The 57671-nt window shown below is 42.1% G+C and carries 54 protein-coding genes (2 of these 54 only partly in view); 27 read left to right on the plus strand and 27 right to left on the minus strand.

Going from position 1 to position 57671, the window contains the following annotated elements:
* On the minus strand, window positions 1-665 hold the 5' portion of the coding sequence (locus AC4MCD_RS07855; protein ID WP_491875862.1) for an IS5-like element IS17 family transposase. Its footprint begins 268 nt before the window's first position; 665 of the gene's 933 nt are visible here — the first part of the coding sequence; the start codon lies at window positions 663-665; its stop codon lies off the left edge, out of view.
* Between the two features lie 583 nt (window positions 666-1248).
* The gene (locus AC4MCD_RS07860) at window positions 1249-1479 is read right to left on the minus strand and encodes a hypothetical protein (RefSeq protein ID WP_034702487.1); all 231 of its coding nucleotides are present in this window, start codon (window positions 1477-1479) and stop codon (window positions 1249-1251) included.
* A 257-nt stretch (window positions 1480-1736) separates the two neighbouring features.
* Here AC4MCD_RS07860 and AC4MCD_RS07865 point away from each other — a divergent pair, with 257 nt between their 5' ends.
* Both AC4MCD_RS07865 and AC4MCD_RS07870 read left to right on the plus strand, forming a co-directional pair.
* Window positions 1737-2210, plus strand: a complete 474-nt coding sequence (locus AC4MCD_RS07865) for a CinA family protein (RefSeq protein WP_034702490.1) — start codon at window positions 1737-1739, stop codon at window positions 2208-2210.
* Between the two features lie 104 nt (window positions 2211-2314).
* Window positions 2315-2935: a hypothetical protein gene (locus AC4MCD_RS07870; protein WP_005100825.1), complete on the plus strand. Its 621-nt coding sequence runs from the start codon at window positions 2315-2317 to the stop codon at window positions 2933-2935.
* A 65-nt stretch (window positions 2936-3000) separates the two neighbouring features.
* Here AC4MCD_RS07870 and prpC read toward each other — a convergent pair whose 3' ends face one another.
* Together prpC and prpB are read right to left on the minus strand one after the other, a co-directional pair.
* On the minus strand, window positions 3001-4140 hold the full coding sequence (gene prpC, locus AC4MCD_RS07875) for a bifunctional 2-methylcitrate synthase/citrate synthase (protein WP_044110021.1): 1140 nt from the start codon (window positions 4138-4140) through the stop codon (window positions 3001-3003).
* 4 nt (window positions 4141-4144) lie between these two features.
* Complete coding sequence (gene prpB, locus AC4MCD_RS07880; RefSeq protein ID WP_004785998.1) at window positions 4145-5029, minus strand: methylisocitrate lyase; 885 nt, start codon at window positions 5027-5029, stop codon at window positions 4145-4147.
* Between the two features lie 229 nt (window positions 5030-5258).
* Between prpB and AC4MCD_RS07885 the strand changes: the two genes are divergently transcribed.
* The 3 genes from AC4MCD_RS07885 (at window position 5259) to AC4MCD_RS07895 (ending at window position 7520) form a co-directional block, all read left to right on the plus strand.
* Window positions 5259-5909, plus strand: coding sequence for a TetR/AcrR family transcriptional regulator (locus AC4MCD_RS07885; protein WP_491875863.1), 651 nt, complete (start codon window positions 5259-5261; stop codon window positions 5907-5909).
* 112 nt (window positions 5910-6021) lie between these two features.
* On the plus strand, window positions 6022-6942 hold the full coding sequence (gene argF / locus AC4MCD_RS07890; RefSeq protein WP_004786004.1) for an ornithine carbamoyltransferase: 921 nt from the start codon (window positions 6022-6024) through the stop codon (window positions 6940-6942).
* A 104-nt stretch (window positions 6943-7046) separates the two neighbouring features.
* Window positions 7047-7520, plus strand: coding sequence for a hypothetical protein (locus AC4MCD_RS07895; RefSeq protein WP_179992341.1), 474 nt, complete (start codon window positions 7047-7049; stop codon window positions 7518-7520).
* Window positions 7521-7599: 79 nt separating this feature from the next.
* On the opposite strand, the gene AC4MCD_RS07900 is transcribed toward AC4MCD_RS07895, so the two are convergent.
* From AC4MCD_RS07900 to rpiA, 7 genes are all read right to left on the minus strand, one after another.
* A complete protein-coding gene (locus tag AC4MCD_RS07900) occupies window positions 7600-7953 on the minus strand; it encodes a YnfA family protein (protein ID WP_491875864.1) in 354 nt (117 codons plus the stop codon).
* A gap of 107 nt (window positions 7954-8060) precedes the next feature.
* Window positions 8061-10337 carry an ATP-dependent Clp protease ATP-binding subunit ClpA gene (clpA, locus tag AC4MCD_RS07905; RefSeq protein ID WP_034702512.1) on the minus strand — a complete coding sequence of 759 codons (2277 nt, stop codon included), beginning with the start codon at window positions 10335-10337 and terminating at the stop codon, window positions 8061-8063.
* 9 nt (window positions 10338-10346) lie between these two features.
* On the minus strand, window positions 10347-10760 hold the full coding sequence (clpS, locus tag AC4MCD_RS07910; protein WP_034170359.1) for an ATP-dependent Clp protease adapter ClpS: 414 nt from the start codon (window positions 10758-10760) through the stop codon (window positions 10347-10349).
* An 18-nt stretch (window positions 10761-10778) separates the two neighbouring features.
* The gene (locus AC4MCD_RS07915; protein ID WP_419365274.1) at window positions 10779-11525 is read right to left on the minus strand and encodes a DUF6776 family protein; all 747 of its coding nucleotides are present in this window, start codon (window positions 11523-11525) and stop codon (window positions 10779-10781) included.
* Between the two features lie 76 nt (window positions 11526-11601).
* Window positions 11602-12657 carry an N-acetyl-gamma-glutamyl-phosphate reductase gene (argC, locus tag AC4MCD_RS07920; RefSeq protein ID WP_491876853.1) on the minus strand — a complete coding sequence of 352 codons (1056 nt, stop codon included), beginning with the start codon at window positions 12655-12657 and terminating at the stop codon, window positions 11602-11604.
* A 198-nt stretch (window positions 12658-12855) separates the two neighbouring features.
* Complete coding sequence (locus AC4MCD_RS07925) at window positions 12856-13536, minus strand: M48 family metallopeptidase (RefSeq protein ID WP_491875865.1); 681 nt, start codon at window positions 13534-13536, stop codon at window positions 12856-12858.
* 144 nt (window positions 13537-13680) lie between these two features.
* Window positions 13681-14352, minus strand: a complete 672-nt coding sequence (rpiA, locus tag AC4MCD_RS07930) for a ribose-5-phosphate isomerase RpiA (RefSeq protein WP_159122734.1) — start codon at window positions 14350-14352, stop codon at window positions 13681-13683.
* A 104-nt stretch (window positions 14353-14456) separates the two neighbouring features.
* On the opposite strand from rpiA, the gene ilvA reads away from it, so the two are divergent.
* The 3 genes from ilvA (at window position 14457) to AC4MCD_RS07945 (ending at window position 18152) form a co-directional block, all read left to right on the plus strand.
* Complete coding sequence (ilvA, locus tag AC4MCD_RS07935) at window positions 14457-15995, plus strand: threonine ammonia-lyase, biosynthetic (protein WP_491875866.1); 1539 nt, start codon at window positions 14457-14459, stop codon at window positions 15993-15995.
* 163 nt (window positions 15996-16158) lie between these two features.
* Complete coding sequence (locus tag AC4MCD_RS07940; protein ID WP_180017729.1) at window positions 16159-16815, plus strand: potassium channel family protein; 657 nt, start codon at window positions 16159-16161, stop codon at window positions 16813-16815.
* Window positions 16812-18152 (plus strand): TrkH family potassium uptake protein, encoded by a 1341-nt coding sequence (locus AC4MCD_RS07945; RefSeq protein ID WP_491875867.1) that lies wholly within the window; start codon window positions 16812-16814, stop codon window positions 18150-18152. Before AC4MCD_RS07940 ends, AC4MCD_RS07945 begins: the two co-directional genes overlap by 4 nt.
* Before the next feature lie 64 nt (window positions 18153-18216).
* On the opposite strand, the gene AC4MCD_RS07950 is transcribed toward AC4MCD_RS07945, so the two are convergent.
* The 3 genes from AC4MCD_RS07950 to AC4MCD_RS07960 all read right to left on the minus strand — a co-directional run bounded on the left by AC4MCD_RS07950 (window position 18217) and on the right by AC4MCD_RS07960 (window position 22918).
* Window positions 18217-19359 carry a phospholipase A gene (locus AC4MCD_RS07950; RefSeq protein ID WP_491875868.1) on the minus strand — a complete coding sequence of 381 codons (1143 nt, stop codon included), beginning with the start codon at window positions 19357-19359 and terminating at the stop codon, window positions 18217-18219.
* 22 nt (window positions 19360-19381) lie between these two features.
* Window positions 19382-22321 (minus strand): insulinase family protein, encoded by a 2940-nt coding sequence (locus AC4MCD_RS07955; protein WP_491875869.1) that lies wholly within the window; start codon window positions 22319-22321, stop codon window positions 19382-19384.
* Between the two features lie 147 nt (window positions 22322-22468).
* Window positions 22469-22918, minus strand: coding sequence for a GNAT family N-acetyltransferase (locus tag AC4MCD_RS07960; protein WP_034170350.1), 450 nt, complete (start codon window positions 22916-22918; stop codon window positions 22469-22471).
* A 261-nt stretch (window positions 22919-23179) separates the two neighbouring features.
* On the opposite strand from AC4MCD_RS07960, the gene AC4MCD_RS07965 reads away from it, so the two are divergent.
* The 3 genes from AC4MCD_RS07965 to AC4MCD_RS07975 are packed head-to-tail and all read left to right on the plus strand — an operon-like array spanning window position 23180 to window position 25148.
* The gene (locus AC4MCD_RS07965; protein WP_180068547.1) at window positions 23180-24184 is read left to right on the plus strand and encodes an adenosine kinase; all 1005 of its coding nucleotides are present in this window, start codon (window positions 23180-23182) and stop codon (window positions 24182-24184) included.
* Window positions 24184-24507, plus strand: coding sequence for a Rieske (2Fe-2S) protein (locus AC4MCD_RS07970; protein ID WP_491875870.1), 324 nt, complete (start codon window positions 24184-24186; stop codon window positions 24505-24507). Before AC4MCD_RS07965 ends, AC4MCD_RS07970 begins: the two co-directional genes overlap by 1 nt.
* 20 nt (window positions 24508-24527) lie before the next feature.
* Window positions 24528-25148, plus strand: coding sequence for an OB-fold-containig protein (locus AC4MCD_RS07975; protein WP_005235372.1), 621 nt, complete (start codon window positions 24528-24530; stop codon window positions 25146-25148).
* A gap of 65 nt (window positions 25149-25213) precedes the next feature.
* Here the strand turns inward: AC4MCD_RS07975 and AC4MCD_RS07980 are convergent, their stop codons facing one another.
* Window positions 25214-25888 (minus strand): YidB family protein, encoded by a 675-nt coding sequence (locus tag AC4MCD_RS07980; protein ID WP_491875871.1) that lies wholly within the window; start codon window positions 25886-25888, stop codon window positions 25214-25216.
* 113 nt (window positions 25889-26001) lie between these two features.
* Window positions 26002-26472, minus strand: a complete 471-nt coding sequence (locus AC4MCD_RS07985; RefSeq protein ID WP_004786043.1) for a DUF6231 family protein — start codon at window positions 26470-26472, stop codon at window positions 26002-26004.
* A gap of 35 nt (window positions 26473-26507) precedes the next feature.
* Between AC4MCD_RS07985 and AC4MCD_RS07990 the strand changes: the two genes are divergently transcribed.
* Window positions 26508-27380: a DUF2797 domain-containing protein gene (locus tag AC4MCD_RS07990; RefSeq protein WP_491875872.1), complete on the plus strand. Its 873-nt coding sequence runs from the start codon at window positions 26508-26510 to the stop codon at window positions 27378-27380.
* A 111-nt stretch (window positions 27381-27491) separates the two neighbouring features.
* On the opposite strand, the gene AC4MCD_RS07995 is transcribed toward AC4MCD_RS07990, so the two are convergent.
* From AC4MCD_RS07995 to AC4MCD_RS08005, 3 genes are all read right to left on the minus strand, one after another.
* On the minus strand, window positions 27492-29357 hold the full coding sequence (locus tag AC4MCD_RS07995) for a SurA N-terminal domain-containing protein (RefSeq protein ID WP_125278307.1): 1866 nt from the start codon (window positions 29355-29357) through the stop codon (window positions 27492-27494).
* Window positions 29358-29487: 130 nt separating this feature from the next.
* Window positions 29488-29760: an HU family DNA-binding protein gene (locus AC4MCD_RS08000; RefSeq protein ID WP_004786051.1), complete on the minus strand. Its 273-nt coding sequence runs from the start codon at window positions 29758-29760 to the stop codon at window positions 29488-29490.
* Between the two features lie 157 nt (window positions 29761-29917).
* On the minus strand, window positions 29918-30397 hold the full coding sequence (locus tag AC4MCD_RS08005; protein WP_034170344.1) for a phasin family protein: 480 nt from the start codon (window positions 30395-30397) through the stop codon (window positions 29918-29920).
* Between the two features lie 205 nt (window positions 30398-30602).
* Here AC4MCD_RS08005 and AC4MCD_RS08010 point away from each other — a divergent pair, with 205 nt between their 5' ends.
* The 8 genes from AC4MCD_RS08010 (at window position 30603) to fdx (ending at window position 36805) form a co-directional block, all read left to right on the plus strand.
* Window positions 30603-31253: a hypothetical protein gene (locus AC4MCD_RS08010; RefSeq protein WP_416656551.1), complete on the plus strand. Its 651-nt coding sequence runs from the start codon at window positions 30603-30605 to the stop codon at window positions 31251-31253.
* A gap of 111 nt (window positions 31254-31364) precedes the next feature.
* On the plus strand, window positions 31365-31838 hold the full coding sequence (locus tag AC4MCD_RS08015) for an Rrf2 family transcriptional regulator (protein WP_004786058.1): 474 nt from the start codon (window positions 31365-31367) through the stop codon (window positions 31836-31838).
* 1 nt (window position 31839) lies between these two features.
* A complete protein-coding gene (locus AC4MCD_RS08020) occupies window positions 31840-33057 on the plus strand; it encodes an IscS subfamily cysteine desulfurase (protein ID WP_004786059.1) in 1218 nt (405 codons plus the stop codon).
* Between the two features lie 104 nt (window positions 33058-33161).
* On the plus strand, window positions 33162-33548 hold the full coding sequence (iscU, locus tag AC4MCD_RS08025) for a Fe-S cluster assembly scaffold IscU (protein WP_004786061.1): 387 nt from the start codon (window positions 33162-33164) through the stop codon (window positions 33546-33548).
* A 36-nt stretch (window positions 33549-33584) separates the two neighbouring features.
* Window positions 33585-33905: an iron-sulfur cluster assembly protein IscA gene (gene iscA, locus AC4MCD_RS08030; RefSeq protein ID WP_004786063.1), complete on the plus strand. Its 321-nt coding sequence runs from the start codon at window positions 33585-33587 to the stop codon at window positions 33903-33905.
* A 131-nt stretch (window positions 33906-34036) separates the two neighbouring features.
* Window positions 34037-34552, plus strand: coding sequence for a Fe-S protein assembly co-chaperone HscB (gene hscB / locus AC4MCD_RS08035; protein WP_004786065.1), 516 nt, complete (start codon window positions 34037-34039; stop codon window positions 34550-34552).
* A gap of 39 nt (window positions 34553-34591) precedes the next feature.
* Window positions 34592-36451, plus strand: coding sequence for a Fe-S protein assembly chaperone HscA (gene hscA / locus AC4MCD_RS08040; RefSeq protein WP_491875873.1), 1860 nt, complete (start codon window positions 34592-34594; stop codon window positions 36449-36451).
* Between the two features lie 15 nt (window positions 36452-36466).
* Window positions 36467-36805 (plus strand): ISC system 2Fe-2S type ferredoxin, encoded by a 339-nt coding sequence (gene fdx / locus AC4MCD_RS08045; RefSeq protein WP_004786069.1) that lies wholly within the window; start codon window positions 36467-36469, stop codon window positions 36803-36805.
* A gap of 74 nt (window positions 36806-36879) precedes the next feature.
* On the opposite strand, the gene AC4MCD_RS08050 is transcribed toward fdx, so the two are convergent.
* The 5 genes from AC4MCD_RS08050 to aspA all read right to left on the minus strand — a co-directional run bounded on the left by AC4MCD_RS08050 (window position 36880) and on the right by aspA (window position 44607).
* The gene (locus AC4MCD_RS08050; protein ID WP_159122747.1) at window positions 36880-38370 is read right to left on the minus strand and encodes an adenylate/guanylate cyclase domain-containing protein; all 1491 of its coding nucleotides are present in this window, start codon (window positions 38368-38370) and stop codon (window positions 36880-36882) included.
* 57 nt (window positions 38371-38427) lie between these two features.
* The gene (locus AC4MCD_RS08055) at window positions 38428-38862 is read right to left on the minus strand and encodes an HIT domain-containing protein (RefSeq protein WP_004786072.1); all 435 of its coding nucleotides are present in this window, start codon (window positions 38860-38862) and stop codon (window positions 38428-38430) included.
* Between the two features lie 226 nt (window positions 38863-39088).
* Complete coding sequence (gene mfd / locus AC4MCD_RS08060; protein WP_491875874.1) at window positions 39089-42550, minus strand: transcription-repair coupling factor; 3462 nt, start codon at window positions 42548-42550, stop codon at window positions 39089-39091.
* A 124-nt stretch (window positions 42551-42674) separates the two neighbouring features.
* Window positions 42675-43034 carry a hypothetical protein gene (locus AC4MCD_RS08065; RefSeq protein ID WP_284879946.1) on the minus strand — a complete coding sequence of 120 codons (360 nt, stop codon included), beginning with the start codon at window positions 43032-43034 and terminating at the stop codon, window positions 42675-42677.
* Window positions 43035-43158: 124 nt separating this feature from the next.
* Entirely contained in the window at window positions 43159-44607 is a 1449-nt protein-coding gene (gene aspA, locus AC4MCD_RS08070; RefSeq protein WP_491875875.1) for an aspartate ammonia-lyase, read from the minus strand.
* Between the two features lie 413 nt (window positions 44608-45020).
* Here aspA and putP point away from each other — a divergent pair, with 413 nt between their 5' ends.
* Window positions 45021-46535: a sodium/proline symporter PutP gene (putP, locus tag AC4MCD_RS08075; RefSeq protein ID WP_419365303.1), complete on the plus strand. Its 1515-nt coding sequence runs from the start codon at window positions 45021-45023 to the stop codon at window positions 46533-46535.
* Between the two features lie 53 nt (window positions 46536-46588).
* On the opposite strand, the gene AC4MCD_RS08080 is transcribed toward putP, so the two are convergent.
* The gene (locus tag AC4MCD_RS08080; RefSeq protein ID WP_419374851.1) at window positions 46589-47086 is read right to left on the minus strand and encodes an Lrp/AsnC ligand binding domain-containing protein; all 498 of its coding nucleotides are present in this window, start codon (window positions 47084-47086) and stop codon (window positions 46589-46591) included.
* Between the two features lie 118 nt (window positions 47087-47204).
* Here AC4MCD_RS08080 and putA point away from each other — a divergent pair, with 118 nt between their 5' ends.
* From putA to AC4MCD_RS08100, 4 genes are all read left to right on the plus strand, one after another.
* Entirely contained in the window at window positions 47205-50960 is a 3756-nt protein-coding gene (gene putA / locus AC4MCD_RS08085) for a trifunctional transcriptional regulator/proline dehydrogenase/L-glutamate gamma-semialdehyde dehydrogenase (protein ID WP_491875876.1), read from the plus strand.
* A 180-nt stretch (window positions 50961-51140) separates the two neighbouring features.
* Window positions 51141-52223, plus strand: a complete 1083-nt coding sequence (trmA, locus tag AC4MCD_RS08090; RefSeq protein WP_491875877.1) for a tRNA (uridine(54)-C5)-methyltransferase TrmA — start codon at window positions 51141-51143, stop codon at window positions 52221-52223.
* 242 nt (window positions 52224-52465) lie between these two features.
* Window positions 52466-52690, plus strand: coding sequence for a hypothetical protein (locus AC4MCD_RS08095; protein ID WP_004786091.1), 225 nt, complete (start codon window positions 52466-52468; stop codon window positions 52688-52690).
* 382 nt (window positions 52691-53072) lie between these two features.
* Window positions 53073-53636 carry a lecithin retinol acyltransferase family protein gene (locus AC4MCD_RS08100; RefSeq protein WP_125278319.1) on the plus strand — a complete coding sequence of 188 codons (564 nt, stop codon included), beginning with the start codon at window positions 53073-53075 and terminating at the stop codon, window positions 53634-53636.
* Between the two features lie 119 nt (window positions 53637-53755).
* Here AC4MCD_RS08100 and AC4MCD_RS08105 read toward each other — a convergent pair whose 3' ends face one another.
* Complete coding sequence (locus tag AC4MCD_RS08105) at window positions 53756-54667, minus strand: bestrophin family protein (protein ID WP_419365311.1); 912 nt, start codon at window positions 54665-54667, stop codon at window positions 53756-53758.
* A gap of 66 nt (window positions 54668-54733) precedes the next feature.
* Entirely contained in the window at window positions 54734-56461 is a 1728-nt protein-coding gene (locus AC4MCD_RS08110) for a glutamine--tRNA ligase/YqeY domain fusion protein (RefSeq protein WP_180017695.1), read from the minus strand.
* 429 nt (window positions 56462-56890) lie between these two features.
* On the opposite strand from AC4MCD_RS08110, the gene AC4MCD_RS08115 reads away from it, so the two are divergent.
* Window positions 56891-57400 carry a peptidylprolyl isomerase gene (locus AC4MCD_RS08115; RefSeq protein WP_004786097.1) on the plus strand — a complete coding sequence of 170 codons (510 nt, stop codon included), beginning with the start codon at window positions 56891-56893 and terminating at the stop codon, window positions 57398-57400.
* A 180-nt stretch (window positions 57401-57580) separates the two neighbouring features.
* A protein-coding gene (locus tag AC4MCD_RS08120; protein WP_491875878.1) for a UDP-2,3-diacylglucosamine diphosphatase crosses the window boundary here: on the plus strand, window positions 57581-57671 show its beginning. Its footprint extends 635 nt past the window's final position; the window shows 91 of its 726 coding nt (coding positions 1-91); its start codon is at window positions 57581-57583; its stop codon lies off the right edge, out of view.

Genomic DNA, 57671 nt, shown 5'->3' on the forward strand with positions numbered 1-57671 from the left:
GCATTTTTTCTAGGTGGAATCACCGCATGTGCTTGCCGATCTGCAATGACCTGACGGCATTGCTTGGTGTCATAAGCTCCATCGGTATAAACAGAGTCAATCTGCTCATCTTGTGGAATCTGATTAAGTAAATCACCAAGCACCTGTGAATCACTGACATTATTGGTCGTGAGCTGAATAGCGCGTATTTGTAGGGTTTTGGCATCTATACCAATATGTAGTTTACGCCATTGGCGACGATATTCAGCTCCATGTTTCTTGCGTTTCCATTCGCCCTCACCTAGAAACTTCATGCCTGTAGAGTCTACAAGTAGATGCAGCCCCTCGCTACTTTTTTGGTAGCTGATTGCAATATCAATATGCTTTTGTCTTCTACAAAGCGTACTGTAATCTGGTGCGGTCCAATTTAATCCGCAAAGTTCAATCAGACTTTGCACAAAGCCAGTGACCATACGTAAAGATAGACGGAATAAGGATTTAATCATTAAGCAGCATTGGATAGCTGCGTCGGAGTAGGTTTGATTTCGCCCTTGTTTGCCTTTTGATGGAGCATACCATTGCGTAGCAGGATCAAACCAAATGGCAATATTTCCGCGACTCATGAGTACTCGGTTATATGCGGGCCAATTGGTTGTGAGGTAGATTTTATGTGTAGGCTTCTTCATTTGAAAATTATATCGCTGAAAAAGCCTTTACAGATAGGTTTGTGCAACAAAGCCCCTGTTACATATTAATTCAATGTAAAAAAGGTAAGTTAAGTAATTGAAGTCTGGATTTATAAGAAACATAAATTACTTTTAATAATAGAATGAACACATATTGAAAGCTTTCTATCTTTTATAAATTTTATTTTTCAATTAAAGTCATAACTTAATCAAAAAATTGTATATAAACTTAAATTTAAAATAAAATTTAGAAATACATTTTGCTACTTATATAAAATATGATTATATTTATAAGATATTGAATTTTATTAATTATTTAAAATTATAATTTCTTATACATGTTTAATCTAATTTTCTAAAAATTAGATCATTAAATATAAAAACGAAAAAACCATTTTTAAATAGCAGAATATATTACATAGAATCACAAATAAGGCCTTTTCAGTTGCCAATTTACCTTGACTTTATATTTTTAAAATTATTATTAGATTTTTTTATTAAATCTAATCAAATTTTATTTTAACGACCTTTATCCAATAAATAAGCCTCTTATTTTAAGAGGCTTATTTTTAATAAGTTATTTTTAGATTGCGACCACTTTTACAATAATGGTTTGGCTTTCTTCTTGCTCTTCGGCTAGATATAAACGCTTTAATTCTTTGCTTTTAACTTTAAACTTTAAATTCTGGTAATGAATGATGCTTGGGATCTGATCAAAATATTGACCATCTGCCTCAATTTCTTCCTGAAATAAAGGAGTACCCAGTTGATAATCTAGGCTTTTTAATACGGAATACTTTACTGTGGTTTTCATTCTTACAACCTACTTTCCTTTCGCACTTTATTTTTATTTTTACCACTGATCAGAGCAAGTTAAAACCATTAATTTTAAATATTGTCCAAGCATTAAGCAATCAGTTTAACAACTGCCAAACTTACGTTTAGAATACTAAAATTACAAAAATATTTTACCTTTCATCATAATAAAGAAATAATCTCACAGTTGATACAAAAGCAAAATGGGACTACATTGGAATAATAAAGATTACCTTCTAAGACAAAATAGACATTATGATTAAAACATGTTGTGGCCTGCTGGAACAAAGAAACATCAAGATTGCTTTTATCGAAAGTGCAAGTTCTGGCTATTTAACCAGTCAGTTTTCAATTTGCAAAAATGAAGGTGCTGAAATCTTGTTGGGAGGCCTGGTATGCTACGATCCGTCCGTGAAGATCAATGTTTTGGGAATTTCTCCGAATCTGATTAGCACCCATTCAGCTGAATCCATGCCTGTAACGGTTGCTCTGGCTGAGGCAGGCAAAAAAATGTTTCAGGAGGCGGACTGGATTATTGCTTGTACAGGCTTGCTTAAACCAGGCGGTAGTGCAACACCTGATAAGCCGGAAGGTACTTTCTTTGCCGCTGTTTATGATGGTCTTCAAACTCACCAGTTCCAGTATTATATTAAAGGCACACCACAGGAACGTCTCAATAAACTGGCAGCCGTCATCGCACATGACATGATTAATCTACTCAACACCTAAAGCCAAAACTGTTTATATTGAGTGCTGATCAAACTTCATTATTTCTACCGTATTTTAAGATAGATTGGCATGATCAAATGCCAATCTATTTTTTTGAGGGTGGAATGACCATGAATATTAAAACCGCACTGCTTCTGCTCCCTCTGAGCTTGCCCAGTCTGGCTTTCGCTACTGTAGGCGGCCCACAAAATATTGAAGTTCTAGGCTATGAAGTCAAAGAACAGAAGCTTTATATCATGCGTCATTATCTTGATGGTCGTGGACGCTTGCCTCAACTGTATTATTATAATTTTAAATCCCAAAAACCAAATCAACTGGTTCAGGTCAATTCCTTATATATCAATCCTAAAACCAAGCGCATCGATTATGATCAAGACAGTCGCAAGTTTGATCAGGACATTGCCAAAATCAAAAAACGTTTAGTTCCATTAAATCCAATTCAAAAATCAAAGCCACAGCTTAAGGTGTTAAAGACAACGAAAGGTAGCGCGCCTGCCTGGCATGATCCTCAGGAAAAAGTGCCAAAATGGACCTATCAATATCAAGTAAAATCCAGCTTACAAAAAAGTCCGGTTCAGCAAGCAGTCAGTTATCAGCAAGGCTTGAAAATTAGCCAGGCCTATAAAGTTCCGAAACAGAATAAAACCCTGGTAATAGTAAAGTATCTGGGTATTCCTTTTGAAACAGGTTATAGCATTGAAGATCCGGCACTGTTAAGTCGATAACAGAATTCACTAATAAAAATAAGGTCTCAATTGAGACCTTATTTTTATTCTAGGACATTTACGGATCAAGCCGCTGTAGAACGCTCAGCGATTGGCACTACTTTACGTAGTTCTGGACCGGTATAGTCCGCGCTTGGACGGATAATACGGTTATCTGCACGCTGTTCCATCACATGCGCTGCCCAACCTGTCACACGTGACATAACAAAGATCGGGGTAAACAACTTGGTTGGAATGCCCATGAAATGATAAGCCGAAGCATGGAAGAAATCCGCATTACAGAATAATTTCTTCTCACGCCACATGACTTCTTCGCAGCGCACTGACACTGGATAAAGTACGGTATCACCGACATCTTTGGCTAAACGCTCCGACCAGACTTTAATAATGCCATTACGCGGATCATTGTCCTTATAGATCGCATGACCGAAGCCCATGATTTTTTCTTTACGTTCCAGCATGCCCAGCATTTCACGTTCAGCTTCTTCAGGCGACTTCCAGTTTTCGATCATGTCCATCGCAGCTTCGTTGGCACCGCCATGTAGAGGGCCACGCAAGGAACCGATTGCACCGGTAATACAGGAATGCATATCTGACAGCGTTGATGCACACACACGAGCGGTAAAAGTCGAAGCATTGAATTCATGCTCTGCATACAGAATCAAGGAAACATTCATTACCTGTTCATGTAGCTCATTTGGTTTTTCACCATGCAGAAGATGCAGGAACTGTGCACCAATCGAATCATCGTCAGTATTTTCTTCAATACGTACGCCGTCATGACTATAACGATACCAGTAACAAATGATTGCCGGCAAAGTTGCCAAAATGCGGTCTGCGATATCCTGTTGCTGCTCAAAAGACTGCTCAGTTTCAAGATTGCCCAGCATAGAAACGCCAGTACGCATCACATCCATTGGATGCGAGTCGGCAGGAATACGCTCAAGGACTTCTTTTAATGCCTGAGGTAAAGTGCGCAAGGATTTCAGTTTGGCTTTGTAGGCAGCCAATTGCTCTGCTGTCGGCAATTCTCCGAAGAAAATCAGATAAGCGACTTCTTCAAACTGGCAATGTTCAGCCAGATCCTGCACGTCATAGCCGCGATAGGTCAGACCTGCGCCACTTTTGCCTACTGTTGAAAGTGAGGTTTTACCTGCCACTTGTCCGCGCAATCCTGCGCCAGTGAGTACTTTTCCTTCAGCCATTGTTTTAATTCTCCTGCTTGAACAGTTTATCTAATGTGTTTTCAAAGCTGTGATAATCTAAAAATTCGTATAATTCTTTACGCGGTTGCATTTTATCCAGAACATGCACCTGTGTACCATTTTCACGCACTGAGCGCATCACTTCCAGTGCCGCTTTTTGCATCGCACGGGTGGCTGATAGCGGGTAAAGTACCATGCGAATACCCTGCTCAGCCAGTTCTTCAGTGGTGTAATATGGGGTATCACCAAATTCGGTAATATTGGCCAATACTGGGACACCAACTGCATCACATACGGTGCGATACATCGTAATATCCGTCATTGCCTCAGCAAAAATGGCATCTGCACCTGCTTCGACACAGGCACAAGCACGGTCAATCACTGCCTGCAGACCTTCTTTCTGTAATGCATCGGTACGTGCCATCACCACAAAGTTTGAATCGGTTTTAGCATCGACTGCCGCCTTGATCCGGTCAACCATTTCCTGTTGGGTCACAATTTCCTTATTCGGACGATGACCACAACGCTTTTGCGCAACCTGGTCTTCGATATGCACAGCTGCAGCGCCAGCAGCAATCATCTGCTTGATGCTACGTGCGATGTTAAATGCACCGCCCCAGCCTGTATCGATATCGACCAGTAAGGGTGTATCTACACGTTCAGTAATGCGACGCACATCTTCCAGAACATTATCCAGACTGGTCATGCCTAGATCAGGTAGACCGTAAGAATAGTTGGCAACACCGGCACCAGAGAGATAAATGGCTTTATAACCGACCTGTTTGGCCATCATGGCAGCATAGGCATTCACTGTGCCCATAATTTGTAATGGTTTTTCGACTTCAAGCGCTTGTCTAAACTTTAAACCTGCAGACATTTGTTCTGTCATCTTCCCTTCCACAGTCTTGGCTATAATTATTGAGATTTGAGTATACCGATTTGGAACCATGATGCTATAAGCCAATAGAATAAAAACTCTAAAACTTTAGTCAAACTTTTAAGTTTTACTTGATTCACTGAATAAATTCCGCCTTCATCCGGTCCGATTGTGAAATCTGCGGATATATTTGTTATGATGAACTACCAAGTTTATATAACCTGTTGATATACCATCCTCTATGCAAAACCTTGTTCATCTGGAACCACTCGCCAAAGATCTGCCACAAACCAAACGTGGTCATGAGCGCTGCGTTGCGCTGCTGGTCTCTGCGACCGAACTGTTTCTGGAACATGGTTATGATGCAGTTTCTCTTGATGATATTGTCCAGCATGCAGGCGGTTCCAAGGCTTCTATTTACAAGTACTTTGGCAACAAAGAAGGCTTGTTTAAGGCCATTTGCGATTATCGTCGTATCAAGTTTTTTGAAGATATCAGTATTCCGATCGAGCTGATGGCGCTGGATTTTCGTAGTTATCTGGTACATACGCTGCTTAATTTTTATCATCAGATCATGCAACCGGAAAATTCAGCCTTTATGCGTCTGGTGCTGGAACAGAGTCAGCGTAATCCGGAACTCGCGCAGCATATTCATGAACGAGGCCCAGTACATGTACAAAGTTCCATTGCTACCGCACTCGAACAGGCACATGAACAAGGTTTGCTGTATTGTGAAAATCCGCAATATTCTGCCCAGTTATATTTTGGCATTTTGCGTAATCTGGAATGGCGGATTCTAATGGGAATTACCATAGAGGAAGATGATCAAGAAATCGACAAATACATCAGTTATTGCGTGGATCGCTTTTTAGACGGTCATCAAAAAGTCTAGTTTTTTTGCAATTTCCTGTTCATATAGTATATTAGCCGATTCCGTATTTTTTCTTAAACTAACCAACAACTGATTGTTGATCGAGTTTTCGGCAATTATTGTGGAGTAACGAATGGCTCTCCGTCACTTTCTCACCTTACGCGATTTATCAACTTTAGAACTGAACCAGATTTTACAGCGCGCAATCGAGCTTAAGCGCAAACAGCACAATAATGAAGTGTTCCAACCCTTTGTTGGTAAAGTCATGGGCATGATTTTCGAAAAATCGAGTACCCGTACGCGTGTTTCGTTTGAAGCAGGCATGAGCCAATTCGGTGGTAGCGCCATCTTCCTGTCTTCACGTGATACCCAGTTGGGTCGCGGTGAGCCAATTGAAGATTCTGCACGTGTGATTTCCAGCATGCTGGATATTGTGATGATCCGTACTTTCGGTCACGATATCGTAGAACGCTTTGCTTCTTATTCAAAAGTTCCAGTGATCAATGCTTTGACTGATGATCATCACCCTTGCCAGTTACTTGCTGACATGCAGACATATCTGGAACATCGTGGTTCAATCGAAGGTAAAACCGTTGCCTGGATCGGCGATGGTAATAATATGTGTAACTCTTATATCGAAGCAGCGCACATGTGGGGCTTCAAGTTAAAAGTTGCAGCACCAAAAGGCTATGAGCCTCAAGAACAGTTCCTGTCTGAATTCGCACACTGTGTAGAACTGGTCGATACTGCTGAAGATGCAGCAGTTAATGCCGACCTGATCGTCACTGACGTTTGGGCAAGTATGGGCCAGGAAGAAGAACAGAAAATCCGTGAAAAAGCTTTTGCGGACTATCAGGTGAATGAACGCCTAATGGATCTTGCACACCCAGACTGCCTGTTCATGCATTGCTTACCTGCGCATCGTGGTGAAGAAATTTCTGAAAACATGCTGGATCACAAAAATGCTGTGGTTTGGGATGAAGCAGAAAACCGCCTTCATGCACAAAAAGCACTGGTTGAATTCCTGTTGAATGAAAACCTGAAAAAAGACTGATTCCTTCAAAAAAATCTTCACAAATTAAGCACCAATCTCTGGTGCTTTTTTTGTTTCAGCTCTTATAATCAGAATTGAAACGACATAAAAAGTGATGCGATACAATGCAAAAAAAATATTGGACTTTGGCACTCCTGGCAGGTTTTAGTAGTGCTGCTTTACCGGTGTATGCTTCTGAATTCGACCAGTATCTCCAAGGAAAAGGCATTCTAGACAGCAAGTTTAAAATTGAGAAAAAAGCTGAGCTGAACGAGCTGCTTACCGTGCTAAGTGCGGAAGATTCCAAGACTTTACCGCTACAGATCGATCAGAATACAATCATAGAGCAGTTACAACTTACAGCCAATAAAACGACGCTTAAAGGCATGATCACCACACCCGACTTTAGCCAGTTTGAGAAAGACTTAGGCCGTAAAGAAGTCCTTAAGGTGATTCGTAATAATCTTCTAAATAACTGCCAGATCTTTTTTGAACATCGCTATCAGATCGTCAATCCTTATAAAATCGAACTTAGTCTCAGCTCCCAAACGCATACTTATAATGTAGATCTCTCCCAGAAAGACTGTAATGTAAAATAATCTTGTCTAGAATCAATAAAGGCAGCTAAAGCTGCCTTTGTTTTTAAATAAATTCTAATTGGGAAACATAACCAGATGATCAACGAATCAAACCTTGTGGCTGTAATATAATAATCAGTGCTCCTAGAATCACTACTATTCCACCAAGCAGATCCCAACGTGAAAGGCTGACCTGATCAACGAATTTCAGCCACATCAATGCTGAGAAAATATAGATTCCCCCATAGGCGGCATAAATACGCCCAGAAGCCGCCGGATGCAAAGTCAAAAGCCAGACGAACGCAGCTAAGGCTAATGCCGTTGGAATCCATAGCCACTGGCTCTTCGCCTGATTTAAAATCAGGTAGGGAAAATAACAGCCTAAAATTTCCATCAATGCCGTTAATAAAAACAGAAAAAACGTAGTTAAAAGCTTGCTAATCTGGATATCCATATATTTCGCTAAATCAGAAACTCTTTAAACCAAGAGTACATAAATTAAGGGCAAATAAAACAACAAAACCCGTGCGAACACGGGTCTGATGATGATCTATTCAATGATTAAGCTGGTTCAGCAGTCTGATCTTCGAAGACTTCAAGTTTCAGACCGACAGATTTACCATTTTCTTTCTTCACAGAAACTGAAACGTTACCACCATTTTCAGCCAGTTCACCAAACAGGATCATTTCAGCCAGTGGTTTTTTCAGATGTTCCTGAATCAGACGCTGCATTGGTCGAGCACCCATCAAACGGTCATAGCCATTTTCAGCCATCCATTCGCGTGCGCTTTGATCCACCTCCAGCACCACTTTCTTCTCATCCAGTTGTGCCTGAAGTTCAGTCAGGAATTTATCCACGACATTTTCAATAATGGTATTCGGCAATGCCTTGAACTGAATTACACCGTCCAAACGGTTACGGAATTCTGGCGAGAAGGCTTTCTTCATCGCTTCCTGATTGTCATTACTGTTGTCCTGTTCCATGAAACCAATGCTGACACGAGAAATACTTTCCGCACCAATATTAGTCGTTAGAACCAGTACCACATTACGGAAATCGGATTTGCGACCATTATTATCCGTTAAGGAACCATGATCCATGATTTGTAATAACAGGTTGAATACATCTGGATGCGCTTTTTCGATCTCATCTAGAAGTAATACACAATGCGGATTTTTGTGAATCGCATCGGTCAGCAAACCACCTTGGTCAAAACCGACATAACCTGGAGGCGCACCGATCAGACGAGAGACTGCGTGACGTTCCATGTATTCGGACATGTCAAAACGTACTAACTCTACACCCAGAATTTTCGCCAATTGCTTGGTGACTTCAGTTTTACCTACACCTGTTGGACCGGCAAAGACAAAACTACCCACTGGCTTATCAGGCGATTTCAAACCTGCACGTGACAGTTTGATTGCAGAAGCTAAAGCTTCAATTGCTTCATCTTGGCCGAAGACCACACGTTTCAGATCACGCTCAAGGTTTTCTAGCACAGACTTATCATCTTTAGATACGGTTTTCGGTGGAATACGGGCAATCTTGGACACAATGTCTTCGATGTTTTCAACCGTAATTAAGCTGTCATCTTGCTCAGCTTTCAGACGACGTTGTGCACCGGCTTCATCAATCACATCAATCGCTTTATCTGGCAAGAAACGGTCATTAATAAATTTCGCTGACAGCTCAACCGCAGAAACCAGGGCCTGATCGTCATACTGTACATGGTGGAAATCTTCAAATTTAGATTTCAGGCCACGCAAGATATCAATTGTTTCTGTAATCGAAGGCTCATTCACATCTATTTTTTGGAACCGACGTGACAAGGCATGGTCTTTTTCAAAGACCTGACGATATTCCTGGAATGTGGTTGAACCGATACAACGCAATGAACCATTTGCCAATGCAGGCTTGATTAGATTCGATGCATCCATGGTGCTGCCCATGCTTGAACCTGCACCGATGATCATATGAATTTCATCAATAAACAGCACCGCATCCGGTTTTTTCTTCAAGGCATTTAATAGTTGTTTTAAACGCTTTTCGAAATCACCACGGTATTTAGTTCCCGCCACCAGTGCACCGATGTCTAGGCTATAAATTTCAGCATTTTCCAGTGGCTTAGGTGCCTTGCCATTCACAATTAACCAAGCCAGACCTTCAGCAATCGACGTTTTACCTACACCTGGATCACCGACAAGTAAGGGATTATTTTTACGACGGCGGCATAAAATTTGCGCTGCCCGCTCAATTTCTTTCTCACGACCAATCAATGGATCTGTCTTGCCGCGTTGAGCTTCCTGATTCAGGTTTGTCGTATATAACTCTAGCGGACCAGAATTATTGGAAGAAGCCGATTCACCGTCCAGTTCTTCAATTTCTTCTTCAGACTGTACTTCGTCTTTACGTGTACCATGAGAAAGGTACTGAGTTAAAGTCAGACGGTTAATCTGATGACGTTTAAGCAGATAAACCGCAAAAGAATCACGCTCAGAATACATCGCAACCAGAATATCGGCACCTTCTACAGTACGATCACCGCCACTGGATTGAACATGGAAAATTGCACGTTGCAAAATCCGGTCAAAACTTTCTGTAGGATGAGGTGCCTGATCACTATTTTCACCGAGTTTAGGGGTATGTTGTTCTACGTACTCTTCTAATTCTTTACGCAAAACGATAATATCTGCGCCACATGCTTTTAAGGCATTCACGGCAGAATCATTGTCGAGTAAAGCTAATAATAAATGTTCTACGGTCAGGAACTCATGTCTCTTTTGACGAGCCATGCTGACAGCCAAACGTAGTGATACTTCTAATTGACGACTGAGCATGCAACCCCCTTAATCTTTCGGCTCAATCTGGCAAAGTAAAGGATGACCTTGAGATCGAGCGTAATTATTGACTTGGTTCGCTTTGGTTTCCGCAATGTCTCGAGGATAGACCCCAGCTACACCTTTTCCTTCATAATGTACAGTTAGCATTACTTGTGTAGCTTGGTCAAGATTCATTGCAAAGTATTGTTGTAAAATTTCAATTACAAACTCCATGGGAGTGTAGTCGTCATTCAATAATACCACTGCATACATCGGTGGACGCTTCAGTTCAGGAGGTGCAGTCTGAACTGCAAGATCAGCGTCATCATCGTGAAAAGGCTCGTCTGTTAAACGCGGGCTAATATGCCAATCAACCATGCCGGACTCGTAAAAAGAATTTTTGATCTCACTTAAACATTTTGGACGTTTATTGCTTGGCATACGATTTCTATTTCACACTTAATTTGCATTTGCTTCAGTTTTTGGAATCTCTGACAGGACTGTTGACTGGCTTTCAACAGCTTTCCCCTGATCCCAGCTAAAACGGCGAATCACAGGCTTAGCCCCTGAGAGGCGCACTTCAATAAATTCTGGTTTAAAGCCTTTAGGCATGGTCCAGCGACCAGTTAAACGTTCGTAATTGTCGAAATTAAAGTTTTTATCTTCAAGCGGCACAACCAGGATTTCAGTGCCCTTAATCAAACGTAACTCTACTGTACCAGAAGCGCGATTTTTGCCTGGACTAACTTGAACCAGATCAATCTGGTATTCGAAGGCATTATCAGGTAAGGCTTTAATCCCCAGATGTTGAACTGTCAGTGCTAGACCACCGCGTTGACGCAAAATCTCGCGGTAGATCGTACCAACGCTTTCAGCCTGCTCCTGGGCATCACGCGCCTTATTTGCTGCCAGATAAAGATCATTGGCATTGCTAACGGCCAGATCACGTTCCTGAACCGCTGTATTCAGAGATTTATTCAGTGTTTCCAGACTGGTTTTTTGTTTTTGTACTACTTCAACCAGTTGTTCCGCATCCGCCTCAAAACCTACCGCAGTCAAACCTTGCCGATGCCCGACCGTATAGCCCAGCAAGCCACTACCCAGAATCAACACAGCAGCACCGATTACCAAAGGTGTATTGCCTCTCATCAATGGTTTCTTTGTAGAGGGTTCCTGGATCGTCATGTTTGACTCATTATTCGGCATTTTGATCTCTGTATACTTTGTTCAAGACACACATTTAAATCCAAATCTAAATGTGTGTGAAGTTCTAATACGTTTTTTATGGTAATAAACCAATATTATTCAAGCCTGCATTTTCTGCAAAGCCAAACATCAGGTTCATGTTCTGTACTGCCTGACCAGCTGCACCTTTGACCAGATTGTCTTGAGCCACCAGAATCACCAGTTTGGCTGGTTGTGGCTTATACAGTGCGATGCGCAACTGGTTGGCACCACGTACCGAACGGGTTTCTGGCGAACTGCCTGCTGGCATCACATCAACAAACTGTTCATTGGCATAGAATTGCTCGTACAGTGACTGCAAGTCAGCTGCCTGGCCTGCTTCAGTTAAATCGATATAAATCGTTGATAACATCCCACGAATCATTGGCACCAGATGCGGCACAAACAGGATATGGTCAAACACGCCTTTTTGACCTGAAATGTTTTCCAGTGCTTCTACGATTTCAGGATGGTGACGGTGGCCGGCAACGCCATAAGCCTTAAAGTTATCAGCATTTTCAGAATAGATCATGCCCAGGCTTGCTTTACGACCTGCACCTGATACACCTGATTTCGCATCAATGATAATGCTTTCTGGTTTTACCAGAGCTTCTGCCGCTTTTAAAACTGGTGCCAAACCTAGCTGAACCGTCGTTGGATAACAGCCCGGATTACCAATCACACTCGCCTGTTTGATCTGTTCACGATTAAGTTCAGACAAACCATAAACAGAATCTTTTAATACTTCTGGGCAAGCATGTTCCATGCCATACCATTTTTCGAACTGTTCCAGATTTTGCAAACGGAAATCCGCTGCAAGGTCAATTACCTTGGTATTGGCTGCGACAAGTTCTTCAGCATGTTTCATGGCAACCCCATGTGGTGTCGCGAAAAATACCACATCACATGATTTTAAAAGATCAAGGCTGAGGTCAGAAAACTGAATATCCGTATGTCCACGCAGACTCGGGAACATATCGTCAACGCGACGGCCTGCTTCAGTACGTGATGTCAGTGCTTTAACTTCTACATTCGGATGTCGCAGTAATAGACGTAAAAGTTCAACGCCTGTATAACCTGTACCACCCACAATACCCACTGAAATCACGATGATTACCTCAAACTAGATGTTTCCTTTATGGACTGTAGTATGACAGGAACTTGAGGTTTTCTAAACTGTTTCACTAGGGATTGATGGTTTTTTATTTACCCTTTTATTTTGAGTGTTTTTAAAAACTTTAAGAGAATTATGTCTATTGCTTAGGCTATTTGGAAGTGAATAAATACTATCCGAGTTCCTCTAAAGATATTCTTAAGCTGTCCACCAATATGGCATGACGGTATTTTTCAGAATTTTGCGATGAATTAAATAACTTGGATCATGCTTTGCCACTTCCGCCCAAAAACGAGGACTATGGTCAAAATGCCGGGTATGGGCCAGTTCATGCACACATAAATAACGCACAATATTTTCAGGAAACAGAATGATGCCGCTATTTAGCATGATGTCATGTTTGGCAGAACAACTGCCCCATCGTGTTTTCGGTTGGCGAACATTACAAATGTTAAATGATAATTCTGTTTCCTGGCTTACTCTGTCCAGATAAACAGGCAGCTGCTCTTTGGCATAAGAAATGGCAAAGGCTTTTAAATAGGTTTCAGGATGACGGTCACTAATTGATAGCTGTAATGATTCAGCATCAAAAAGGAAGTTCTGCTTCTGACTTTGATACATGATCTGGATTGACTGAGCCTGATTGAAAAGCTGCAATTCTGCTGGTAAAGATCTATCAATACTTTGATTTTTTTCCTGCTGCAATTTCCATGTTTTCAGTAGCCAGCTTTCCGCTTGGTCAATAAAATTCTGAATCTGTTTTTTGCTACAAAATACAGGTGCGGTTAAACGGATTTGATCACCCTCTACACGTAGTCTGAGACGTGTTGAGCGAACATTTCGGGTGATTTGGATTTCGGGCAGGTCGTTTAGGGTCATTTTTTATATTTAATCGTTATTTTACTAATCCCCCTCGATCCCCCTTTAATAAAGGGGGAAGTTCAAACTTATAGAAGTTTCGAGGAGCTTTATCAAATTAAAGACTTTTCCCTCCTTTGAAAAAGGAGGGTCAGGGAGGATTTCTTAAATCGCTGTACGCTCTTCAATACCATTATTAGTCGCAACAATTGCAATATCTGCTTTGTTGATCGCGAAAATACCGTTACATACCACACCCGGAATATCGTTGATGGTTTTTTCTAGCTCAAGCGCGTTCAGGATATTCAGGTTATGAACGTCTAAAATCACGTTACCGTTGTCAGTCACTACGCCTTCACGGTAAGCAGGATCACCACCCAGTGCAACCAGTTTACGTGCGACTGCTGAACGTGCCATCGGAATGACCTCTACAGGAAGTGGGAAATCACGACCCAACTGCTCTACCCATTTTGAATCATCGACGATACACACGAATTTTTTCGCGATAGAAGCCACGATTTTTTCACGTGTCAGCGCAGCACCACCGCCTTTGATCATGTGCATATGACGGTCGATTTCGTCTGCGCCATCTACATAAGCATCCAGTCCACCGACGCTATTCATATCAACCACTTCAATGCCTAATTTCTTTAGACGCTGTGCAGTCGCTTCAGAACTTGCAACAGCAGCTTCTAACTGAAGTTCAGGTAAAAGGTCAATGAGAAAGTTAACGGTACTGCCTGTACCTACGCCTAAAATGCCACCTTTCGGTAAGTGCTTTAAAGCAGCTTTGGCTGCTGCTTGTTTTTTCTCATCTTGGGTTGCATATAGACTCATGACATCACTCAACTAATTTGGACTTTTGCAGTAATTTTAAACCGCAAAGCCGTGTGGTTTGTTACAATAGATTCTTATTTTAAACTGTTAGATGGAAAATTAACATGCTGTCTCGTTTGGTTCGACAAATTTTACAAGCAACGGTCTACGATGTTGCAATCGAAACCCCACTCGAAGCAGCGCCACGAATTAGCGAACGCTTAAATAATAACATTCGCTTTAAACGTGAAGATTTACAACCGGTCTTTTCATTTAAGCTACGCGGTGCCTATAACCGTATTAGTCAATTACCGAAATCACAACTCGAACGTGGCGTTATCACAGCTTCAGCAGGCAACCATGCACAAGGCGTGGCACTGTCAGGGAAAAAGCTGGGTATTCGCGCGATTATTGTGATGCCAAAGACCACACCCGACATTAAAGTCCAAGCGGTAAAACGTTTAGGTGGTGAAGTGGTTTTACATGGCGATTCATTTGACGTTGCCAATAAATATGCCATTCAGCGTGCTCAAGAAGATGGCATGACTTTCATTCCGCCTTATGACGACGAACTGGTGATGGCAGGTCAAGGTACGATTGCCAATGAAATCCTGCGCCAATGGCGTGATGTAGAATATGTTTTTGTTGCAGTTGGCGGTGGCGGCCTGATTGCAGGTGTTGCAGCTTACTTAGGTGATGTTGCACCACATATCAAAGTGATTCCGGTGGAATACGAAGAATCTGCATGTTTAAAAGCAGCTTTTGATGCAAATGACCGCGTAATTCTGCCATCAGTTGGTTTATTTGCCGATGGTACTGCTGTGGCACAAATCGGTGAAAAGCCATTTGACGTGATCCGCCTACAAAAATCAGACAACTCCGGCCCGATCGTAGAACCAGAAGTCGTACTGGTCAATACTGATGAAGTCTGTGCAGCAATTAAAGATACTTATGATGAATGCCGTAGTATCGTAGAACCGTCAGGTGCAATGGCATTAGCGGGTATCAAAAAATATGTAGCAAAACACGGCATTGAAGGCAAAAACATCGTATCGATTGTTTGCGGTGCGAACATGAACTTCGACCGTCTACGTTACATTGCTGAACGCACCGAGCTGGGCGAACGCAAAGAAGCCATCTTTGCCGTAACTATTCCAGAAGAAAAAGGCTCATTCCTGAAATTCTGTCGTGCACTACAAGGCCGTAATATCACAGAGTTTAATTACCGCTCAAGTGATGCTTCTGCAGCTCAGGTCTTTGTCGGCATCAGTCTGAAAAATGGCGAGAAAGAACGTCAGGAAATCTATGAAAACCTGAAATTTGACTACGACGTTGATGATCTGTCTGATGACGAAGTTGCAAAACTGCATATCCGTTATCTGATTGGCGGTCATGCCGATATTGAAAATGAGCGTCTGTTCCGCGTGGAATTCCCGGAACGTCCAGGTGCCCTGCTAATGTTCCTGGAACGTCTTGGCCCAACGCATAACATCACCCTGTTCCATTACCGTAACCACGGCGCTGCAGAAGGTCGCGTACTGGTCGGCCTGGAAGCAGAAGATGCACAGCAAAATCCAGATGGTTTGATTGAGACATTGGAAAGCATTACTTATCCATATGAAGAAATCACCAACAACCTAGGTTATCAGCGTTTCTTGAAATAATCAGTTTGATATAAACCGCCTTTCGAGGCGGTTTTTTTATGTCCAGCTAAAAAAATGTATGAAGTATTTATGTAAGGCCAGATAGCTGAAAACTATAAAAATCTTTAAGATACGTACTTAGACATGAACTGATTTGAAATAAAAAAGATTTAGGGAAATATGCATGGCATTATTTGCAGTCATTGGGCTGGGCAGCTTCGGTGCAACAGTGGCGACTCAACTGATCAGCCTGAAACATGATGTGATTGGAATCGATCTCGACAAAAAATATGTGGAAAATATTTCCGATCAGCTTACCCATGCGGTGATTGCCGATGCAACCGATGAGCATGTCCTGGATGAACTGGATATCCAGCGCTGTGAAGCAGTCGTAGTCGCGATTGGTGAAGATATTGAAGCCAGCATTCTGTGTGTACTGCATCTAAAAAATATGGGTGTAAAGAAAATCTGGGCCAAAGCCAAATCTAAAGCCCACCATATGATTTTGACTCATCTGAATGTCGAAAAAATTATTCATCCAGAAGAAGATATGGGCGTTCGTGTGGCACAATCACTCAGCTACCCCATGGTTAGCCGTTATATGTCACTTGAAGATGATCATTATATTGTCAAGATCGAGATTCATGCCGATCATCATGACACTCCCTTACACCAGTTAATGAGTCAGGTTCCCGAAATTAAAGTTCTTTTGCATAAACGTGGCACTGAAATACAGCATATCGTAGATCTTGAACTATTACTTAAGGAAGGTGATATTTTGGTGGTCGAAGGATTACTGGACCCTCTACGCCGTTTGTCAAAGCATTTTAAGGCCATATGAAAAGCTCAAATTTAAACCAGAACAGGATTATCAATCTCAGTCCACCGAGTCTGCTGGCCTTAGGTTTTCTCGGACTGATTTTTATTGGTTCTTTATTACTGATGCTGCCCTTTGCCCATCAAACTGAAATCAGCTGGTTAGAAGCGATTTTTACAGCGACTTCTGCAGTGACAATTACTGGGCTATCTGTAGTCAATGTTGGTGAAGCTTATACACCCTTTGGGCAGGTCGTGATTATGTTCCTGCTGCAATGTGGTGGCCTCGGCTTTATGACCTTTGCCATACTTGCCTTCATGAGCCTGTCACCTAAACTTGGCTTAAGACAGCAAGTAATGGCACAGGAATCTATTGGCCAGACCAGTTTGAAGAAAGTCAGTTTTACCATTAAAGCGGTATTCCTATACTCCCTGTTTTTCGAAGCGATTGGCACCCTGATTTTAACCTTGGCTTGGCTGGAAGATTATCCTTTTGGTGAAGCGCTGTTTTATGCAGCTTTCTATAGTGTTTCTGCGTTTAATAATGGCGGGTTTTCTCTTTTCCCCAATAGCTTGATGAGCTTTTCCGGCCAGTATTTCGTGACCTTTACGATCAGTATGCTGTATATCATTGGCGGGATCGGTTTTCTGGTTCTGATGGATGTAAAACAGAATAAAAGCTGGCGCAAACTCAGTCCGAATAGCAAGCTGATTCTGACTACGATTATGGGTCTTAACCTGAGTGCTTTTATTGTACTCTGGCTATTAGAAGCCTCTAATCCACAAACATTAGCGCTGATGAGCGTAGGTGATCAGGCACTCAACGCCTGGTTCCATGCCACTGTTCCCCGCTCTTCAGGTTTTTATAGTCTGCCTATGGACCAGATGAGCGATGCCTCAAGTCTAGTCACCATTTTTTTAATGTTTATTGGTGGCGGTTCCTTAAGTACGGCGGGTGGAATTAAAGTTGGCACGTTTATTATTGTGGTCATCAGCGTAATCAGTTTTTTACGCCGTGAAGATGAAATCCGCTTGTTCAATCATTCTATTTCTGAAAAAACCACTTTTAAGGCTTTAGCGGTTGTGTGTATTACCGCAGGTCTGGTCATGACCGGTTTTATGAGTTTACTCATTCTAGAACCCGATCATGATTTTTTAGACTTGCTATTTGAAGCAGTTTCTGCCGCCTGTACAGTTGGATTAACACGTGGTGTCACTGGAGAATTGCAACCAGCGAGTTTAATTATTCTGATGCTGATGATGTATGCAGGTCGTCTAGGACCTTTAACTCTTGCCTATTTAATTGCAACACCGAAAAAGAGCCGTCTTAAACATCCGCCTTCAGAAATTCAGATTGGTTAAGATTTAAATAAATACGCATAAGCAAAAAAACCACGCCTAAGCGTGGTTTTTTACATGAAACAGATTAGTACCAATTCATTAAGGATACACCCAAGCCCACATAGGTCGCACGGTGATTGTAATCAATCAAACTTTCACCATAACCATCAAAGAGCTGAAATTGACCGCGTAGACGTCCACTGATCGGAAATGACCAGTCGAACTGTACTGCACCACGGTTATCATCTCCACCTTTTAGCGTATGACGCAACATCAGGGAAAAATCGTGGGCATTGTGACGATAAAACGCAGTTAAATCTCCACGCCCGATATAGTTTTTAATCTCGGGATTATTGTCATCTGCACGATCTTCTTCGATACGATACCAAGGGCGCAGCATCATGGCGAAGTTGTCTTTTTCAAAACCGAGATTCAGCATTACCCGGTTCCAGCTACGAGATAATGGATCCGAACGACCATTAGATTGATGATTCAGGGTTAGTCCCAGCATACGCCAGTTCAAACCAAATAGATCATAATTAGTACGGAAGATCAGGCTTGCTTCAGGCTCATAATTGGTTTCACGAAATGGTCGGGACTCTTCCGAGTTATATACCTGCCAGCGTGAGGACTGGGTATAGCCCAGCCAGAGATCACCATTGTCACCCAAGATATTCTCAACTGCCTTGGTTTTTAAAGATAACTGGAATTTCCCCTCAATCGAGGTCAAATTCTGGCGCTCTGTTTCTGTATTATTTGGATTTTCACTCTGAGGTAATTCATTTTTGTTGGAAGTCCAGAATCCTGGCATCAGATAAATCGGCTGATAGGAACGGATATTCCAGGTACCCAGTTTACTTTCCGACGACAATTCCCAACGGCTATCCAGCAAGGATAAAGCCGGAGTCAGCTTTGATCCTTCAGAAGCATAAATATTGGAAACGGTCTGTTCAATTTTTGCTTTGAGGTTATCAGGTTCGGGCGCAATTTCTATGGCTGCACGCCGTTCAGAAACAATCTCAGGCTTACTATCAGCCGGTATTTTAAATACCGCATCATAACAGGCCAAGCGTTCTGAATTGGTTTCAACCGCAGAGCAAGCCTCCGCCGTTGCCGGCATCGGACTACTTGCTACAGTTTTATCTTCCGCATTAACTTGCGTCCCAACTACACAGCCAAGCAAAACGCCCAGCTGCAAAGTTGAGCGCTTAATAGAATTAAGCGCCATCCTCTATCCTCATTGTTTTTATTTATTGAACTTGCTGAATTGTAAAGCCGAGTTGTTCTAAAGTTTCTCGTTTGGCAAATGGCGCAACAACCGCTTTTGAAGCTTGCTGTTCAACCAGATAAGTCTGTGCAACATGTTTCAAGTCATCTAAAGTGACATGCAACAAACGTTCCCGAAGCTGTTTACGGAACGCTGGTGTACGTTGATGCAGGTAGGCATAACAGGCAGTAATCGCTTCACCTGCTGGTGAGCCCGGTTTGTCCATACTGGCGATTAAACCCAAGATGGCTTCTTCCAATTGATGCGGTTGTTGAGGTGCGTTAAGCAACCATTGGATACTTGCATCAAAATCCTGGAAAGTTTCTGCTAAGCGTGGATCGCGGTAACTATAGAAGCGGAATGAACATGCATTGCCGTCATAGCTTGCGCCACCACCATAAGCACCGCCTTTTTCACGGATTGCGCTATGCAGATAACCATTACGTAAGTAGCCTGCCAATACCATTAAGGCAGCAGCATCAGGATGTGAGACTTCAACAGCAGGATAAGCCGCGGCACAGAACTGCACATTGGTCTGAATCAACCAGGCTTCATTATTGCCATGATTAACTTTTTCAACCTGAGTCAATTCTGCAGGTGCAGTATTCACTTCCAGTTTGTCCCACACGTTTTGAATTTCTTCAATCAGACGCTCAGACTGCTGTTCTTCACACACCAACAGGAATTGTTTTGGCGCTTGTAGCAAGACTGCATGAATGCGTTTTAATTCATCAATCATGGCGTCATAAGCTGCTGGATCTTTTTCAGCCTGATTGACCAAGTTAATTAACCAGTTCAAGGCACCCAGACCGGTATTATGATAATCACGCAAGGCTAGAGCACTATGCTGACGTGATGCCACTTGCATCGCATAGCTATGACCAGAACCGGAAATACGTGATTGCCAGCGAGTTTTACGTTGTTGTAATAACTCAATAATACGGCCTTTTTCATCAAAGCGTAGCTGCTCAAAACCGATCTTTAACAGACGGATCGCATCTAGATGGCTGGCCAAAGATTTAGTCGTTAAAGTTAACCACGCACTGATCTTGTTTTTGTCATCCACTTTAGAACGCAATGAAGCGCCCATGCCCAGACCACCGCTGACTGCTGTTTGCAGTTGCTGGAATTTCAGGTAATCATATTCACCCGCACCGACTTCACCCATCAAAATAGATAACAGGTTGAAATACGGTGATTGCACTACTTCATCCGGAATTTTTACCAATACCTGTTGGTAATAAATTCCATTGGTACCCGCATGATACAGATTCAACGGCGTATCCACGCGGTTACAGATAATCTCACGCAACTGACCTTGCACAATCTGCAATTCCGCAGGCACATCTTCCAGACCGACCTTAGGTAACAGATTCAAATCGTCTGGGGTATCTTGGCGGATCTTTAACGCTTCAGTTTGGGCATTGATCTCGGCTTTTTGTTCTTCAGTTAAAGCTTTACCAATTTCAGCTAGACGTGCTTTTTCTTCTTCAGCTTCCTTGGTAGATTTGCTTGCATCTGGAACTAAAGTCAGTTGAACACGGTGCGGGTTATCTAAAAGATGATCTTTAATCAGATTTGACAGCCACATTGGATCTTGCAATTCTTCTTTTACTGAAGCAATCGCAGAATCCACATCCCAGACTTCAACTGGATCACGATGGTGAATTGCACTGCTTAAGCCGCTCAAGATCAGGCTTAGACCATACGGTGTACCATCACCATTGATTTCACGCTGATGCAGCTCAATCTGATGCAGGATTGCATCCACTGCCTGTTGATCAACCGGTTTAGAGGCCACATCTTCCAGAACTTTAAAAACTCCGTTTTTGAATTCTTCAGCATGTTCAGGATTTGAACCTTGAACCGCACAGTAGAAAGTCATTTCAAAGTTAGAATCATCTACGCCCATGAATGGGCCAGTTGACTGTGCATAACCACAGGTTTCCAGATAATGACGCAGTGGAGATGCTGAATCTTCCAGCAAAATCCCTTCTACCAGACGCAAGCCTAAACGTAACTTGATATCACTCGCTTCTGGCAATAACCATGATAATACGTGATAAGTCTTGTCCTTCAGATCTTCCCCATCCACTGCATAGGTTTCTGTCACATTGAGTGGCGCAGTTAAACGAGTTTCCGGAGTTGAATAAAGTGTTTCACCTTTTTCAAATTTAGACAGCGCCAGATTTTCAAACTGTTCCTGTAACTCAGCAGCAGATTTATTACCAAAGGTCATAAATACTGCATTACTTGGGTGATAATGCGTTTTATAAAAGTTCACCAGCTCTTCATAAGTCAGGTCTGGAATATCTTTAGGATCGCCGCCTGAATTATAGTGATAAGTGGTGTCCGGGAATAAGTGATGCGCCAAAGTATGATAAAGCTGATCTGAAGGTGAACTCATTGCCCCTTTCATTTCATTAAATACCACGCCTTTATACACTGGCTCGCCATTTTCCAGCTCAATACGGATACCTTCCTGAGCAAAATCCAGCGGATTCAGGTTCGCAGCAAAGGCCGCATCCATATAAACTTCTAATAAGTTCTGGAAGTCTTTATCATTTTGAGTTGCGAATGGATAAGCCGTCCAGTCTGCCGCTGTAAAGGCATTCATAAAAGTATTAAGCGAACGGCGAATCATCAGGAAGAACGGATCACGTACCGGGAATTTTTCTGAGCCGCACAGTGCAGTATGTTCCAGAATGTGCGCTTCACCTTTTGAATCCATTGGCTGAGTGCGAAACGCAACCAGAAAAACATTTTCATCGTGATTGGTCGCCAGATGATAATGGGTGGCGCCAGTCACTTTATGCTTATATTCAGACACTAAAATGTCTAAAGCTTCAACATGTTGTTGACGTACCAACTGAAACGCAGGATGTACAGTTTGAGAAATGGTTTCAGTGACATCTACAGTCATGCGATCTCCTAATGCTTAAATTAAAAAATTATTATTCGCATTATAGCTGTAGTTGTTTGAATTATTCACGCAGAAAACCGAGGATTTTGATCGAATTAAGTAAACCTGATCATCTGATTTTTAAATGATCAGGTCGGGCAATGATCTCTAGATCATATACTTGAAATAGTTATAACTCGGGTGGTTTTCAACAAAGACATAGTTCTGTTTTTGATAAAAACTGGCTGCCAGTTTGGTATCGGTCTGTAAACAAAGTGCTGAATAAAATGGTCGTGCCAACTGCTCCAGATAAGCCAGAAGCTGCTTACCTACACCATGTTGACGATATTTTGGATGCACATAGAAACGACGTACCCGTCCAATCCGTTCTTCAATGCCGTTATCGCCCCATTGCTGGTTTAAACCACCACAGGCAATCAGTTTATTGCCATCATAGGCACAGGCCAGAAATTCATTATTTTGACTGAAACAGTTTTTTCCAGTGCGGTATTCTTCAATTAACTTATCAATCAGGTCATAACCTTCTTTACGCGCCAGTGTCGCTAGAGTGTCAATCTGATCAGGGAGCTGCTCGGCTGTTACAATCTTAATATCCATATACCCACACTGTTTTAGATGATTGTTCAAATGTCGCACCAGTATAACTGCTTGGTACTCTAATCTTATAAATAAAATCCAACCTTTAAATCAATGCCTGTACTCTCCACCGTTTAAAAATAAACCAATTCTTAGACCAAAGATTCAAGCTGAATAAGTTACAGTATTTTTTAAAGTATTCTGAAAATGTTTCAGTGAACTACAGCAAACCCGAGCAATCGTGTAAACTTAGCACTTTCATTTTTAATGTGATATTTGAATATGTCTACTGTTGACCTTTTTGCGATTGGCAATGCGCTAATTGACCAGGAATTTAAAGTTTCTGATGAGTTTTTAACTGCACATCACTTGCAAAAAGGCACCATGCAACTTGCGGATGGTGAAGCTCAGGCTACTCTGTATCAAAACTTAAAAGCAACTCAAACTTATAAAGGTCAGGCTTCAGGCGGTTCAGCAGCCAATACTACAGTTGCATTTGCAGCTTTGGGCGGCTCTGCATTCTATGCCTGCCGTGTCGGTAATGATGATCTGGGGCACATCTATCTGCATGGCTTAAATGAAGCTGGCATTAAAACTACGACCCAATCGATCAGTGAAGGCGTAACCGGCACCTGTATGGTTCTGGTCAGTCCAGATTCTGAACGTACCATGCATACCTATTTAGGTATTACTGCTGAACTGACAAATGAACAGATTGACTTCCAGCCTTTAACAACTGCTAAATGGCTCTATATCGAAGGTTATCTATCCACATCAGAAACAGCACGTCAGGCCGTAAAACAGGCGCGTGAAATTGCCAAAGCCAATGGGGTTAAAATCGCATTTACCCTTTCTGATCCTGCGATGGTGCAATATGCCCGTGCCGGTCTGGATGAAATGATTGCAGATGGTGTAGATCTCTTGTTCTGCAACCAGCAAGAAGCATTGATGTATACCGAAACAGATACCATCGAAGCCGCTCTGGCTAAACTTAAAGAATTAAGTCAATACGTTGTCATTACAATGTCAGCTGAGGGTGCGCTTATTTCCAATAATGGTGAAACCTTCACTGTACCGGGTCGTGCTGTAACTGCAGTGGATGCCAATGGTGCTGGCGATGCGTTTGCGGGTGCTTTTTTATATGCACTTAATGCGGGTCTTGGTTTAAAAACAGCAGCAGAACTGGCAATTTTAGTGTCTAGCCAAGTGGTAGCGCAATTTGGTCCACGTCTGGCTGTTTCAGAATACGCAGCATTATTAAAAGATGTTCTTAAGGAATGTGCTTAATGTTTAAAATTTGCATGACTGACGATATTCCAGAGCGTGAAGCGCGCTCTTTTGAACTTCCGAATGGGGATATAATTTTTATCACCCAGCGTGATGGTTCGTTTTATGCTTACCAGAATATTTGTCCACATTTACAGGTAGAACTGGAATTTTTGGAAAACCAGTTTCTGGACCGTGATCAGGAGTTTATTGAATGCTCTACTCATGGTGCGCTATTCGTAGTAGAAAGCGGTGAATGTATTTCTGGACCTTGCCAAGGTCAATCACTTGAAAAAGTTGATATTACCGTGCATTCTGATGGCGGAATTTATCTTTCAGAATAATAGCTAAAACGGATTTTGCCATGCCTGAGTTTTTACTTGACTATAACCTGATGCCATTTCATCTCAGTTTATTGTTCATCATTCTGCTTGGCATGGCAAAAACAGTTGCCTTCTATTTTAAGCTTAAACCCAGTCAACTCCTGAAACGCATTTCTCCGTATGACTTTCAGAATGTTGAATGGCTAAATGTCAAATTTTCCAAAACCCTGATTGTTTTTTTCTTTCTGATGAATTTTAGCTTTGCCGGCTATTTGCTTCAGTTTCTGATCTATTCACAGGAATATCATTTCTTACCTGCCTATTACATCATTCTACCGGCATTGATCATTGCGATTTTCTTTACCGTATTTATGATTCATTGTCTGGATCAGGTCATTCCACCTAAATATAAAAAGAATGATGTAAACCTACTAGGTCGTTTAGCCACGATTTCAAGTGGCAATGCTCGTCCCGGGTTTTCTGCCCAAGCGCGGGTCCGAGATGAGTATGGTCAGTTACACTATGTTCAGGTTGAACCTGAATTTGGCGAACTGGAATTTCAGTCTCAGATTATTTTAATCCGTCTTAGAAAATCGCATTATGTGGCCAAGAAGATCTGTAAATCCAATCGACTCTTTAGCTTGAATCTGGAAGAAGCTTAAAGTTCATGCAGTTCAATAGAAAAAATCCCGGCTAAAAGTCGGGATTTTTTATTGGATAGATAGATTTATTTTTTAAACAAGCCTGAGACCATATTCAATACATTCTGAATATCATTATTGGCTTCCTGCTTGCTGGTCTGCTCACCTTGTGGTGTCAGTGAATCAATAATCTGCGGCAAGACCTGAGAAATGGCGCTATAGACATCCTGTTTAGGCACATGGGTCTGTTCTGCGACCTGTTCTACTTCCTGGTCATCAAACAGGTTTTGCACCTGCTGCGGATCAACATTGGCATTTTCACCCGGGCCAGTAGAGACCCAGTCATCAACCTGGCTATTTAAACCTTGTCCTTTGAGTTTATCCAATGCTCCTTGCAAACCGCCCTGTTTCTGAATCCAGGCCAAGACCAGTGGCAAGACAGCAATCAATAAAGTCTTTGTTGTTGAACTGCCACCCAGTCCAGAACTTGGTCGAGCGGAAGATTGGCTCCCACCTCCGAGCTGGCTGAGTACAGCACCTAAAATTGCACCTAGGCCATTTTGCTTGTTTTGCTGTTGTGAGTTTTGATGCTGCTGATTTTGATTCTGGTTTTGCTGATTAGCATTATTGATATGACCCAATACTGATCCAAGAATATCTGCCAATCCCCCTTGCTGGGATGAACGCTGCTGGGATTGAGCTTGGTTATCTCCTAAAGCTTGCTTGGCCAGCATTTCTACAATACTACTAAGATTGGTCATAACTCATTCCTGTATACGCCTTCTCTACAGAATAGAGTCTGAACTCATATTTTCCATGCAGGATTTTGTTAATATTTGCAATACTGATATAAGTCCTTCCTAGCTTTCCAGTTTTACCAGCGATATTTATCCCAGTTTTCAGGGTTAGCCCAGAATTTAGAGTTAAACCAGTCTGGCACATGTTTATAAGTCAGAATATTGAATTGCCAGAGTGCAAAATCCGCCCCATGAACCGTCTTGTCAATCAGCTGGGTCAGACCTAGAGACCTGAGCAGTTTTTCATCCTGCAAGCGACTCACTACTACCAGACGTTTTGCAAATAAATCACGCATTTTAACCAGAATTTGACTCTTCTGCTGTTCTGACAATGCTAAGGTTTCAGGAGTGTCCAGCATCACTACTGCTAGGTCATAACGCTGTTGAAAAGGCAGATTTAAAACCTCAGATACGTTAAAATAGTGCCATTGAATAGATTGCTGAAATTGAGATTGGGTTAAATCCTGCCCGATACAAATAGCAGTATGAATTGGCTGTTCTTTGGCGAAATCGTCTAGCATTGAAGTGATGACATTCTGTTCAGCCATGACTGCATCCTTATGATTTAAGTGAGTAATTTTTTATGGAACTTCAGGGCATTTGCCATAAAATGCACGTCGATCTTACAGACCTTAGTGTAACTGATCAAAATACCCAGCGGGCAAATGTTGAATATAAATTAATATTAGATGGATCAGAAACTAACCTTCCATTCCAGTTAGGTCAGGAAATCGAGATTGAATGGACAGGAAATATCTATTGTGTTTCTTGCGGCAAAAAAACTTCTAAATCATTCTCACAAGGCCACTGTTTTAAATGTTTTAAAACTAAAGCTTCATGTGATATGTGTATCATGAAACCGGAAACCTGCCATTATCATTTAGGCACTTGCCGGGAAGATGAGTTTGCACAGAATGTCTGCTTCCAACCACATATTGTTTATCTGGCCAATTCTAGTGCTTTAAAAGTCGGAATTACCCGGATCAATCAAATGCCGACTCGTTGGCTGGATCAGGGTGCAACTCAAGCCCTTCCTATCATGAAAGTGGGTTCTCGCCGTCTTTCCGGTAAACTGGAAGTGATGTTTGGTACCCAAGTCGCAGATAAAACCGACTGGCGTAAATTGCTCAAAGGTGAGGCGGAACCTTTAAATCTGATTGAAGTTCGCGATCAGCTGATTGAAGAATTTGCACCGAAAATCCAAACTATTCGTGAAGAGTTTAATCAGAATTTGCAGTTTAATGAGAATATTGAGGTTTTGGATAAGGAATTACCGCGCGAGTTCATCTATCCGGTAGAGCAATATCCAGAGAAAATCAAATCTCACAATCTGGACAAAACTCCAGTGATCCGAGGCAAATTACAAGGAATTAAAGGTCAATATCTGATTCTGGATACGGGTGTGATTAATATCCGTAAATATACAGGTTATGAGCTAATTTTCCGGGCGGAATAAAATGGCCGGATTTGAAAAGAGAGCTGTATGCTCATTTCTTATTTTAGATATTATTTCCTACTTAAGAAAATAAAAAACCAGCCCTCAGGCTGGTTTTTTTACAAGCGAATCTTATTTGATTTTTGCGTGAGATTTTAAGTAACGCGTATAATCATCAAATTCTTGTTGACCACGAAGCTGTTGATACAGTTTTACCAGCTCACTACGTTGCTCTGCACTTAAAACATCGATCGGATTTTTCTTCACTTCAGAAACTGCCACAACAACCAATTCATTTGGCATATTTGCTGTCGTTACTGACCAGTGACCTGCTTTAGGTGCTGGTACGCTAAATGCTGCACGTTGTACATCACGCTTAAGCAGACCTTCTGCGCGTGTATAGATGCCTGCATCTTCAAATACCAGTTTACCTTTTGCAACTGATGCTGCAGGCTTGGTTTTAAACTCATTCAATGCAGTTTGAACTTCAGCTTTAGCCGCAGCAAATGCTTTATCTTGAATCAGTTTTGCTTTTACCGCTGGTTTTGCTTCTGCCAGTGTCTGCTCACCCGCTGCATGATAATTGCGAACTTTTACCCAAGCCACATCACCATTGGCCAACTGAATGCTTGAAGATGCATTACGGTCGCCATTTTTCACGTCATCATTAAACAGTTTAACTTTGACAGCCGCATTACTTAGCAATGGATCACGTGTCGCAAGGGTCACACCATTTGCTTTCTGAACCTGAACACCCTTCACTTCCTGAGCAACAACATCCAGCGAGTCCGCACTTACGACCATGTCATTCAGACTGTTTACCGTATCAGAGAATGCATTAGATTTTTTCGCTGCCAATACTTCTTCAGATAAACGTGCTTTTTGAGATTCAAAAGATGGAACTGCTACATCAGGCAATTGGACTGAAATAATATGGTAGCCATAATCTGTTTTAACAGGCGCTGAAACTTGACCAGATTTTAAAGATGCAACAGTCTGATCAAATGTAGTACCGAACACGCCTTTTTCATAGACAGCAATAGCACCGCCTTTAGATTTAGATTCAGGATCCTCAGAGTATTGAGCTGCTGCTTGTGCAAAAGTGGTACCGGCTTTGATTTTAGCTGCAATTTCGCTTGCCAGTTTTTTGGCTTCAGCATCACTACGACTATCTGCAGTCACCAGAATATGTTTAACCTCTGGTTTTACATTCTGCTTCTGGTCAGCCACAAATTTATTATAGGCTTCCTGCAATTCTGCATCAGTGACCGCTACATTGGCAGTATCAATATTGCTCGGCTTGATCACCACATAATCCACATCAACACTAGTTGGTTGCTTGAACTGGGATTTGTGCTTTTCATAATATGCTGCAATATCAGCTTCTGATACTTTTACTGCTTTTTTATAGCTGTCCAGATTCACGCTAGCGATATGAATATGACGCTGTTCAGTTTGCAGATCTGCAATTTGCTGCATTTCAACCGGACTGACCAATGGATAATCCATAAAAGTAGAAGACAGCATTTTCAATGCATGGTCTTTACGTAAACTTTCTACTAAAGCATTGTTGGTCATGCCAATTGATTTCAGGTAATTTTCATATAAAGCATTAGAAAATTTGCCATTCTCCTGAAAAGAAGGCTGCTGTGAAATCATTTGTGCAATTTGCTGGTCACTCAGGCTAATCCCCAGTTTTTCAGCCTGTTGCAAAAGCAAGGTACGCGCAACCAGGGTATCCATCGCTTTTTGATCGATGAAGCTTTGATTTAATAAGGTTTCATCACCATTGGCATAACTTAAGTATTGTTGTTTGAATGATTTTGTAAGTGACTCTAATTCTTGTTTAGAGATATCAGTTCCATTGACTGATTTTGCTGCATCAGAATTCCCGCCGCTAAAATATCCTTCAATACCTACAAGCGCTAAAGGGGTTAAAAACAGAACGAGCAAGACCTTGCCCAACCAACCCTTAATAACTTTACGAAAAGATTCCATAAGTATTCCAATATTTTATTTGCAGAGGATTTTAACCGAAAAAACCCATTGAATGAATGTGTTAATCAAAACAATTAAATCTATCAATAAAAAACGCGCCAAAGAAGGCGCGTTTTAGGATTGAAGCAGCTTAAGCAACAGCGTCTTTTAAGCCTTTACCTGCTTTGAAGCTAGGTACTTTGCTTGCTTTAATTTCAAGAGTAGCACCAGTTTGTGGATTACGGCCAGTACGTGCAGCACGCTCTTTAACGCCGAAAGTACCGAAACCAACTAGAGTTACTGTATCACCCGCTTTTAAAGCTTCAGTAACAGAAGCAATTGTAGCATCTAAAGCTTTACCTGCGTCAGCCTTAGATAATCCCCCTTTCTCTGCAATTGCATCAATTAATTCTGATTTATTCATGAAAACTACGTCCTCTTAATATCGTTTATTTAAGGTCCAAGAATTTGTTTAAACTACCATAACGCCTTTATAGCAATGCTTTAGGTATAAACGCAATACTTATAAACCTCTTTTTTTTCAAAATATATGCGAAAAAAACATTGAATTATGAAGAAAATCATTTTGTGTGTATTTTTTCCGATAATTCTTTCTGTATTTTTTCTTGCTGCAAGGTCAATTCATCAACCTTGGCATGCAACTGAAGAATTAAACGCTCCAGATGTTGTACATCCTTCAATGTCACTAATCCTATACGATTCAAGGAATGATGAACAGAGTTGTCGATCAGTTTTTCAACCTTATCTTTGGTATCTGTCACAGATTCGCGTGCTTTCTCGGAGACTTTTTCCACAGTTTGATCTGCAATATCGACTGTTTTGGATTCCAGCTCTTCTCCGACCTTGACCAGCGAGTCAAACAGTTTATTGCCTTCTTCCTCTGCGCGGGAAAATGCCCCAAGGCCAGCTAACCAGATCTGCTTGGTATATTTACGAAAGTCCAGCATCGAACGTCGCTCTGAGGCAGACTTTGACTTACTCTTCACTGGTTTTTCAATCAATTCCTGATCTGTATCTTGTGTCGTTTTTGTTTTATCCATGTACACGACTCCTGCTTATTTTCTATGCAAATATCATAAAATTATCTACAAAATCACCGCATAATAGCAAATTTAGGGCTTGATAGATTTGCTAAACTGTTCTACAAAGCACTTTATTTCAAGTCTAATTTGATTTAACCCTGAAATCTTTTACTCAGCAGGATGCTTTTTCATTTTAATTTTCAGGTAAGGATTGGTTGTATATATGAGTGAATCGCAACAAAGTCAAAATCAACCACATTTGTTGCTTACGATGACTTTGATCGTTTTAGAAACAATTTTCACGTTCATTCTCAAACATGACCGTGTTGTTGCTCTTCAGGCGAAGAAGTTTGTAGATGAGAATATTACAATAAAAATCAATAGTTATATTCCATATTTTGATTTCTATGTTCAGTTTACCAAAGACGGGCTGTTATTTGACTATAAAGCACCAGGCAGAATTATTGATCTGGATGTTCGCACCACTTTAATGGATCTGATTAAAATTTTTATCTTTGGCAATCGCAGAAGCATTCGTGCGATGCGTATTGACGGTAATCAGGTTTTAAAAGACGAGTTCCGTGATTTACTGACTTTATTTGCCTTACCTAAAGTATTGTCTGACTGGAAACACTGGTTATCTGAACCACCGGCAGATGAGACCGATATTGTTTCATCAAGAAAACGTATTGCGCCTTTATTAAAGAAAATTGAAGATCAGCGTTCCAAAATTAATAGCCTGCAAGTTGAAGTTAAACAGTATCGCAACCGCATTAAACGTATGGAACGCCGTCAAAAGCGGATCAATATGGCCTTTAGTATAATCACAGTACTTTTGATTGCGTTATTAGTGTATAATTGGATCAGCGTGTAATTCTTTCATTTTCAGAAAATTAAATACGCTCGCCATTCACAAAAATAACTTGACTAATTTAGTCGGGATTCATAAAATCTACACATCTAGTCTAACCATGTGTATCGAATCATGCGCCTAACCACTCGCGGTCGCTACGCAGTGACTGCTCTACTTGATTTAGCTTTGCAGCCATCTGAACAAACGATCACGCTTGCTGAAATTGCAGCACGTCAAACTATTTCTGTTGCCTATCTCGAGCAGTTATTTGCGAAACTAAAACGTCATGGTCTAGTTTCGAGTGTTCGCGGTGCCAATGGTGGATACCATTTAGCACGCAGCGCAGATGAAATTACTGTGTTAGCAATTATTGAAGCTGTAAACGAAACAGTTGATGCGACTCGCTGTGACCATAAAGGCAACTGCCAAAATGGCGCGATGTGCTTGACTCATGATTTATGGCAAGAACTCTCCCACCACATTGCCGATTATCTCGCAAAAATCACCCTTGCTGACCTTGTAGCTCGTGACAACGTGCAAACCGTGTCATTACGCCAAAATTCAGCAAACATTGATTCAGCCCTTTTATCGGTTACAGGTATTTGACATGAAACGTCCGATTTATCTTGACTATGCAGCAACAACTCCGGTAGATCCTCAAGTTGCAGAACGTATGATGGAATGCTTAACTTTCGAAGGCACCTTCGGTAATGCAGCATCTCGTTCACATGCTTATGGCTGGCAAGCGGAAGAAAAAGTTGAATACGCCCGTGAACAAGTGGCGAATTTAGTAAAAGCTGATCCGCGTGAAATCGTATGGACTTCAGGTGCAACTGAATCTGACAACCTTGCATTAAAAGGTGTGGCTCAATTCTATGCATCTAAAGGCAAACACATCATTACTTCTAAAATTGAACATAAAGCAATTTTGGATACTTGTCGTGAGCTAGAGTCTGAAGGTTTTGAGATTACTTATCTTGAGCCGCAACCAAAAACTGGCTTAATTACTCCAGAAATGGTTGAAGCAGCAATCCGTCCAGACACCATTCTTGTTTCCCTGATGATGGTAAACAACGAAATCGGTACGACAACTGATGTTGCTGCGATTGGTGAAATCACCCGTGCGAAAAAGATTTTCTTCCACGTTGATGCTGCACAGGCTGCAGGTAAAGTTGAAATCGATCTTTCTCAATTGAAAGTCGATTTGATGAGCTTCTCTGCACATAAAATCTATGGTCCTAAAGGTATTGGTGCCCTGTTCGTACGTCGTTCACCACGTGTACGTCTAAAAGCACAAATGCATGGCGGCGGTCATGAACGTGGTATGCGTTCAGGTACTCTTGCGACTCACCAGATCGTTGGTATGGGTGAAGCATTTGAACTTGCAGGCAAAAATTTACAGTCTGAACAAACTCGTTTACGTGTACTTCGTGACAAGCTTTGGAATGGCTTACAAGGTCTTGAACAGGTCTTCTTAAATGGCCACCCAACTCAAAACGTTGCAAACTACCTAAACGTAAGTTTCAACTTTGTTGAAGGTGAATCATTGATGATGGCACTGAAAGATGCAGCCGTATCGTCAGGTTCAGCATGTACATCTGCAACACTTGAACCATCTTATGTACTTCGTGCATTAGGTCTTTCTGATGAGCTTGCACACAGTTCGATCCGCTTCAGCTTTGGTAAGTACACCACTGAAGAAGATATCGATCACGTTTTAAATATCACTAAAGCTGCTGTTGAGAAATTACGTGAACTTTCTCCGCTTTGGGATATGTACAAAGAAGGTATCGACCTTTCTACAGTTGAATGGGCTGAGCACTAATTTTTGACTCTGAGATAGCTGTATTTACGCTGCTATCTCATTGATAAAAAATTTTTAATCCCCATATTTATATTAAGGCTGACCCCGAGTTTTGGAGAAGCAACATGGCTTATAGCGAAAAAGTAATTGATCATTACGAAAACCCACGTAACGTTGGTGTTTTAGACAAAAATGCAGAAAACGTTGGTACTGGTATGGTCGGTGCACCTGCTTGTGGTGACGTAATGCGTTTACAGATCCAGGTAAATGATGAAGGCGTGATTGAAGAAGCACGTTTTAAAACTTATGGTTGCGGTTCTGCAATTGCATCAAGTTCATTAGTGACTGAATGGTTAAAAGGTAAAACCTTAGACCAAGCACAAGCGATCAAAAACATTGATATCGCTAATGAATTGGCTCTTCCACCAGTAAAAGTGCACTGCTCTGTACTGGCTGAAGATGCAATTAAAGCGGCTGTTGAAGACTACCGTAACAAGAAGTCTAAAGCTTAATCATTCGTTTTTTAAAGAAAGATTCACGGAGTTTTCATGATCCACTTAACTGAAAATGCAGCAACTCATATCAGCAATTACCTCAAAAGTCGCGGTAAGGGTGAAGGCATTCGTGTTGGTGTGAAAACTTCAGGCTGTTCTGGTCTTGCTTATGTTCTTGAGTTTGTCGACGAAGTCGATACTCATGACCAGGTCTTTGAACAGTTTGGTGTTAAAGTTTTCGTAGACCCAAAAAGTCTGGTTTATCTCGAAGGTCTAGAAATGGACTACGTGAAAAACGGCTTGAACGAAGGCTTCGAATTTAATAACCCAAATAAAAAAGGCGAATGTGGTTGTGGTGAGTCATTCACTGTCTGATTGCAACAATAATTCTCTTTTTTCAGCATTAAAACAGTGTGAAATACACTGTTTTAATTGCATTTAGGCAGTTATTTTAATTGTCATCAAGCTTAATCATTTTTGCATATTAATCGCGGACTCTATCTCCCATGAATCATTTTGAGTTGTTCAATCTTCCTGTAGCACTCGATATTGATTTAGCCACTTTAAAAGCAGAGTTTTTAAAGTTGCAGCAACAATATCACCCCGATAAAGCTGAAGATAAAGATCAGGCTTTGATTAAATCAAGCGAGATCAACCAGGCATTCAAGGCTTTATCAGCGGTTGATAGCCGTGCAGCTTATTTACTGTCTTTAAAAAAACAGGACTATCATCTGGATCAGTCTATTAGCGATTTTGAATTTCTTCAGGATGCGCTGGAAATTCGCGAACAATTAGATGAAGCTTCATCGGCTGAAGATCTTTCTTCTCTGAAAGTTGAAGTTCAGCAATGGATTGATGGTCTGGTTCGTGAGTTCAAAATTGACTATGAAGATGAAGACTGGGGTGAAGCTCGCGATACCGTGCGTAAACTGCGTTTCTTTGTTAAAGTCATGGCGGACATCGACAAAGCGGAAGACCGTTTCCTGGATGATGACAGCTTTGATCTTGATGACGAATTTTAATTTTTCTATTTAATTTTAACGTGCAAAGGATGTAACACTATGGCTCTCTTGCAGATTGCAGAACCAGGTCAATCAAGTGCACCACATGAACACCGCATTGCGATTGGTATCGATTTAGGCACCACCCACTCTTTGGTCGCCACGGTTCTTTCAGGTCAAGCCAAAGTACTCAAAGATGAACAAGGTCGTGTGTTACTTCCTTCTATCGTTCATTATGCAGCACAAAGCACCGAATATGGCAATGATGCCAAACCTTTTATTACGACCGATCCTAAAAATACGATTGTATCCGTAAAACGTTTTATGGGGCGCTCCCAAGCAGATATTAAATTCCAGCATCCTTATGCCTTGGTGGGCGAAGCGAATGAAATGCCGGCATTTGAAACTGCACAAGGTCGTAAAACGCCAGTTGAGATTTCTGCGGAAATTTTAAAGCAGCTTAAAGAACGTGCTGAAGCCAGCTTAAAAAATGAGATTAACGGTGCCGTGATTACGGTTCCTGCATACTTTGATGAAGCACAGCGTCAGGCAACACGCGATGCTGCGCAACTGGCTGGTTTAAATGTTCTGCGTTTATTGAATGAACCAACGGCTGCTGCGGTAGCTTATGGACTGGATCAGGAAACCAACTTGAGCACAGATCGCAACTATGTGATTTATGACTTGGGTGGCGGTACCTTTGACGTTTCAATTCTACGTTTCTCTCAAGGCGTATTCGAAGTATTGGCGACTGGCGGCCATACTGCTCTTGGTGGTGATGATCTTGATCGTCTGATTTTAAAATGGGCTAAAAAACAGCTTAATATCGAAACCCTAGATGATGCTGAATATGCGCATTTTATTACTGCTGCGCGTAAAGCTAAAGAAACATTATCTGATGCTGACTCAGTTGAATTAAAGCTGCTTGGCCAAAGCCTGACTTTAGATCGCCCGACTTTTGAAGAAATCATCAAGGTTGCTTTGGATAAAACCATCAGCGTATGTAAGCGTGTCATGCGTGATGCCAAGCTGGAACTTGATGATATTCAGAATGTGGTGCTTGTAGGTGGTTCTACCCGCTCGTACGCCGTGCAAAAAGCAGTACGTGATGTGTTTAACCAAGAGCCTCTATGCACCATTAACCCGGATGAAGTGGTTGCGATTGGTGCTTCAATTACAGCGAATCAGCTCATTGGTAACAGCAAAGATGGATCATTATTATTAGATGTGACTCCACTTTCTCTTGGTCTGGAAACCATGGGCGGTCTGGTTGAGCGTCTGATTTCACGTAATACCGCGATTCCAGTCGCACGTCGCCAGGAATTTACGACGTATCAGGATGGCCAAACTGCTATGCTGATTCATGTGGTACAAGGTGAACGTGATCTGGTAGAACATTGCCGCAGCTTGGGCCGTTTTGTCCTGCATGGTATTCCTCCAATGACTGCAGGTCAGGCACGTATTGAAGTAACTTTCCAAGTGGATGCAGATGGCTTGTTGACCGTTTCTGCTAAAGAAATGACTTCAGGTGTGACTGCACAAATCGATATCAAACCATCTTATGGCTTGTCGAGTGAAGATACTGAACGTCTGCTGTTAGAAGGTTATCAGTTTGCTGAAGAAGATAAGAATCTTCGTCATCTGCAGGAAACCAAGGTGGAAGCACAACGTGAACTTGAAGCACTGGTTCAGGCATTGAAAGTAGATGCTCAATTGATGAATGAACAGCAATTGGCAGAACTGACTGCTGCGCAAGCACGACTTGAGTCCGAGCTACAAGGTACAGATATCAAAGCCATTGAATCTGCAGTAGAACAGCTTAAAATACATAGTGATGCATTTGCTGCTCTGCGCATGAATCAACATATTGATGCTGCCCTTAAAGGCACTAAACTCGACGATTGGTCAAACTCAAACTAATTTAAGGTAAAGACTATGCCACGTATTAAAGTTCTTCCACATGCGCAAATTTGCCCTGAAGGTGCTGAGTTTGAAGTTGAACAAGATGCCAATCTATGTGAAAGCATGCTGAAAAACGGAATCAAGATTGAACATGCATGTGATATGTCATGTGCATGTACCACTTGCCACGTAATTGTTCGTCGCGGTTTCGACAGCCTTGAAGACATGAATGATGTCGAAGCTGATCTGCTCGATCGTGCTTGGGGTTTAGAACCCGACTCTCGTCTGTCTTGCCAAGTGAAGATTGTGGATGAAGATCTGGAAGTTGAAATTCCAAAATATACCATCAACCATGCTTCAGAAAATCACTAAGATTCTGCAATCAAAAAACCACGCTTAGGCGTGGTTTTTTTTATGGTCTTTATCATTTATTTAAATCATAAAAATTAGATGACTTTTGATCGTTCAGCTGCTCGAAATGCTTCTTCAGCAGACAAAGGTTCAATGACTTCATCTTCAAGTTTTAATTTCACAATTCCTTGAGAGTTGGTCAGTTGCTGTTGGGTTTGAATGCGTTTAATCATTTTCTCCAGCACATGCAGCAACTCTGGATAATCATAGTTTTGCACTTCATCCAGATTTAACAGTAAATGGAAACCTTTATATTCATAATCAAACCAGCGCTGATATTCAACTTTCTGGAAGGCATATTTTTCCATCACTTGCCAGGTGCGTACCGGCGCCTTAATCCCTTTCAGGAAAATTGGCTTTTTAGGTGCACATAGATAATCATTTTTGATCAGGTTATGGGTATCTTCAGAAATCAGGATTTCATCAACTTCCGCAGCGCTTTGTAAGCGTGCAGCCAGATTGGCATCACGACCAACAATGGTATAGGCCATACGGTGATTCGCACCATAGTTCCCCACGTGGCAATAACCGGTAGAAATTCCCATACGGATATGCAATGGCGGATAACCCATTTTAATCCAGCGCTCGCGTAACAATTTCATTTGCTGACGCATTGAAATCGCCATTTCCAGACAGTTTTTAGCATCCTGCTCTACACCATCTGAATGCGGATCGCCAAAGAAGATCAGGATGGCATCACCCATAAACTTATCGACTGTTGCTTCATATTTCTTGGCGATTTCAGTCATATGACTTAAATAGTCATTCAGCAGGAAAGCCAAGTCATCTGGGATCAGAGTTTCAGAAAGCTCTGTAAATCCTTGAATATCTGAGAAGAAAATCGTGAGTTTTTTACGTTTGTATTCGATCTTAGCTTCAGACTCGCCTTTCATGATGGATTGCCACAACTGCACTGGCGCATAGCGGCTGAGCTGATTGGCAAATTCCATATAACGGTTCATCTGGTCAAAATAATGGTTTTTCTTTTGAGTCATATATTGCATACGACCGCTTTGATAGAAATTTCCAACACCAAAATAGGTAATCAGACAGATGAAACCTAGTACGGTGAGTTCGGTACTGGTAGGACTGAAATAGCTGGTAAACCCAAAAATGCCAATGGTAGACAGATAAAAGATCATGGTGCCAATCAGGCCAGCCAGTGACACCATCATGAATGAAATCTTGTTATTAATGGCTGTATACAGCAATGTGACCACTGCCAGCAGGGACAACACCAGATCCAGATGTACAGCTGCAAGTACAACCGAAACAATAATCACATCTAGAACAAAGAAGAAATTACGTTTTAAATTATAGTCGTATTTATAAATCATCCACCGGGATAATTTCGGTGTGATCACCAAGACCAGTGCCAGAAACAACGGAACGAAAATCTGGTAATTGGTATCCGGTTCCGTGTAGTGATAGACGATCAGAACCAGAGACAGCATGATATATCCCATCATGCGATGGAAATATTCAAACTGTTTCGGTTCCTGATGAATCCAGTCGTCTAATTGCACTCAATTACTCTCTTAAAGTCCAAAATCTTGAATGGACCATAAAATGTATGTCAACGCTTAGTCCATACGCCAGTCAAATGGCATATCCCCTTGACCGCGTAAAGCCAGCATCAAGGTTTGACGCATATGTGCCAATACTTCACTGCTATAAGGAACTGCTGGAGTGCCCCATACCGGCTTAGGCCATGCCACATCGTTTTGATAACGAACCACATGATGAAAATGCAGTTGTGGGACCATATTGCCCAAAGCTGCGACATTCATTTTGTCGGCACGGAATACACGCGCTAACTGGCTAGATAACCAGCTTGATTCACGTAAAAACTGCTCTTGGTCAGCTTGGCTCAATTCATATAATTCGGTAATGCCTGGTACACGCGGAACCAGAATCAACCACGGAAATTGCATATCATTCATCAAACGACATGTTGATAAAGGAAAGTCGCCTACAAAAAACGTATCTTGAGCAAGTTGTGGATGCAAACTAAACATATCTTTATAAATGATGCAAAATTAGAATGATGGCTAATACTACCATATACAATTGCGGCTGAGTATTGTAAGCGGGCGCTTTAGAGCAATTTTGTATGAATTGTGAAGGACAAAACGGCAAACTATTAGCTTAAATAATTTCATATGAAAACAAGCTGATATTCACACTATATTTATAAAAAAGAAATATAGCGTGAATAGTCATGTTCCATGAAATCTAAAAATATTAATTTAGCTCTTTTAATAGGCTATCCAATAAATCACTGATGAACTGGATTCGTTTCTGATAGTCTTCCAGCATCACCATCACTTTCAGACGTTGACCACCCTCCATTCTGAAATAGGTCGGATGTTTCTGCATCATCTGGATAATACTCATGGCCTGAACCGGTGTATCTGGTGCAAATTCGATATGGCCGCCCTGCCCACCAATGTCAATTTTAGTGATGCCTAATTGCTCGGCTTTAAGACGTAGCTGATGCACCGCAAATAACTGTTTCACCGGTTGCGGCGGAATGCCAAAGCGGTCAATCAGTTCCATACGGATATTATCGAGTTTTTCCTGAGTATCGGTATTACTGATGCGTTTATAGAACAGCAGCCGCTGATGTACATCACCCAGATAATCGTCCGGAATCAGGGCTGGCATATGCAGGTTGATTTCTGCAGTTAAAGACAGTGGTGCATCAAAATTCGGTGTTTTACCTTTTTGAATCGCTTTAGTTGCCTTTTCCAGCATTTCCATATACAGGCTATAACCGATCGCCTGCATCGAACCACTTTGCTGCTCACCTAAAAGTTCACCTGCACCGCGAATTTCCAGATCTTCGGTGGCCAGCATAAAGCCTGCGCCCAGAGTCGAAGCACGTTGAATCGCTTCTAGCCGTTTTTCTGCATCACCTTTTAAGGCTTTTAGAGATGGCACTAACAGATAGGCATAGGCCTGGTGATGCGAACGCCCAACCCGGCCACGCAACTGGTGTAACTGTGCAAGACCGAGCTTGTCTGCGCGCTCAATAATAATGGTATTGGCATTCGGCACATCAATCCCGGTCTCAATAATGGTCGAGCACACCAGAACATTGTATTCTTTGTGGTAGAACTGTTGCATCACCTGCTCAAGCTCGCGTTCTCGCATCTGACCATGTGCCACAATCACACGCGCTTCAGGCACCAGATTCCGGATATTTTCTGCAGCTCGGTCAATGGTATCGACTTCATTATGCAGAAAATAGACCTGACCACCACGCAATAATTCACGCAGAATTGCTTCTCGAATGGTATCGCTGGTATGCTCCTGCACAAAGGTTTTTACAGCCAGACGGCGTGCTGGTGGCGTGGCAATAATCGACAGATCACGCATTCCGCTAAAGGCCATATTCAAGGTACGTGGAATTGGCGTTGCGGTAAGAGTCAGCATATCCACATCGGCACGCAAGGCCTTAATACGTTCTTTATCACGCACTCCGAAACGATGTTCTTCATCAACAATCATCAGCCCCAGATTATGGAACTGGACATTTTCCTGTAAAAGCTTATGGGTGCCGATAACAATATCAACTTTGCCATCCGCTAAATCCTCAATCGTTTTGGTATGCGCTTTAGAAGAACCGAAACGGGAAAGTACTTCAATGCGTACAGGCCAATCCGCAAAACGATCTTTAAAAGATTCATAATGTTGCTGTGCGAGCAAAGTGGTGGGTACTAATACCGCGACTTGACGATTATTCTGTACTGCGACAAAGGCTGCCCGCATGGCGACTTCGGTCTTACCAAAGCCAACATCACCACAGACCAGACGGTCCATTGGTTTGGCCAGCTGCATATCATATAACGTGGCTTCGATCGCATTGGCCTGATCCGGTGTTTCTTCATAGGCAAAGCCGCTGGCAAACTGCATATAAAGACTTTGATCAACCTCAAAACTGATCCCCGGTTTAGATGAACGACGTGCCTGAATATGTAATAACTCGGCTGCGACATCATGAATCTGTTCCAAAGCCTTACGTTTGGCTTTATTCCAGGCATCCGTACCCAGTTTATGTAACGGTGCCAGATCTGGATCACCGCCACTATAGCGGCTGATCAGATGCAGGTTAGTCACCGGCACATAGACTTTAGCACCTTCAGCATAGTCCAGTTGCAGAAATTCATGATCCTGATCATCGATACTTAAAGTAATTAAGCCTGCATAACGTCCCACACCATAATCCATGTGTACCACTGGTGCACCAATGCTCAGCTCAGTCAGACTGCGGATCAGGAATTCTTCTGATACTTCCTGCTGACGCTTGCGACGACGTTGGACCACACGATGCTCGTAAAGCTGATTTTCCGAGATCACACTGATCCGATTTGTCAGAACAAGACCACGTTCCAATGGGGCACTGGTAATCGCAATCGCATGCAGAGATTCGACAAAAGCATCAAAGTTTTCTACGGTCGGAATATCGCCCAGACTTGGGCGCAGCGCATCTTTTAAGGTTTCACGACGACCGGCACTTTCAGCAACCAGTAAAACCGGATGATTGGCCGCATCAATATATTTTTTGACTTCGGTAAAAGGTTTTTCACGTTTTGGATCAACAGGCAACCGTGGTGGTAACTGGGTATCCAGATTAATCACGCCGGCTTTCTCATCAAAAGCTTCTTGTGCCGCAATGATGCGACTAAACTGATTCAGCTGTTCTAAAAGCTGATTGGTCGGACAGAACAGTGTTTCAGGCGGCAGAATCGGCTGATCAATATTATGACGGCGATCTTCATAACGGCGTGTTACATCCTGCCAGAACTGCTCTAAACTCTGCTCCAACGCCCTATCTGTAATGACAATGCCATTCTTTGGTAAATACGAAATTAAGGTACTTTGCCCTTGCATCGCTTCATGACTAAAGAATAAAGGCAGGTAGAACTCGATTCCCGGTGAAGCAATGCCATCCATCACATCCTGATAAATTGGATTTTTCTTTGGATTAGCTGTCGGGAAAAATTCTGCATAACGGTCACGGAAAGTAGCACGGCCTTCCTTAAGGGGAAATTCTTGTGCAGGTAATACCGTAAATTGTTCTAAAGTTTGCGTAGTTCGCTGGGTTTCCGGATCAAAAAATTTCAGGGTTTCAATTTCATCATCAAACAGGTCAATCCGGATCGGGGCATCCTGACCTGAAGCATATATATCGATAATACTACCGCGAACTGCAAATTCGCCATGGTCATAAACGGTATCGACCAGATGATAACCAGCCTGAATCAGTTTTTTCTTTTGCTGTTCCAGATCCAGCTTTTGCCCGACTCGAATATCGAAGTGTTCACCCAGCACCCATGAAGTAGGTGCAATACGCTGTGCCAATGTAGAAGCTGCCAGCAACAATACGCCGCTTTGGGGCATATTAGATAAAATTGCCAGACGTTCAGAGACGATGTCCTGATGCGGAGACAGACGGTCGTAAGGCAAAATTTCCCAGTCTGGAAATATGGTCGGTTTAATCCCATAAAATTCTAGTTCACTTTCCAGTTGACCCAAATGCTGGTTATTACGTGCAACAATGACAAATAGGCGCGATTGCTGCTGCTTGATAATTTCTTTCAGCAATAATGCAGTAGACGAGCCTTGCAGATTGCCTAACCAGCGTTTCTCGCCTGCCTTGAGCTTGGGTAAATTAAGTTGGGAAATTTCTTGTTGGAACATGTATATAGCTTTAAAGTCTAAACAACATGAAGCTTATACTATCACGATGATCTGGTGCTATTTCGTTATTTTTATGCAGTCGTTACAGATTGACTGCACAGGATAAAATCAGCCTATGATTCATCTATTTTTTGTCGCGTAAAAAGTTACGATAATAGTCATTTAACTTTTTCACAATTATTTTAAATTGCAGCAGGTTTTCTTCAGTATTTCCTAATCTTGCATTAAAACGCTGATTGGCAATTTCCAGATCAATTTTTTCATTAATGATCATTGCAGTTGAATATAGCGCTTTTAAATCATCAAAAGTTTTCATGCGTCGGTTAGACAAGTATTCCAGCCGCTCGCCCAGCTCCTGATTTAAATTAATCCCATCCACAATATAGCCAGTCCCTTCTACATATTGGATATGATTCTCTTCCAGAAAAAGCTGAGCCGGGTCAGGTTTATTTGATTTAAATAAGTTACTGATTTTATCAAACATGCTATGCACTCAATTCATTGTGTCATCGATATAGTCTAGATGAAAATGCCCCAAACCCACAGACAGGATTTGAGGCAAATGGTTAAAATCAGTACGAGTCTATATTGGACTCATCCTTAAACTTTCAGGATACCCGTTCCCATTGATTCATCATTGGGACTTCTGAAACCAGATTTTCAAAGGCAAAGATTTCATCCAGCTGAATTTCACTCAATAAACCCAGCTCCAGCACCACTTCAGGTACAGTTTTATTTTCACGAATACATTGCTTGCCAATTTCATCACAAGTGGCATGACCTAAAAGTGGTTCCAGTAAGGTAATAATCCCGATACTGCGCATCACTGCATTTAAACAGTTTTGTTCGTTGGCCTGAATCCCGGCAATACATTTTTGTTGTAGGGTCTGCATACCTTGAGTTAATAATTGGATGGATTCATTCAGAGATACTGCAATGACCGGCTCCATGACATTGAGCTGTAATTGTCCTGCTTCTGCTGCCATCGTTATAGTCAGGTCATTACCAATCACACGGAACGCAATCTGATTGACTACTTCTGGAATGACCGGATTGACCTTGGCTGGCATGATAGAGGAACCTGCCTGCAATTCTGGCAAACGGATTTCCGCCAGACCGGTACGCGGGCCAGAACTCAAAAGACGCAAGTCATTACAGATCTTGGATAATTTAACAGCCAGACGTTTCAGACTACTGGATAGAATAATAAACACGCCGCAATCGCTGGTCGCTTCGACATAATCTTCCGCGCCTTTTAAAGGTAGGCCAGTAATTTTCGCTAAAGTTTGTACTGCATGTTTGGCATAACCATCTGGAGTATTCACGCCGGTTCCAATGGCAGTCGCACCCAGATTCACTTCCAGCAATAACTGACGCATTTGCTCAATCAGCTTCAGGTCTTCTTTTAATAAGGTTGCGAAAGCACGGAATTCCTGTTCCAGAGTCATTGGAACTGCATCCTGTAACTGGGTACGCCCCATCTTGATCACATATTGAAACTCTGATGCTTTGCTATATAAAGTATCAATCAACGATTTTTGTACATGAAGCAGTTCATCCAGACGTGTATAAGTCGCTAGACGTAGTGCCGTGGGATAGACATCATTAGTCGATTGCGAAGTATTCACATGATCATTTGGATGCAAGATATGGTAATCGCCTTTACGATGCCCGAGCAATTCTAGCGCCCGATTTGCAATGACCTCATTCGCATTCATATTAATAGAAGTACCGGCTCCACCCTGATAAGGATCAAGCGGAAATGCTTCCTGCCAGTCCTGAGGTTGATGAATCAATTCATCACAGGCTTGTTGAATAGCAGTACTTTGTTGTTCTGATATTTTCTGAAAATGTAAATTCGTTTGTGCTGCTGCTTTTTTAACTTGCGCCAGTGCGCGAATAAAGTGTGCTTGCTGGCCTACCACCAGACCTGAAATCTGAAAATTCTCAATCGCACGCAAAGTATGAATACCATAATAGCTGTGCTGGGGAATCTGCTTCTTACCCAATAAATCCTGTTCAATTCGGCTTGATTCTATTTGCAACATATTGTCCATGTCATATTACTCTTAGCAATGATGCACCATTCAGAATGGCGTTCCTTCACTATGAAGAGAGGCCCTAAAAACAAATAGAAGTGATTTAAACAGGATTTGAAACAAAATATGACTAATTCGAGCTTGTTGTTAGTTTTGTAAAGTTGTGTAATTAAAATACAAAAGTTCAATGAATTTAACTTTTTATTAAAATTACCTATTTTTCTTCAAAACCACGTGTAACTTTGCATTTTACAACCCTCTCCTAATTGTTCATTTTTATTAGAAAATTCTTAATTTACACAAAATATACATAAAAGCTGATTAACTGTTACAGAGTGTAATTTTTAAAACATGTTTGAATCACTGCCCTGTGAACGTAGTTCAAAAATCATCCCGGATGATGATGTTTAAAATTTAAGGATACTCTGCCTATGAGCTCGCTTAATCCGACACTGATTACTTTTATGTTTTATATCGTCGCCATGATTGGGATCGGTTTATATGCCTATCGTGCGACGTCCAATTTTGATGAATATATTCTAGGTGGGCGAAGTCTGGGCAGTGTCGTGACTGCACTTTCTGCAGGTGCCTCTGACATGAGTGGCTGGCTACTGATGGGTCTACCCGGCGCCATCTATTTTTCTGGCCTGTCTGAAGTCTGGATTGCGATTGGTCTGATTATTGGCGCCTGGTTCAACTGGCTACTGGTGGCTGGCCGTCTGCGTGCCCATACTGAATTTCAGAACAATGCCCTAACTTTGCCTGATTATTTCACCAGCCGTTTTGCGGATAAGAAACGGATTTTACGTTTACTCTCTGCGATCGTGATTCTGGTGTTCTTTGCAATTTACTGTGCCTCCGGCATGGTCGCAGGTGCACGTTTATTCGAAAGTTTGTTTGGCTGGGATTACACGACAGCACTTTGGCTCGGTGCAGTAGCCACGATTCTGTATGTGTGTATTGGGGGCTTCCTGGCAATCAGTTGGACCGATACTTTCCAGGCAGGCTTAATGATTTTTGCCCTGCTCATTACACCCATCATTACCTATTTGGCATTGGGTGATAACGCTCAACAGGTGGGCACCCTACTGGAAACAGCCCGTCCACATGCATCCAATATGCTGGAAGGTCTGAGTTTTGTAGCGATTATTTCCAGTCTAGCATGGGGCTTAGGCTATTTTGGTCAGCCACATATTCTGGTGCGCTTTATGGCGGCAGATTCGGTTAAAACTATCCCTGCTGCACGCCGGATCGGCATGACCTGGATGATTCTATGTCTAGTGGGGGCAATGTCGGCGGGCTATATCGGGATTGCTTATTTTGCGGCAAATCCTGACCTTCCTGCTGCTGCAATTGTCAACCGGAATCCTGAAACCGTGTTTATGGAACTGACCAAGATTCTGTTTAATCCCTGGATTGCAGGTATTATATTGGCGGCAATTCTGGCTGCTATTATGAGTACATTGAGCTGTCAGTTACTGGTTTGCTCGACTACCCTGACTGAAGATTTATACAAAGGCTTCCTGCGTAAAAATCCCTCACAGAAAGAACTAATCTGGGTGGGTCGTGGCATGGTGATTGTGATTGCCTTGATTGCAATCTCCTTGGCCATCAATCCAAACAGTAAAGTTCTGGGTCTGGTGGCTTATGCCTGGGCTGGCTTTGGTGCTGCCTTTGGTCCACTGATCATTTTCTCATTGTTCTGGAAACGCATGACCCTCAACGGCGCGATTGTCGGAATGGTAGTTGGTGCTGTAACCGTAATTGCCTGGAAAAATTATATGGGTGATACCGGTCTGTACGAGATTATCCCGGGCTTTATTCTGGCAGCGCTAAGTATTGTGATTGTGAGTCTATTGGATAAAGCACCAAGTCACGATGTCGTTAATCGTTTTGAACTGGCGAAAGCTGAATATCAAAAAGAAATGGCTGAAATGAAAAAATAATTTTCTATTTCAAATTAAAAAGGGACTTTATGTCCCTTTTATTTTGTCTGAATTTATACCTTAGCTTTAGCCGGCATTTTCAACTTGATCTGTTGGGTTTCCTTGATCACTTCCATGACCGGATAACTACGGGTTTCCTTTACCCCCGGTAATTGCCACAAAATATCACCGGAGATTTTTCGGAATTCATCCATATTGGCACAGCGAATTTTTACCACAAAATCAAAGCCCCCACTGATCATATGACATTCCACAATATCCGGAATATGCTGCACTGCCTCGGAAAATTCTTCCAGCACATTCGGTGTGGTTTTATCCAGCAAAATTTCGACAAAGACCACAAAACCGTTACTCAGCTTGACCGGATTGAGCCGCGCTTCATAACCGAGAATAAATCCTTCCTTGGTCAGTTTCTGTACACGAGCCAGTACCGCAGTCGGTGATAGATTCACCATTTCTGCCAGTTTAATATTGGAAATTTTCGATTCAGACTGCAGCAAATCAAGGATACGAATATCTATTCGGTCAAGGCTTAAATAAGGGCTATTCATTAGAATTATTCTCTAAAAATGATACAAACTATAGTGAGATATTCGTCAATTATTTTGGGATTATAGATTAAAACTCATTCAACTCAAAGAACCGATTGACGCAGTACAGGAAGTCACTATGTCCACCACAATACGCCCGAATTCGCACTCGAATGCAATGAAGCAATCGAATTACATTGCTGAATTTAAGGATAAAAACCAATACGAACAGCGCATCAATACAGCATGGCGACGTGCCGAGTCCGAGTGCGTGGAAACGCTGCTGGAACATAGTGAAATTTCTTCAGAACTGACGGATAAAATTCAGAGCCTGGCTTTTGATCTGGCACACTCCCTGCGCGAGCGTAAAGGCTCTGGCGGTAAAGCGGGTATCGTACAAGGATTGCTACAGGAATTTTCACTCTCTTCTCAAGAAGGAATTGCCTTGATGTGTCTGGCAGAAGCCTTGCTACGTATTCCGGATACCGCAACCCGTGACTTGCTGATCCGCGACAAAATCAATCAAGGCAACTGGAAAGAACATCTTGGTCAAAGCCAGCTGATGTTCGTGAATGCTGCAGCCTGGGGGTTGATGCTAACCGGAAAACTGATGGAAACTCCACAGCAGAAAAGCTTGTCGAGTTTATTAACCGGTCTTTTAGCGCGTAGTGGCCGTGGCATCATCCGTAAAGCGGTGGACGTCGCGATGCGCATGATGGGCGAGCAGTTTGTGACTGGCGAAACCATTGATGAAGCCCTGAAAAATGCGGAACGTCTGGAAGATAAAGGGTTCCAATATTCTTATGACATGCTCGGTGAAGCAGCACTGACTGATCCGGATGCAGAACGCTATTATCAAGATTACCAAGATGCGATTCATGCCATCGGCAAGGCTTCAACGGATAAAGATGTCTATAACGGCCCGGGTATTTCTATCAAACTGTCTGCACTGCATCCACGTTATCAACGTTCACAAATGGATCGTGTGAATGATGAACTGTATAGCAAGGTACTGAATCTGGCAGTTCTGGCGAAAAACTATAATATCGGCCTGAATATTGATGCCGAAGAAACTGAGCGTCTGGAAATTTCCCTAGAGCTTTTAGAACGCTTGTGTTTTGAACCTGAACTCGATAACTGGAAAGGCATTGGTTTTGTGATTCAGGCTTACCAGAAACGTTGTTTCTATGTCGTGGATTACATCATTGATCTGGCTAAACGCAGCCAAAAACGCCTGATGATTCGTCTGGTCAAAGGTGCGTATTGGGATAGCGAGATCAAGAAAGCTCAAATCGAAGGTATGTCTGATTATCCGGTGTTTACCCGTAAAGTACATACTGACCTATCCTATATTGCCTGCGCACGTAAACTGCTGGCAGAGCCGGACTATATTTACCCGCAATTTGCGACGCATAATGCGCAGACCGTTGCCATGATTTATCAGCTCGCTAATCCAGACCGCTATTATGCCGGTCAATACGAATTCCAGTGTCTGCATGGCATGGGTGAACCGCTGTATGAAAATGTGGTGGGTGATAAAGCTGCTGGAAAGCTTGGTATTCCTTGCCGGATCTATGCACCGGTCGGTAACCATGAAACCCTACTGGCCTATTTGGTCCGTCGCCTGTTGGAAAATGGTGCGAATACTTCTTTCGTCAATCGAATTGCTGACAAGAATTTAAAAGTCGAAGACCTGATTGAGAATCCGCGTCAAACCATTTTAAAAGCAGCTCAACAGGAAAATGCCTTAGGTACTAAACATCCGCAAATCCCTTATCCAAAAGATTTATACGGTACCTTACGATCAAATTCGTCCGGATTAGATCTGGCTAATGACGCAGACCTGCAAGCCTTAAATGAAGTTGCGACAGACTTGGCGAGTAGCCAATTTCAGGCTGCGGCGATGGGTACTGCTTTTTCAGAGTTAGATACCAGCTATCCAGTACAGATTGTCAATCCGGCTCAGCATCAGGATGTTGTGGGCACCGTATATGAGGCAACAACTGAACAGGCTGAAATTGCCCTGACTCAGGCAATAAATGCTCAACATTTCTGGAGCAATTTGCCAAAAGATGAACGTGCTGCTTGCCTGAATAAAGCCGCTGACCTGATGCAGCAACGTTTGCTACCACTGATGGTCCTTCTGTCTCGTGAAGCCGGTAAAACTTATGCCAATTCGATTGCGGAAGTCCGTGAAGCAATTGACTTCCTGCGCTACTATGCTGGCCAGATGCTGGACCTGTCTAATGATGTACATATTCAGCCTTTAGGAACCGTACTCTGCATTAGTCCATGGAATTTCCCGTTAGCGATTTTTACCGGTCAAATTTCTGCAGCACTGGTTGCTGGCAATACTGTCATCGCCAAACCGGCTGAACAGACTCCATTGATTGCAGCACAAGCCGTGCAGATTCTCTGGGAAGCGGGTATTCCGCAGGATGTCCTTCAGCTATTGCCGGGTCGTGGTGAAACCATTGGTGCTCAACTCAGCCAAGATTCACGCATTCAGGGCATCCTGTTTACTGGTTCCACTGAAGTCGCCAAGATTTTGCAAAAAACTGTCGCAATACGCCTGAATCAGTTTGGTGAAAGTGTCACTTTAATTGCCGAAACTGGTGGTCAGAATGCCATGATTGTAGATTCATCAGCGCTCACCGAACAGGTGGTGTTAGATGTAGTCAACTCAGCCTTTGACAGTGCCGGTCAACGCTGTTCTGCCCTACGTGTACTCTGTGTGCAAGAAGACAATCTAGATACTGTGCGTAAGATGCTACAAGGAGCCATGCAGCAGCTACGTGTCGGCAATCCGGTTCTACTCAAAACCGATATTGGACCGGTGATTGATGCCGAAGCTCAACAGAATATCCAGAAACATATTGATCAGATGCGCAGTAAGGGTCATAAAGTTCATCAACTGATGTTTAATCAGGATGCTTCCGATCTGGCTCAAGGTACTTTTATTCCACCGACCTTGATTGAACTGCCGAATTTGAATGATCTTGAGCGTGAAGTCTTTGGTCCAGTGCTACATCTGATTAGTTATAAAGCCGGGGAACTATCACAGCTTCTAGATCAGATCAACAGCAAAGGATATGGCCTGACCATGGGTTTACATACCCGGATCGATGAAACCATGCAGACTGTAATTTCAAAAGCGCATGTCGGGAACTTGTATATCAACCGCAATATTGTCGGTGCTGTGGTGGGTGTACAGCCCTTTGGTGGTGAAGGTCTGTCTGGGACTGGTCCGAAAGCCGGTGGTCCACTTTATATCTACCGTTTAATGCATCAGGTGTCTGAGAAGAAACTGGCTCAGCCTTATGCGATGCAGTCTGCTCAGGCATCACTTGAAAATCCGGTGTCGCAAGATTTTAAGGATTGGGTAAGCAAGACTTTTCCACGGGTTTCTTTGCAAGCTCCTGCTCAGATTGCAACGGGACATAGCTTTAGCCTGCAAGGTCCAACGGGTGAAGAAAACCAGTACATGATCTTGCCGCGTGAAAGCGTGCTCTCTCTAGCAGACAATGATGTAGATCAGATTCAGCAAATCTTGGCAATTTTATCGGTGTGTAGCCGCCCGGCTGTACTCGCAGACAATACTTTTATACTCAAGTATCTGCAAAGTATGCCCGCGAGTGTGGTGAAAGCCATTAAAGTTATCAAAGATATTGAATCGGGTGATTTTGAGGCTGTACTGCATCATGGCGAGACCTCTGCATTGATGGATTTGCAGCAACGTATCGCAAGACGACAAGGAGCTATTGTAGGTATCACGCATTTAAGCTCTGGAAATTATGATATTCCAGTGGAACGTTTCGTAATTGAACGTGCAATCAGTATCAATACCGCAGCTGCAGGTGGCAATGCCAGTCTCATGACCATGTCAGGCCTATAAACAGCTTTAGTACTTAAATTATTTTAATTCCTTTCCTCTTATGGCCAAATCTCTCCCCTTTGCAGGTTTGGCTTTTTTTTAACTGCTTTTCAAGCTGGTTTCCCTGAATAGTCTTAGGCAGAGCAGCAAATTTTTGCTACCATCTTGGCTTTCAAAATATTTGCGATTTTTTTACTGCATATGACCTCATCTTATCAGCAACAACTGGATGCCAAAGTTGAACGCATTAGCGCGCAATTTGCCGAATATCAACCACCTGCCCTTGAAGTATTTGAGTCGCCTGAACAGTACTATCGCATGCGTGCTGAATTCCGGATCTGGCATACTGAAGATGACCTGTTCTATGCCATGTTTGAGCGTGATGAGAACAATAACAAGAAAGTGATCCGTATTGATGAATTCCCTGTGGCTGACCGCAGTATTAATGACTTAATGCCGCAATTACTAGAAGCCTTCAAAGCCGATGCAACTCTGGGTCACCGCCTATTTGAAGTGCATTTCCTGGCAACACTAAAAGGTGAAGTACTGGTTTCCCTGATCTATCACCGCAAGCTGGATGAAAGCTGGGAACCTGCAGCTAAAACACTGGCTGAAAAATTGAAGATCAAGCTGATTGGTCGTAGCCGTGGCCAGAAATTTGTCTTGAGCGATGAGTTTGTCGTAGAAGAACTCACTGTATTTGACCGTAAATATCAGTACAAACAGATCGAAAGCAGCTTCACCCAGCCGAATGCGCAAGTCTGCCAGAAAATGCTGGAATGGGCATGTAATGCCGCGCAGCAATCTGATAAAGATCTGTTAGAGCTGTATTGTGGCAATGGTAACTTTACCCTGCCATTATCTACCCGTTTCCGTCGTGCATTGGCAACTGAATTGGCCAAGTCATCTGTGTATGCGGCTGAATGGAATATCGAGCAGAACGGTATCGAAAATATTCAGGTAGCACGTCTATCTGCTGAAGAATTTACGCAAGCTTTTAATGGTGAACGTACTTTCCGCCGTCTGCAAGAAGCCAATATTGATCTGTCAACTTATGACTTTGATACGGTATTTGTCGATCCACCACGTGCAGGGATCGATGATGAAACACTGAAACTGCTACAGCGCTTTGAACGAATCATCTACATTTCTTGCAATCCGGACACATTACACGACAATCTGAAACAACTGTCCCAAACCCATAAAATTACCAAGTTTGCCCTGTTCGATCAGTTTCCTTATACCCACCATGTAGAGTCAGGCGTACTGCTGGAAAAACGCTAAAAATATTGTTTCAATTTATTTTTTTGTTACATAAATGGAGCTTTTGTTAGCTCCATTTTTTATACATAAAATTAGTAACTTATCCATGAATTATCTTGTTTCAATCAAATAATATCGTTCAAAATCTCTTCTACAATCGAAAATTTAAAATACTGACTGCTGCTTTTATCACATAGGGCCTATTGCTTTATTTATTAAATTGGATATATTTCACCCTATGTTAGGTTGTGTATGAAGGCTCTATGAGTTTCTGGCAGAAGTTGTTTTCAGATGAACAACAAAATGAACACAAGAACCAGATTGCTTGTGTTGAAAATGATTGCTCTTGCAAGACAAATGAACAGCTCCTTGAAGCACTGTCTAAAGCAACTGATGAAGATATCATTATCGGAATCAAAAAAGTTCTAGCTTCTCGCGGTTACAGCCGTAAAGAACTCAATGAACTTCAGCACCTGCCGCTGCAATAAGCAGCTTAGGTCTTGATAAAAAGCATTTGCATACGCAAATGCTTTTTTTATATCTATCATTTGGATTTTTGCCAACCCTTATTTCCTCTTAATCAGATGGAACCTAATCTTTCTATCTGAACTTGGGTTTCTATATCTTCATTTCTCTTCAAACATGCGGATAAATGACTTTTCATATTAGCTTAGGCTATTTAGACATTATAGTTTAATATCTGCCTCAATCAGTTCACATACAGCATTTATAAAGTTCGAAAAATTTAAGGATGACTGTCTAGACAACGAATTCTGGATAGAATTGAACCCTAAAACATCGATTAATTCACAAAAAAACAGTACACTTGCTGTTTAAAATACACTTGTTATTAAATGGCTTAATCTTTACATGCAGCGAACTAAACGGTTTCCCATAGGTGCGCATCTTATGGTTAAACATTTCGGTTATACTCATCACGGGATTTATGCCGGGCGTGGTCGTGTCATCCACTACTCCGGTTTTGCACATTTATTTAAGAAGCATCCAATTGAAATTACCTCAATTGAGAAATTCAGTAACGGTAAACCGATTCAGATCCAGTACTATGCTTCAGCAAAATACAAAGGCCGTAAAGTGGTTCGTCGTATGCGTTCCAGAATGCATGAAAATAACTATCACTTGATTATCAATAATTGTGAACATCTCTGTACTTGGGCAATCACTGGTGTAGAAAGCAGCCCACAAGTCATTCAGATGATGAATCGCCTAACGACGATCGGTTATATCAGCTCCATGATGAGCTTTATGAATAGCCTTTTCCTGACCTTGACGACCACCTGTTTCGCCCTAGCCCTCTATATCAAGAAAAAGCTACGTGACAAGGCCAAACAACGTTTAGAGCAATATCGTGAGCTACATGAGCAGGTTAAAAACAATAGCCCAGATCTTGGCAATCATTTAAAACATCGCTAGGGTCATAGTTTCATGCTATTAAAATTTTTAAGCCCGCTATTCAAAAAATATTTAAAAAAATAAAATTTCTATCATTTGATTTATTTAATGATTAGCTTTTTAATAAAATCAGTTTAAACCTAAGTTAAATAAGCTTTTTGAGCTTTAATCGCTTCAGGTAATTCTTGTCCTAAAGAACTCAGGGTTTCACGTTCGATCAATCTCACAATAGAGTCTAAAGGCAGATCATTATCCTGAAATCCAAAAGGCTCTTCCAGTTCCGCACTCAGTTCATCTAGCCCTAACAGCATATAAGCAATCAGGCCGACTAGAATCGGAGTCCATAAACCAAGACTAGCTTCCAGACTAAATGGCAGGATAAAACAGAAAGAATAAACAGCACGATGCAATAGCACTGAATAGGAAAATGGTAACGGCGTCGACAAGATCCGGTCACAACCCGCCTGTATATCACCCAAAGCCACTGTATGCTGATTCAAATTGTTATAAATAATGTCTGTGATTTTGCCCTGTTTATAGAGCAAAACCAAATCTTTCTGGATCTGTTCCAGTACCCATTGTGATGCATTGATATGCGTGGACAATTGTTCAAATGCAGCAGCATCAAAACCAGTGTGCGCCTGGTAATGCTGAATACTTTGCTGTTGCTGTCTTAAACGGTCACGTAATAAGTGAGTAAACAGCATCATACGATACAGCAAGATTTCACGTGACTGATCATCAAGGACGTAAGTATCACGACATAAATGACGTGTCGTAGCAATCAGCGCTCCCCACAGCTTGCGCCCTTCCCACCAACGGTCATAACAGGCGGTGTTACGAAAGCTGAGAAAAATCGACAGAATCACCCCGAAGATGGTAAAGCCTATGGCCGGCACTGCAGGAAAGCTAAAAAAATGCGCCTGACGCAGATAGACCAGGAAGCCTGAAAGAAAAATTACCAGCCCCAAGGCAGGCAGAACTTTAGGCAAAATTGTGCCATGCCATGCAAACAGCAGACTAAAGCTATTACTTTTATCACGAACAATCATTCATTCTTTCCTGCCACGATTGAAAAAGCCCAACCGGAGTTGGGCTTTTTAGGGATTTAGCTTAAATTATTTGCCAGGTTTAAAGCTGTCTTTCAAATCCAGGATACGGTTGAATACTGGTTTGTCACTGGTATGATCATATTGATCCGCTACGAAATAACCTTCACGTTCAAACTGGAAACGATCTTCCGGTTTTGCCTGAGCCAATGCAGGCTCAATAACCGCTTCTACCACTCTCAATGATTCAGGGTTCAGATTCGCCAGGAAGTCATCCCCAGTTTCAGGATCTGATTCAGTGAACAGACGATCGTAAATGCGAACTTCGGCAGGAACACCTTTGGTTGCAGATACCCAGTGAACCACACCTTTTACTTTACGGCCTTCAGGATTTTTACCTAAAGTTTCAGGATCGATTGAGCATTTCAGTTCAACCACTTCACCGTTCGCATCTTTAATTACTTCATCACATTTGATGACATAAGCATGACGCAGACGCACTTCACCGCCTGGAATCAGACGTTTGAAGCCTTTAGGTGGCTCTTCTTCAAAGTCTTTACGGTCGATATAGATTTCTGAAGTGAGCGGAATAATACGTTCGCCCATATCCACGTTTGGATGACGTGAATGAGTCAGATCCATATCCGCTGGCAGATTGGTTAAAGTCACTTTCAGTGGATTCAATACTGCCATACCGCGAGCTGCGGTATTTTCTAAAGATTGACGGATGCAATATTCAAGCATTGCTACATCAACGATACTGCCATCGACTTTAGATACACCTACACGCTTACAGAAATCACGCAGACCTTCAGGCGTGAAACCGCGACGGCGCATGCCTACAACAGTCGGCATACGTGGATCATCCCACCCGTTAACATAACCGCCTTCAACCAGCTTGCGCAGCTTACGTTTAGAAGTGATGGTGTAATCAACATTCAGACGGCTAGATTCATACTGACGTGGAACTGATGGCGATTTAACTTTTTCCACCACCCAGTCATAGAATGGACGGTGATCTTGGAATTCCAGTGTACATAGTGAATGCGTAATGCCTTCAATCGCATCCGATAATGGATGCGCATAGTCGTACATTGGATAAATTTTCCATTTATCGCCAGTCTGGTGATGTGCAGAATGCAGAATACGATACAGGATTGGATCACGCATATGCACATTTGGCGAGTTCATATCTATCTTGGCACGCAATACCGCTTCGCCTTCAGCATATTCACCAGTGCGCATTTTCTCGAAACGCTCAAGGTTTTCTTCCACAGTCGCATCGCGTTGTGGCGAGTTTTTACCTGGCTCTACGAAGTTACCACGGTTCAGCTTGATCTCTTCCGGAGTTTGCAGATCCACATAGGCATCGCCCTGTTCAATCAGTTGAATTGCCCATGCATATAACTGATCAAAATAGCTTGATGCATAGCGGGGTTCACCATTCCACTGGAAGCCCAGCCATTTCACATCATTGGCAATACCATCCACATATTCCTGCTCTTCTGCATCCGGGTTGGTATCATCAAAACGCAGATTGCACAGGCCACCAAATTCTTCAGCAATACCGAAGTTCAGGCAGATCGCTTTAACATGACCAATATGCAAATAACCATTTGGTTCAGGCGGGAAACGGGTGACCACTTGCTGGGTACGGCCAGCTGCTAGATCGTCAGTAATCACCTGACGTACAAAGTCTAAGCCTGGTTGTTGTTCCTGCTGCTGCGCTGAATCGACTGCATTCTTATTTTGGGTCGGGTTGTCGGGCAGAGACGTCACAACATCATTTGGCTTCATGATTAATCATTCACTTCTAAAGTTAAAAAGGGATTAATGAATATGCAGTAGCTCACGCGGTCTAACTGTATTCACTAAATAAAGGTTCTTTAGTTTAACTATAGGTGAATGATCTCTCAACCGTTAACTTAGGTATTTGATTTCAATTCGTTCATTTTCAAATTGGAAAATACAATAGCTTACCAAATCGTAAAATATCCGCTTTTGACTGAGCCAGCAGATCAGTGCATGCTCTTAGGGTCAGACAAGCTTTATGAAGACGCATGATCTAGAAGAAATGACTTTGTAAATCAATGCATAAATAAGATACGATTTTTATGTTTTTAACAAGAAAATTATGTTTTTGCTTGCCTTGTCGATTGTAGTTTGCTTATGCTTCCTTCATTCAGAAAAAACCATGGCATTAGTCCATGATTAGGAGATTACACAATGAGTTTTCCTCAAGTCGAATTAAACACCAATAAAGGTCGTATTGTTCTTGAATTAAACGCTGAAAAAGCACCTAAAACAGTAGCTAACTTCTTGCAATATGTACGTGACGGTTTTTATGACGGCGTAATTTTCCACCGCGTTATTGATGGTTTCATGATCCAAGGCGGCGGCATGGATGAAAACTTCAAAGAAAAAGCAACGCGTGATGCGATTGAAAACGAAGCTGACAACGGTTTAAGCAACGATGTAGGTACCATTGCAATGGCACGTACTCAAGCACCTCACTCTGCTTCTGCTCAGTTCTTCATTAACGTGAAAAACAACTCTTTCCTTAACCATACTGGCAAAACTGCACAAGGTTGGGGTTATGCTGTATTTGGTAAAGTGGTTGAAGGCATGGACGTTGTTGATGCAATTAAAGGCGTTCGCACTGGCAACCGTGGTTACCACGCCGACGTTCCTCTAGAGAACGTTGTGATCGAATCTGCAAAAATCATTTCTGAGTAATTTTAAATCCTCCCTAACCCTCCTTTAATAAAGGAGGGAACCACCATTTTTAAAGATGGTTTTTCTCTTCCCTGAGTAAGTTTTAAAGCACTGCTTTTAAAACGAAGCGCAAGAAAGGGAGGAAAACTCCCTCTTTATCAAAGAGGGATTTAGGGAGATTCAAAAATAAGGAAAAGATTCGTGACCTATCTGTTTATCTCAGATTTACATTTGTCACCTGATCACCCTCGACTTGTTCGGGGGTTTTTAGATTTATTGGCAGCTTATCAGC

The sequence above is a fragment of the Acinetobacter sp. CAU_H_78 genome (assembly GCF_058599365.1).

Bases quoted from the DNA above. Each gene is read 5' to 3' on its own strand.
- AC4MCD_RS08000 (WP_004786051.1), bottom strand. From the start codon at position 29,760: ATGAATAAATCAGAATTAATTGATGCAATTGCAGAGAAAGGGGGATTA.
- AC4MCD_RS07915 (WP_419365274.1), bottom strand. From the start codon at position 11,525: ATGCCGAATAATGAGTCAAACATGACGATCCAGGAACCCTCTACAAAG.
- AC4MCD_RS08020 (WP_004786059.1), top strand. From the start codon at position 31,840: ATGAAACGTCCGATTTATCTTGACTATGCAGCAACAACTCCGGTAGAT.
- rpiA (WP_159122734.1), bottom strand. From the start codon at position 14,352: ATGAGTCTATATGCAACCCAAGATGAGAAAAAACAAGCAGCAGCCAAA.
- AC4MCD_RS07870 (WP_005100825.1), top strand. From the start codon at position 2,315: ATGACCATGAATATTAAAACCGCACTGCTTCTGCTCCCTCTGAGCTTG.
- iscA (WP_004786063.1), top strand. From the start codon at position 33,585: ATGATCCACTTAACTGAAAATGCAGCAACTCATATCAGCAATTACCTC.
- argF (WP_004786004.1), top strand. From the start codon at position 6,022: ATGGCTCTCCGTCACTTTCTCACCTTACGCGATTTATCAACTTTAGAA.
- AC4MCD_RS08105 (WP_419365311.1), bottom strand. From the start codon at position 54,667: ATGATTGTTCGTGATAAAAGTAATAGCTTTAGTCTGCTGTTTGCATGG.
- AC4MCD_RS07970 (WP_491875870.1), top strand. From the start codon at position 24,184: ATGTTTAAAATTTGCATGACTGACGATATTCCAGAGCGTGAAGCGCGC.
- AC4MCD_RS07900 (WP_491875864.1), bottom strand. From the start codon at position 7,953: ATGGATATCCAGATTAGCAAGCTTTTAACTACGTTTTTTCTGTTTTTA.
- AC4MCD_RS07940 (WP_180017729.1), top strand. From the start codon at position 16,159: ATGGCATTATTTGCAGTCATTGGGCTGGGCAGCTTCGGTGCAACAGTG.
- AC4MCD_RS07975 (WP_005235372.1), top strand. From the start codon at position 24,528: ATGCCTGAGTTTTTACTTGACTATAACCTGATGCCATTTCATCTCAGT.
- prpB (WP_004785998.1), bottom strand. From the start codon at position 5,029: ATGACAGAACAAATGTCTGCAGGTTTAAAGTTTAGACAAGCGCTTGAA.
- AC4MCD_RS07895 (WP_179992341.1), top strand. From the start codon at position 7,047: ATGCAAAAAAAATATTGGACTTTGGCACTCCTGGCAGGTTTTAGTAGT.
- AC4MCD_RS08080 (WP_419374851.1), bottom strand. From the start codon at position 47,086: ATGAATAGCCCTTATTTAAGCCTTGACCGAATAGATATTCGTATCCTT.
- AC4MCD_RS08065 (WP_284879946.1), bottom strand. From the start codon at position 43,034: ATGTTTGATAAAATCAGTAACTTATTTAAATCAAATAAACCTGACCCG.
- AC4MCD_RS08010 (WP_416656551.1), top strand. From the start codon at position 30,603: ATGAGTGAATCGCAACAAAGTCAAAATCAACCACATTTGTTGCTTACG.
- AC4MCD_RS07885 (WP_491875863.1), top strand. From the start codon at position 5,259: ATGCAAAACCTTGTTCATCTGGAACCACTCGCCAAAGATCTGCCACAA.
- AC4MCD_RS07950 (WP_491875868.1), bottom strand. From the start codon at position 19,359: ATGGCGCTTAATTCTATTAAGCGCTCAACTTTGCAGCTGGGCGTTTTG.
- AC4MCD_RS08055 (WP_004786072.1), bottom strand. From the start codon at position 38,862: ATGTTTAGTTTGCATCCACAACTTGCTCAAGATACGTTTTTTGTAGGC.
- AC4MCD_RS08095 (WP_004786091.1), top strand. From the start codon at position 52,466: ATGAGTTTCTGGCAGAAGTTGTTTTCAGATGAACAACAAAATGAACAC.
- trmA (WP_491875877.1), top strand. From the start codon at position 51,141: ATGACCTCATCTTATCAGCAACAACTGGATGCCAAAGTTGAACGCATT.
- clpA (WP_034702512.1), bottom strand. From the start codon at position 10,337: ATGCTCAGTCGTCAATTAGAAGTATCACTACGTTTGGCTGTCAGCATG.
- AC4MCD_RS07995 (WP_125278307.1), bottom strand. From the start codon at position 29,357: ATGGAATCTTTTCGTAAAGTTATTAAGGGTTGGTTGGGCAAGGTCTTG.
- ilvA (WP_491875866.1), top strand. From the start codon at position 14,457: ATGCTGTCTCGTTTGGTTCGACAAATTTTACAAGCAACGGTCTACGAT.
- AC4MCD_RS07990 (WP_491875872.1), top strand. From the start codon at position 26,508: ATGGAACTTCAGGGCATTTGCCATAAAATGCACGTCGATCTTACAGAC.
- AC4MCD_RS07965 (WP_180068547.1), top strand. From the start codon at position 23,180: ATGTCTACTGTTGACCTTTTTGCGATTGGCAATGCGCTAATTGACCAG.
- hscA (WP_491875873.1), top strand. From the start codon at position 34,592: ATGGCTCTCTTGCAGATTGCAGAACCAGGTCAATCAAGTGCACCACAT.
- AC4MCD_RS08115 (WP_004786097.1), top strand. From the start codon at position 56,891: ATGAGTTTTCCTCAAGTCGAATTAAACACCAATAAAGGTCGTATTGTT.
- AC4MCD_RS07865 (WP_034702490.1), top strand. From the start codon at position 1,737: ATGATTAAAACATGTTGTGGCCTGCTGGAACAAAGAAACATCAAGATT.
- putA (WP_491875876.1), top strand. From the start codon at position 47,205: ATGTCCACCACAATACGCCCGAATTCGCACTCGAATGCAATGAAGCAA.
- AC4MCD_RS07955 (WP_491875869.1), bottom strand. From the start codon at position 22,321: ATGACTGTAGATGTCACTGAAACCATTTCTCAAACTGTACATCCTGCG.
- aspA (WP_491875875.1), bottom strand. From the start codon at position 44,607: ATGGACAATATGTTGCAAATAGAATCAAGCCGAATTGAACAGGATTTA.
- prpC (WP_044110021.1), bottom strand. From the start codon at position 4,140: ATGGCTGAAGGAAAAGTACTCACTGGCGCAGGATTGCGCGGACAAGTG.
- AC4MCD_RS08110 (WP_180017695.1), bottom strand. From the start codon at position 56,461: ATGAAGCCAAATGATGTTGTGACGTCTCTGCCCGACAACCCGACCCAA.
- AC4MCD_RS08005 (WP_034170344.1), bottom strand. From the start codon at position 30,397: ATGGATAAAACAAAAACGACACAAGATACAGATCAGGAATTGATTGAA.
- iscU (WP_004786061.1), top strand. From the start codon at position 33,162: ATGGCTTATAGCGAAAAAGTAATTGATCATTACGAAAACCCACGTAAC.
- clpS (WP_034170359.1), bottom strand. From the start codon at position 10,760: ATGCCAAGCAATAAACGTCCAAAATGTTTAAGTGAGATCAAAAATTCT.
- AC4MCD_RS07860 (WP_034702487.1), bottom strand. From the start codon at position 1,479: ATGAAAACCACAGTAAAGTATTCCGTATTAAAAAGCCTAGATTATCAA.
- hscB (WP_004786065.1), top strand. From the start codon at position 34,037: ATGAATCATTTTGAGTTGTTCAATCTTCCTGTAGCACTCGATATTGAT.
- AC4MCD_RS07985 (WP_004786043.1), bottom strand. From the start codon at position 26,472: ATGGCTGAACAGAATGTCATCACTTCAATGCTAGACGATTTCGCCAAA.
- putP (WP_419365303.1), top strand. From the start codon at position 45,021: ATGAGCTCGCTTAATCCGACACTGATTACTTTTATGTTTTATATCGTC.
- AC4MCD_RS07960 (WP_034170350.1), bottom strand. From the start codon at position 22,918: ATGGATATTAAGATTGTAACAGCCGAGCAGCTCCCTGATCAGATTGAC.
- fdx (WP_004786069.1), top strand. From the start codon at position 36,467: ATGCCACGTATTAAAGTTCTTCCACATGCGCAAATTTGCCCTGAAGGT.
- AC4MCD_RS07980 (WP_491875871.1), bottom strand. From the start codon at position 25,888: ATGACCAATCTTAGTAGTATTGTAGAAATGCTGGCCAAGCAAGCTTTA.
- AC4MCD_RS08015 (WP_004786058.1), top strand. From the start codon at position 31,365: ATGCGCCTAACCACTCGCGGTCGCTACGCAGTGACTGCTCTACTTGAT.
- AC4MCD_RS08100 (WP_125278319.1), top strand. From the start codon at position 53,073: ATGCAGCGAACTAAACGGTTTCCCATAGGTGCGCATCTTATGGTTAAA.
- AC4MCD_RS07925 (WP_491875865.1), bottom strand. From the start codon at position 13,536: ATGACCCTAAACGACCTGCCCGAAATCCAAATCACCCGAAATGTTCGC.
- AC4MCD_RS07945 (WP_491875867.1), top strand. From the start codon at position 16,812: ATGAAAAGCTCAAATTTAAACCAGAACAGGATTATCAATCTCAGTCCA.
- mfd (WP_491875874.1), bottom strand. From the start codon at position 42,550: ATGTTCCAACAAGAAATTTCCCAACTTAATTTACCCAAGCTCAAGGCA.